This is a genomic window from Pseudomonas sp. FP453 (assembly GCF_030687495.1).
Lineage (GTDB): Bacteria > Pseudomonadota > Gammaproteobacteria > Pseudomonadales > Pseudomonadaceae > Aquipseudomonas.
In genome coordinates this window covers 6113371-6171041 of record NZ_CP117435.1, presented here as the reverse complement: position 1 = coordinate 6171041, position 57671 = coordinate 6113371, and the positions used below count along the sequence as shown (strand labels likewise).

The 57671-nt window shown below is 61.0% G+C and carries 48 protein-coding genes and 2 pseudogenes (2 of these 50 only partly in view); 20 read left to right on the top strand and 30 right to left on the bottom strand.

Annotated features, from left to right (window positions below):
- Positions 1-137, top strand: the end of a protein-coding gene (locus PSH87_RS28230) for a homocysteine S-methyltransferase family protein (RefSeq protein ID WP_305431907.1). It extends 763 nt beyond the left edge of the window; the window shows 137 of its 900 coding nt (coding positions 764-900); its start codon lies off the left edge, out of view; it ends in the stop codon at positions 135-137.
- Positions 138-158: 21 nt separating this feature from the next.
- Here PSH87_RS28230 and PSH87_RS28225 read toward each other — a convergent pair whose 3' ends face one another.
- The 4 genes from PSH87_RS28225 to PSH87_RS28210 all read right to left on the bottom strand — a co-directional run bounded on the left by PSH87_RS28225 (position 159) and on the right by PSH87_RS28210 (position 6492).
- Positions 159-4640, bottom strand: coding sequence for a dermonecrotic toxin domain-containing protein (locus tag PSH87_RS28225; RefSeq protein WP_305431906.1), 4482 nt, complete (start codon positions 4638-4640; stop codon positions 159-161).
- A gap of 79 nt (positions 4641-4719) precedes the next feature.
- Positions 4720-5400: a GNAT family N-acetyltransferase gene (locus PSH87_RS28220; protein ID WP_305431905.1), complete on the bottom strand. Its 681-nt coding sequence runs from the start codon at positions 5398-5400 to the stop codon at positions 4720-4722.
- A gap of 10 nt (positions 5401-5410) precedes the next feature.
- Positions 5411-5857 carry a GNAT family N-acetyltransferase gene (locus PSH87_RS28215; protein ID WP_305431904.1) on the bottom strand — a complete coding sequence of 149 codons (447 nt, stop codon included), beginning with the start codon at positions 5855-5857 and terminating at the stop codon, positions 5411-5413.
- Positions 5854-6492 (bottom strand): FMN-binding negative transcriptional regulator, encoded by a 639-nt coding sequence (locus PSH87_RS28210; protein ID WP_305431903.1) that lies wholly within the window; start codon positions 6490-6492, stop codon positions 5854-5856. Before PSH87_RS28210 ends, PSH87_RS28215 begins: the two co-directional genes overlap by 4 nt.
- 87 nt (positions 6493-6579) lie before the next feature.
- Here PSH87_RS28210 and PSH87_RS28205 point away from each other — a divergent pair, with 87 nt between their 5' ends.
- Positions 6580-8124 carry a PLP-dependent aminotransferase family protein gene (locus PSH87_RS28205; RefSeq protein WP_305431901.1) on the top strand — a complete coding sequence of 515 codons (1545 nt, stop codon included), beginning with the start codon at positions 6580-6582 and terminating at the stop codon, positions 8122-8124.
- A 32-nt stretch (positions 8125-8156) separates the two neighbouring features.
- Here PSH87_RS28205 and PSH87_RS28200 read toward each other — a convergent pair whose 3' ends face one another.
- The 10 genes from PSH87_RS28200 to aspA form a co-directional block, all read right to left on the bottom strand.
- Entirely contained in the window at positions 8157-9248 is a 1092-nt protein-coding gene (locus tag PSH87_RS28200; protein ID WP_305431900.1) for a polyamine ABC transporter substrate-binding protein, read from the bottom strand.
- On the bottom strand, positions 9245-10285 hold the full coding sequence (locus tag PSH87_RS28195; protein WP_017739009.1) for a histone deacetylase family protein: 1041 nt from the start codon (positions 10283-10285) through the stop codon (positions 9245-9247). Before PSH87_RS28195 ends, PSH87_RS28200 begins: the two co-directional genes overlap by 4 nt.
- 122 nt (positions 10286-10407) lie before the next feature.
- Entirely contained in the window at positions 10408-11400 is a 993-nt protein-coding gene (locus PSH87_RS28190; protein WP_017739008.1) for an AraC family transcriptional regulator, read from the bottom strand.
- A 335-nt stretch (positions 11401-11735) separates the two neighbouring features.
- A complete protein-coding gene (locus PSH87_RS28185) occupies positions 11736-13193 on the bottom strand; it encodes a hypothetical protein (RefSeq protein ID WP_305431898.1) in 1458 nt (485 codons plus the stop codon).
- Positions 13194-13206: 13 nt separating this feature from the next.
- Entirely contained in the window at positions 13207-13440 is a 234-nt protein-coding gene (locus tag PSH87_RS28180) for a hypothetical protein (protein ID WP_305431896.1), read from the bottom strand.
- Positions 13376-14854: a dermonecrotic toxin domain-containing protein gene (locus PSH87_RS28175; protein WP_305431894.1), complete on the bottom strand. Its 1479-nt coding sequence runs from the start codon at positions 14852-14854 to the stop codon at positions 13376-13378. Before PSH87_RS28175 ends, PSH87_RS28180 begins: the two co-directional genes overlap by 65 nt.
- Positions 14781-16130: a hypothetical protein gene (locus PSH87_RS28170; protein WP_305431892.1), complete on the bottom strand. Its 1350-nt coding sequence runs from the start codon at positions 16128-16130 to the stop codon at positions 14781-14783. Before PSH87_RS28170 ends, PSH87_RS28175 begins: the two co-directional genes overlap by 74 nt.
- Positions 16131-16235: 105 nt before the next feature.
- The gene (locus tag PSH87_RS28165) at positions 16236-17213 is read right to left on the bottom strand and encodes an asparaginase (RefSeq protein WP_305431890.1); all 978 of its coding nucleotides are present in this window, start codon (positions 17211-17213) and stop codon (positions 16236-16238) included.
- 77 nt (positions 17214-17290) lie between these two features.
- Complete coding sequence (locus PSH87_RS28160; protein WP_017739005.1) at positions 17291-18736, bottom strand: sodium:alanine symporter family protein; 1446 nt, start codon at positions 18734-18736, stop codon at positions 17291-17293.
- 380 nt (positions 18737-19116) lie between these two features.
- The gene (gene aspA, locus PSH87_RS28155) at positions 19117-20541 is read right to left on the bottom strand and encodes an aspartate ammonia-lyase (RefSeq protein WP_017739004.1); all 1425 of its coding nucleotides are present in this window, start codon (positions 20539-20541) and stop codon (positions 19117-19119) included.
- Positions 20542-20723: 182 nt separating this feature from the next.
- Between aspA and PSH87_RS28150 the strand changes: the two genes are divergently transcribed.
- Positions 20724-21635 (top strand): LysR substrate-binding domain-containing protein, encoded by a 912-nt coding sequence (locus tag PSH87_RS28150; RefSeq protein ID WP_305431887.1) that lies wholly within the window; start codon positions 20724-20726, stop codon positions 21633-21635.
- Between the two features lie 57 nt (positions 21636-21692).
- Here the strand turns inward: PSH87_RS28150 and PSH87_RS28145 are convergent, their stop codons facing one another.
- The gene (locus PSH87_RS28145) at positions 21693-22328 is read right to left on the bottom strand and encodes a hypothetical protein (protein ID WP_305431886.1); all 636 of its coding nucleotides are present in this window, start codon (positions 22326-22328) and stop codon (positions 21693-21695) included.
- 380 nt (positions 22329-22708) lie between these two features.
- Here PSH87_RS28145 and purE point away from each other — a divergent pair, with 380 nt between their 5' ends.
- The 4 genes from purE (at position 22709) to PSH87_RS28125 (ending at position 25267) form a co-directional block, all read left to right on the top strand.
- Positions 22709-23200 (top strand): 5-(carboxyamino)imidazole ribonucleotide mutase, encoded by a 492-nt coding sequence (gene purE / locus PSH87_RS28140; RefSeq protein ID WP_003176980.1) that lies wholly within the window; start codon positions 22709-22711, stop codon positions 23198-23200.
- 12 nt (positions 23201-23212) lie between these two features.
- The gene (locus PSH87_RS28135) at positions 23213-24298 is read left to right on the top strand and encodes a 5-(carboxyamino)imidazole ribonucleotide synthase (RefSeq protein ID WP_305431884.1); all 1086 of its coding nucleotides are present in this window, start codon (positions 23213-23215) and stop codon (positions 24296-24298) included.
- A gap of 105 nt (positions 24299-24403) precedes the next feature.
- On the top strand, positions 24404-24649 hold the full coding sequence (locus PSH87_RS28130; RefSeq protein WP_017739000.1) for a GlsB/YeaQ/YmgE family stress response membrane protein: 246 nt from the start codon (positions 24404-24406) through the stop codon (positions 24647-24649).
- Between the two features lie 81 nt (positions 24650-24730).
- Positions 24731-25267, top strand: a complete 537-nt coding sequence (locus PSH87_RS28125) for a DUF3299 domain-containing protein (RefSeq protein ID WP_017738999.1) — start codon at positions 24731-24733, stop codon at positions 25265-25267.
- A 117-nt stretch (positions 25268-25384) separates the two neighbouring features.
- On the opposite strand, the gene PSH87_RS28120 is transcribed toward PSH87_RS28125, so the two are convergent.
- Positions 25385-26284, bottom strand: coding sequence for a D-hexose-6-phosphate mutarotase (locus PSH87_RS28120; protein ID WP_305431882.1), 900 nt, complete (start codon positions 26282-26284; stop codon positions 25385-25387).
- Between the two features lie 57 nt (positions 26285-26341).
- On the bottom strand, positions 26342-26746 hold the full coding sequence (locus tag PSH87_RS28115) for an acyl-CoA thioesterase (RefSeq protein ID WP_003176975.1): 405 nt from the start codon (positions 26744-26746) through the stop codon (positions 26342-26344).
- A 239-nt stretch (positions 26747-26985) separates the two neighbouring features.
- Here PSH87_RS28115 and PSH87_RS28110 point away from each other — a divergent pair, with 239 nt between their 5' ends.
- From PSH87_RS28110 to PSH87_RS28070, 8 genes and pseudogenes are all read left to right on the top strand, one after another.
- Complete coding sequence (locus PSH87_RS28110) at positions 26986-28275, top strand: MFS transporter (protein ID WP_305431881.1); 1290 nt, start codon at positions 26986-26988, stop codon at positions 28273-28275.
- 234 nt (positions 28276-28509) lie between these two features.
- On the top strand, positions 28510-29496 hold the full coding sequence (locus PSH87_RS28105) for a phosphate ABC transporter substrate-binding protein PstS (protein WP_305431880.1): 987 nt from the start codon (positions 28510-28512) through the stop codon (positions 29494-29496).
- A gap of 485 nt (positions 29497-29981) precedes the next feature.
- A pseudogene (locus tag PSH87_RS28960) lies at positions 29982-32017 on the top strand (ABC transporter permease subunit).
- A gap of 15 nt (positions 32018-32032) precedes the next feature.
- A complete protein-coding gene (gene pstA / locus PSH87_RS28090) occupies positions 32033-33703 on the top strand; it encodes a phosphate ABC transporter permease PstA (RefSeq protein WP_017738994.1) in 1671 nt (556 codons plus the stop codon).
- Between the two features lie 211 nt (positions 33704-33914).
- Positions 33915-34748, top strand: a complete 834-nt coding sequence (pstB, locus tag PSH87_RS28085; RefSeq protein ID WP_017738993.1) for a phosphate ABC transporter ATP-binding protein PstB — start codon at positions 33915-33917, stop codon at positions 34746-34748.
- Between the two features lie 70 nt (positions 34749-34818).
- Positions 34819-35580, top strand: a complete 762-nt coding sequence (gene phoU, locus PSH87_RS28080; RefSeq protein WP_017738992.1) for a phosphate signaling complex protein PhoU — start codon at positions 34819-34821, stop codon at positions 35578-35580.
- Positions 35581-35748: 168 nt separating this feature from the next.
- Positions 35749-36657, top strand: a complete 909-nt coding sequence (locus tag PSH87_RS28075; RefSeq protein ID WP_305431878.1) for a response regulator — start codon at positions 35749-35751, stop codon at positions 36655-36657.
- 191 nt (positions 36658-36848) lie between these two features.
- Complete coding sequence (locus PSH87_RS28070; protein WP_305431877.1) at positions 36849-37511, top strand: M23 family metallopeptidase; 663 nt, start codon at positions 36849-36851, stop codon at positions 37509-37511.
- Between the two features lie 3 nt (positions 37512-37514).
- Here PSH87_RS28070 and PSH87_RS28065 read toward each other — a convergent pair whose 3' ends face one another.
- From PSH87_RS28065 to phoB, 3 genes are all read right to left on the bottom strand, one after another.
- A complete protein-coding gene (locus PSH87_RS28065; RefSeq protein WP_017738989.1) occupies positions 37515-38855 on the bottom strand; it encodes a hemolysin family protein in 1341 nt (446 codons plus the stop codon).
- Positions 38856-39125: 270 nt separating this feature from the next.
- On the bottom strand, positions 39126-40412 hold the full coding sequence (gene phoR / locus PSH87_RS28060; RefSeq protein WP_305434377.1) for a phosphate regulon sensor histidine kinase PhoR: 1287 nt from the start codon (positions 40410-40412) through the stop codon (positions 39126-39128).
- Between the two features lie 84 nt (positions 40413-40496).
- Positions 40497-41186 (bottom strand): phosphate regulon transcriptional regulator PhoB, encoded by a 690-nt coding sequence (gene phoB / locus PSH87_RS28055; protein ID WP_003231714.1) that lies wholly within the window; start codon positions 41184-41186, stop codon positions 40497-40499.
- 153 nt (positions 41187-41339) lie between these two features.
- On the opposite strand from phoB, the gene PSH87_RS28050 reads away from it, so the two are divergent.
- Entirely contained in the window at positions 41340-41717 is a 378-nt protein-coding gene (locus tag PSH87_RS28050; RefSeq protein ID WP_305431876.1) for a hypothetical protein, read from the top strand.
- Between the two features lie 106 nt (positions 41718-41823).
- Here the strand turns inward: PSH87_RS28050 and ubiA are convergent, their stop codons facing one another.
- Positions 41824-42714, bottom strand: a complete 891-nt coding sequence (gene ubiA, locus PSH87_RS28045) for a 4-hydroxybenzoate octaprenyltransferase (RefSeq protein WP_017738986.1) — start codon at positions 42712-42714, stop codon at positions 41824-41826.
- Entirely contained in the window at positions 42714-43277 is a 564-nt protein-coding gene (locus PSH87_RS28040) for a chorismate lyase (protein WP_026137078.1), read from the bottom strand. Before PSH87_RS28040 ends, ubiA begins: the two co-directional genes overlap by 1 nt.
- A 196-nt stretch (positions 43278-43473) precedes the next feature.
- On the opposite strand from PSH87_RS28040, the gene PSH87_RS28035 reads away from it, so the two are divergent.
- The 4 genes from PSH87_RS28035 to PSH87_RS28020 all read left to right on the top strand — a co-directional run bounded on the left by PSH87_RS28035 (position 43474) and on the right by PSH87_RS28020 (position 46673).
- The gene (locus PSH87_RS28035; protein WP_015886569.1) at positions 43474-43641 is read left to right on the top strand and encodes a rubredoxin; all 168 of its coding nucleotides are present in this window, start codon (positions 43474-43476) and stop codon (positions 43639-43641) included.
- A gap of 36 nt (positions 43642-43677) precedes the next feature.
- The gene (locus PSH87_RS28030) at positions 43678-44826 is read left to right on the top strand and encodes an NAD(P)/FAD-dependent oxidoreductase (RefSeq protein WP_305431874.1); all 1149 of its coding nucleotides are present in this window, start codon (positions 43678-43680) and stop codon (positions 44824-44826) included.
- Positions 44827-45017: 191 nt separating this feature from the next.
- Positions 45018-45293 carry an HU family DNA-binding protein gene (locus PSH87_RS28025; RefSeq protein ID WP_003213368.1) on the top strand — a complete coding sequence of 92 codons (276 nt, stop codon included), beginning with the start codon at positions 45018-45020 and terminating at the stop codon, positions 45291-45293.
- Between the two features lie 264 nt (positions 45294-45557).
- Positions 45558-46673: a hypothetical protein gene (locus tag PSH87_RS28020; RefSeq protein ID WP_305431873.1), complete on the top strand. Its 1116-nt coding sequence runs from the start codon at positions 45558-45560 to the stop codon at positions 46671-46673.
- A 96-nt stretch (positions 46674-46769) separates the two neighbouring features.
- Here PSH87_RS28020 and PSH87_RS28015 read toward each other — a convergent pair whose 3' ends face one another.
- The 8 genes and pseudogenes from PSH87_RS28015 to tssH form a co-directional block, all read right to left on the bottom strand.
- Entirely contained in the window at positions 46770-47036 is a 267-nt protein-coding gene (locus tag PSH87_RS28015) for a hypothetical protein (RefSeq protein ID WP_305431871.1), read from the bottom strand.
- A gap of 192 nt (positions 47037-47228) precedes the next feature.
- On the bottom strand, positions 47229-47474 hold the full coding sequence (locus PSH87_RS28010; protein ID WP_256204504.1) for a hypothetical protein: 246 nt from the start codon (positions 47472-47474) through the stop codon (positions 47229-47231).
- A gap of 93 nt (positions 47475-47567) precedes the next feature.
- Positions 47568-47862, bottom strand: a pseudogene (locus PSH87_RS28005) (RHS repeat-associated core domain-containing protein); the annotation flags it as partial.
- Between the two features lie 112 nt (positions 47863-47974).
- Positions 47975-48610, bottom strand: coding sequence for a hypothetical protein (locus tag PSH87_RS28000; protein ID WP_305431870.1), 636 nt, complete (start codon positions 48608-48610; stop codon positions 47975-47977).
- Between the two features lie 33 nt (positions 48611-48643).
- On the bottom strand, positions 48644-53032 hold the full coding sequence (locus tag PSH87_RS27995; RefSeq protein WP_305431869.1) for an RHS repeat-associated core domain-containing protein: 4389 nt from the start codon (positions 53030-53032) through the stop codon (positions 48644-48646).
- Positions 53033-53044: 12 nt separating this feature from the next.
- Entirely contained in the window at positions 53045-53476 is a 432-nt protein-coding gene (locus PSH87_RS27990) for a DcrB-related protein (protein WP_017735727.1), read from the bottom strand.
- 15 nt (positions 53477-53491) lie between these two features.
- Positions 53492-55432 carry a type VI secretion system Vgr family protein gene (locus PSH87_RS27985; RefSeq protein WP_305431866.1) on the bottom strand — a complete coding sequence of 647 codons (1941 nt, stop codon included), beginning with the start codon at positions 55430-55432 and terminating at the stop codon, positions 53492-53494.
- A gap of 153 nt (positions 55433-55585) precedes the next feature.
- Positions 55586-57671: the 3' portion of a type VI secretion system ATPase TssH gene (gene tssH, locus PSH87_RS27980; protein WP_305431864.1), read on the bottom strand. Its footprint extends 578 nt past the window's final position; 2086 of the gene's 2664 nt are visible here — the last part of the coding sequence; the start codon falls outside the window, past its right edge; its stop codon occupies positions 55586-55588.

Below are 57671 nucleotides of genomic sequence, written 5' to 3'. Positions count from 1 at the left end.
TGCGCGACGACCTTGACCCGCCCGGCTACCTGCACTGGGCCGCCGACTGGCAAGCGCGTGGTGCCAGCCATCTGGGCGGGTGCTGCGGGATCGGGCCGGAGCACATTGCGGTACTGGCCCGGCAGTTGGCGGGTTGAACCAGCACTGAACCGAATGAGTCAGCGGCGAGGCTCCTCAAGCTTCAGGAACACGGCCAAGGTGACGGGGTCGTTCAGTCTGCGCAGGACATTGTCCAGCGCTGAACGGTTATTGAGTGTTTGTTGTGTTTCGCTGGGGAGTCGCGCCAGGTATTTGTCGTCGATCTTGAGATGGGCCGCCGTGAACTGACTGGCCGGCGCCTTGAGGGTGGAGTAGTGAAAGTGCGCCAGCCATAACGGCTGATGGAGGTTGGCTGAGTCGCAAATGAAATATTCCTGGAAGTAGTCGTTGAGCTGCTGGGTCTTGATTCTGCCTGTTTCATTGCGCGTCACCCGGACCTGGTCGTTCTCGATCAGCCACTGAAAGTAACCCTGCCGGGGCTTTCGCAGCTTGAGCATGGTTGCTCTGATGTTGATACCTTCCTGGCGCAACCGGGCTGCGCCTTCTTTGAGTTCGACAGCCATGTTGGCTACCGGAAGGGCTTTGCCAGCCTGCCTGGCGGCGGCATGTAGCGGTTCGAAGGCGTCGAGGGTCTGTTCCAGCGTGAGGGCATGCAGATCGAACAGGTCCTGCATGTCGGCGGGTATTCGAAAGGGTTTCAGCGCGCTTTTTTTCGTGTCACGGATAAAAGCGTCGAGCCCATTGGTCAGTTGGAGCCCTTGGTTGGTGATGTCGCTGTAGTCGCTTGTTTGTTTCGGCGGCTGTTTCTTCAACGGCTGGATGAGTGTCAACGGTTCCTGCTGGGGGATGTTTTCCGTTTCCTTGGGCTGATCGCGCGGACGTTTTTTGATGATCCTGGCTGTTGGATACGGCTTGGACGTAGACGGCTTGGCAGGTTTGCGCCCGGAAAGACCGGCCTCGGCTTCCTGTTGAAGTCGGCTGCCAATATTGCTCTGGACCAACAGGAGGAATTCGTTGACGACGCTTTTCAGGTTTCCAAGGGCATTGGGGTTGACCCGTTCTGGAAACTCGCCAGGCAGCTCGTCTATCCGATTGCTGATGCTCTGGAGTTCTTCGACCTTCGCGGCCAGTGTTTCCAACTGTGCCTCGTGGGGGGCATCCTTCAATATTTGCGTTATGTTTCTGCTGGCCGCAGTGGCACGCTCCACCACTGCGTAGACGGTACTTCGGGCTTCAGCCATGTCTTGCGCGGCTTGCTCACGTACGCACAGTTCGGCGGCGCTCGCGATTTCATTGGCTTTCAATTCCCAGCGGGAGTGAAACTGCGCGGATACTTCGATCTGGCGGGCGGTCAAGGCCCCGGCGGCTCCCATGCGGGACAGCTTATGTCTTGCGACACCCAGCTCGTTGAGCTTGGCGTCTATTTCCCTGCCCATGGTGGTGGCTGCGTTGATGTCTGTCGGGAGTTGTTGCCGAGCGTTCACCTCATCGGACTCGCGGCTTTTCAGGACGCGCTCGACAGCGGCGTTGTAGGCGACGTGCTTGAACGCGATCCAGGTCATCAGGTAGGTGTTCAAACTCTTGTATAGCTTGAGCAGCTTGTCCTCATAGCCGATGGTGCCGCCTTCGTCTCTCCACTTCTCCAGCAGCGCCAGTGACGTTTGACGATTGCTGATCAGCTCCTGGGACTTGGACAGGCTTTGGTCCAACAGGGTCGCGGTGGTGGGGGACTTGAGCAGGGTGTGCATCTCTTTTTTCAGCACCTTTTCATGTTGCTCCAGCGTTTCGCATTGTTGCTCCAGGGGCTTGAGTTTCTGAGCTCTGAGCAGCCGCGAGGCCTTCAACTTGCTTTTCAAGCTTTCGTTGCTGCGCAGCAGGCGCAGATCCGTGTTGATACGCCAGGTGCCTGCTGGCGTCTTGGCCAGGCAAGGTCCTGTGAGCGAAGGGTTTTCAGGGTCGAGAACGTGAATGTTGGCATCGTCATCTTCAGCCACCTGGAACCACCGCTGATCCACTTGGGCATAGGTTTTTTCCGCCTCGTCGTAAAGCGCAGGACGCTGCTCGGGGGCGGGCTTGTTGCTGAGGTCCGGTGCCTTGACCTTGTACGCGTCCAGGTAGGTGTCCCACTGGGCCGGCGTCCGGCGCGGTACGACGCCCTCGACAGCCAGCGTCGAGAATTGACTGTGTGCCAGTACACCGCCTGAGGCCGTGGTCCGTATTTGTGGGGTTGTGGGCAAGGGGGGGCTGGGGTGGCTCGGTCTTGGGGATTTGGCTTTGCCCCTGCGCAGGGGCCCGGCCTTATGGGTAATGACGATGGCCAAGGCCATGAGCACGTCGCCCAGGCGTTGCCACTTGATCAAACTGTTGCCCTGTTCAGGGGCATCCAGCACGTGCTGGAGCTGACCGAAAATTTGCCAGACCCATACCGCCGTAGCGACGTTGCCGTTCATGAAGCTTGAAGCGGCATTGAAGATCGCCCAGGCGCTGTCTTCCAGCAATGCCCAGCGCCGCTCTGCGTTGGAGAGCGATTCACGATCCGCCAATTCCGTCATGGCCTTTGCGTTGGCATCAAACAACGCGGCAAAAATATCGCCCTTCAGCTCGGTTTTGGAAAACACCGGGCTGCCTCCCCATTCCAGCAGTTTCGACGGCGTCGTCACGAGCTCTCTGATCAGCCAGGCCGAGGTCAGACCTGCCGGGAAGATGTACTGGGAGTAGTTGAAACTCAACTGCCGGTTGGGTAGCCACGCCAATATGGAGTCCCGGACCTCCCCCGGCTGGTGCAGCTCATACTTCAGGTTTTGCAGGGACGGGAACTGTAGCAACGGGTTTTCGAGTAATGGGCGATACAGCAGGCACGGTCCTTTTTGCCAGTCCCGGGGGCCGATGATGTAGACGTTGAGGACATCGTCGAATGTGTGGCTGATGCGCAGGCTGGGCCGTATCGACAATGGGCGGATAACGATAGGGTCCGCCGTGCCGGGCGTCGGGTTGACCAGTTCATTGATGTAGCGATAGCCCTGCTCGTCGACATTGCCTTGGTGGGTGAGTTTGCATTCCAGCGCCAGCAGTGGCAGCAGCGAGCGCAGTTGCTGGATGTAAAAATTCTTTTGTCGGAGGGCTTCGTGTGGGTCGTCAATCAGCTTTTCTCTGATCAGTTGCGGATATACCCGGCCGATATCGACCTGTTCTGAAATCTGCGTCAGGTACTTGTCCGTGAGCCAGCCGGGCACTGTTTTCCCGTCCTTGAAGCGCACGGTTGCCTGGTAGGGCGGGGTGTTGCTGAGTGCATATTCACCCAGGGTCTGCGTGTAGCTTCCCACTGGGTTGGGCAGCGTAAAAGGCCCGACGTTGAGAGGTTCCGTAAGGGTGATTTGTATCTCGTCGAGTGGCAGCTTGTCGGCACCGACGTTGTGTTTGTCGGCAATGATGGCGTTGCGCATCTTCTCTTGAGCGAAGGCCTTGATGGGTTGGATCTGGAACAAGTCCGCGGGCACATCGCCGTACAGCGAGCTCAGGTCGAGCATGTGCTGGCTGTAGTCGTTCAACGCCTGGGGTGAGGCATCGCGCAACCATTCGGGAATCGCACCATCGAGCATGTTCAGGCGCTGTGTATCCGGGTCGGTGTCCGGCGGCGCTGCGGCTGGGGAGAACTGCTCCAAAAGGTTGCTGAAGCCCTCGATTTCGATGGCGTTGAGCTGGGTGGCGATCAGGGCCCAGGCCATGTGATCAAAAAAATCCCCCTCAGGTTCGACCAGGCGCAGCGACAGCGGCAACTCGCCCATCGACGGACTGAGCCTGGCCTGTGCCGATGCCGCTAAATCCTGCAGGGAGGCGAAGGTTTCGTAACCGTATTCGAGGGTGTACATCATCAGGATATCGGCGTTCCTGAACGTGCCTTGTATGACGGCGGTGCCGGCGAGCATGAGGTGTTTGAAGCTTTTGTCGTTCGGGGTGTCAATGTCGAGCAGGCACACCTGGATATGCGCCAGGTCGGGCCGCTGGAGAAGGCGTTGCTGTTTGTCGGGGTACATCGAGATCCCGCGTGCAATGTCACAGTGATCGGCATTCCAGCCCTTGACCTCCTGGATGTTCAGCGCGGCGGCCAGGCCGTCGGCCAGTTCATGCCAGCGCGGCAGGCGGGTCCCCGTGGCGTTCCAGAACGCCAGTTGCTGCTCCTTGAAGGCGACGAAAAACACCGGCGCCAAATCATTGAGCAATGTGGCGATCTGCTCGATGTTGACCGGCAATTGAATGGGGGGTTGCGCCATAGGCTGTTGAGTGAGGAAGTGCTCGCCCTGTAGATAGTTGACCGTGGTGCTTTCCAGGGCCAGCCGCGCCAGGACGTAGGTCAGGGGCGTGTATTGGGTGTCGACACAGGTCAGCTCGTTGTCGATGAACTCCCAGATCGGGGTGCCAACCACCGTTCTGCCGAGGTCAATATTCAGGTCGGGGTAGAGGGTGTCCAGTTCGGCGCGCAGTAGAGTGCTGGCCACTTCATTGCTGGTTGGCCCGTCCTCGGTCAGGCGGGTGAGCAGTGCTTTTTCCCTGAGGGGTTTCGGGCTTGGCAGGGCAGGCTGTATGGACGTTATTGCATTCATGCGGTTCTCCATGATCAGGACGGCGCGAGACGCCATTGCAGGGAGAACCTAAGGGATAGGGGGTGTAGGCCGGTGGTAGTTAGATAGGCGCGGTGCGGCATTCCAACAGCGTCTTCACCTGGGCATCGTCCTTGAAGTTCTCGTCCGACAGCCACCGTTCGAAGCCTGCCCCGATCGCCGGCCATTCCGCGTCGATGATCGAATACCACGCGGTGTCCCGGTTCCTGCCCTTCACCACCGTATGCTGGCGGAACACCCCCTCGAAGCTGAACCCCAGCCGCTCTGCGGCGTATTTGGAGCGGCCATTGGCGTTGTTGCACTTCCACTCCAGGCGGCGGTTGCCCTGGTCGAAGGCGTACTTGGCCAGCAGGTACACCGCCTCGGTGCTTTTGGGCGAGCGCTGCATGGGGGCGCCAAAGGTCACGTGGCCGATTTCGATACGGCCTTGCTCGGGCACGATGGACATCAGGCTGAGGATGCCTTGCACTTGGCCGGTCGCGCGGTCGATCACGCTGAAAAAGTACGGGTCGCTGTGGGCCGCGTGCTTGTTCAGCCAGTCATTGAATGCGCTGCGCTCGGGGAAAGGGCCGTAGGGCAGGTAGTCCCACAGCTTGGGGTCGGCGCCAGGGCCTTGCAAGGCTTCGAACAGAGCGTCGCCATGGCGCGCCGGGTCGAGCTTTTCCAGGCGGATGAAGCGCCCTTCAAGCAGTTGCACCGTGGGGGCCGGGACGCCTTTCCAGTCGGCGAGGGAAGTGGACATGCTGCGCTCCTTAAAGACCTTTGCGAAATTGGATAAAGCCGGGACGTTCGGCGATGCGTTCGTAGAGTTGGATCGCGGTGGCGTTGGTCTCGTGGGTCAGCCAGTGCACCTTGGCGCAGCCGTCGGCCTTGGCGGTGGCGTAGACGAATTCGATCAGCTTGCGGCCCACGCCGGTGCCGCGTTGGCTCGGGTCCACCAGCAGATCCTGCAAGTAGCAGGAATTCTCGATGCTCCAATTGGAGCGGTGATAGATGAAATTGACCATGCCCACCGCCTTGCCGTCCTGCCAGGCCAGTGCCGAGTAGGTGGGCTCGCTGGCGTCGACCAGGCGCTGCCAGGTGCTTTGGCTGACCGCGTCCGGCAGTTCGGTGTTGTAGAACTTCAAGTACGCCTGCCACAAAGGCAGCCACGCAGCGTGGTCGGCGGCGCTGACCTGGCGGATATCGATCTGACTCATTCTGCAACTCCTTGGGGAATAGAGCGGGCGAGGGTGTGGTCGCGTGCATCCGGGCTGGCGGCCAGGCCCTCACGCACGCCGGCCATGTCGGCCGGGCTACGGTTCTGGCTGAGCTTGCGCGTGCCGATCAGGCGCTCCATCGGCAGGGCAAAGCCGACGATGGCCTTGAGCATGCCGTCGATGTAGTCGGCCGGGGCATCGCTGACCTTCCACGGTTGGGCGCGCGTGCCTTCATGGCGATCCGTCAGCGCAGTGACGACCGCCAGCAAACGCTCGGCATCGTCGAACACTTCGGCTTTGCCGTAGGCATGCACGGCGATGTAGTTCCAGGTGGGCACGACTTTGCCGTGCTCGGCCTTGGCCGGGTAGAACGCCGGGCTGATGTAGGCCTCGGCGCCGGCAAAGATCACCAGCGCTTCGCTGCCATTTTGCAGGTCGCGCCACTGCGGATTGGCCTTGGCCAGGTGCCCGTAAAGCGTGCCGTTCGGGCCTTCTTCGGGCTGGAGCAGCAGCGGCAAGTGACTGGCCAGCAGGCCCTGTTCGCCAAAGGTCACCAACTGCGCCAGGCGGGTGTGCTGGATCAGCTGATGCAGTTCGGGCAAGTCGTCGAGGGCAAAGGCGCGGGGTGTGTACATGGAAATATTCCTTGGCGAATGCCAGCATCCTAGGCAGGCTAATGGATCGTGGAAAGATCCATCTGGCACCCATTTCATAGGTCCAATATGTCGCCCATCACGCCGCCGTTGTCCTTCAACCCTGCGGGAATCGAGTTGGATCGTCGCCAAGGGCTGACACGCCAGCTGTATGACGCCCTGCGCCAACGGGTGCTGGACGGACGGCTGGTCAGTGGCACGCGCTTGCCCGCCAGCCGCGACTTGGCGGCGGCGCTGTCGATCTCGCGCAACAGCGTGGTGCGCGCCTACGATCAGCTGTATGCCGAAGGCTTTATCGAAAGCCGGGTCGGTGATGGCACTTATGTGGCGCAACTGCCTGCGGCAAAAAAACTATCCACAAAAGTATCCACAGGCTTACGCACAGGCTTATCCCCAGCCTTATCCACAAAATGGTCAAATTTGCCGGAAGATCTCGACAATGAAGTTATCCACAGCGGCGGTTTGGCGCGGATAAAAACCCACCATCTGTCACAACCTCCAGCGGGGCCGCCACGGGCCTTTCGCGTGGGCGTGCCGGCGTTCGATCTGTTCCCGTTTGAAGTGTGGGCCAAGCTGAATGGGGCCTTCTGGCGCAAGCCAGACCTGGAACAACTGTGTTATGGCGACCCGGCGGGGGATGCCCGGCTGCGCAGTTTGATCGCGGCTTATTTGCGCAGCTCCCGGGGCATGCAGTGCGCGGCTGAACAAATAGTGATCACCAGTGGCGCACAGCAAGCGATTAGCCTTTGTGCACAGTTGCTGGTGGAGCCCGGCGACGGCGTCGCTGTGGAAAACCCGGGCTACCGCGCGGCAGGTCATGCGTTTGCCCTGGCCGGGGGGAAATTGCACGGCGTGCCGGTGGATGGCGAGGGTATCGACTGCCAGGTGCTCAACACGCTGGAAGACTGTCGTGTGGCCTACGTCACACCGTCCCATCAATACCCGCTGGGGGTGGTGATGAGTCTGGCGCGGCGCCTGGAATTGCTGGCCTGGGCCGCGCGCACGGGCGGCTGGATCATCGAGGACGATTACGACGGCGAGTACCGCTACAGCGGCGCACCCTTGTCTCCCCTGGCGGCGCTGGATCGCAGTGGCCGGGTGCTCTATGTCGGCACCTTCGGCAAGGTGGCGTTTCCGGCCTTGCGCCTGGGCTATCTGGTGCTGCCGCCGGGCCTGGTGGACGCGTTTTCCCGGCGCCGGGCCGTGGACATGCGCCACTCCGAGGTCAGCACCCAGGCGGTGATGGCCGAGTTCATGGCCGCCGGGCACTTTCAGCGCCACATCCGGCGCATGCGCCGGGCTGCGTTGAGCCGGCGCAATGCCTTGCTGGCCGGTTGGCCTTGCGGCTTGCCCGGTATGGGCGAACTGCCCAGCGTTGCGGCGGGGCTGCACATGACGGTGCGCGTGGACAGCCTGGCCCGCGAGCAGCAGTTGCTGACGCAGGCTCACGCGGCGGGGGTCGAGATCAACGGCTTGAGCAGCTATTGGCTGGCGCAATCGACCACGCCCGAGGACCAGCGTGCCGGCTTGGTTTTGGGTTTTGCGGCGGTGCCTGAGGCTGACATCGCCGAGGCGCTGGCGCGGTTGCGCCAGGCTTGGCGTATTGCCCGTTAGTTCAGAGCAAAAAAGCAATCTGTGTTCGCCCATCAGGTACCGGATTTGATCTTGGTCCAGGCGCGCGTCCGCGCACGCTCGGCATCACGGGCCAACGGTTTCAAGGTGTACAGCGTGGTCATCGCCGCATCGATCGGGTACAGGTTGGGGTTGTTGCGGATCGCTGGGTCCACCAGCTCGGTCGCATCCTTGTTCGGGTTGGGGTAGCCGACAAAGTCGCTGACCGGCGCGATCACCTGGGGTTGCAACAGGTAGTTGATAAAGGTGTAGGCGTCCTGCGGGTTCTGCGCACCTTTGGGGATGGCGAGCATGTCGAACCAGATCGGCGCGCCTTCCTTGGGCAGGCGCATGTCCACGGTCACGCCGTTCTTGGCTTCCTTGGCGCGATTGGCAGCCTGGGAAAAACTCCCCGAGTAACCCACGGCCACGCAGATGTCGCCATTGGCGATATCGGCCATGTATTTGGAGGAGTGGAAGTAGGTGATGTATGGGCGGATTTTCATCAGCAGCGCTTCAGCCTTGACGTAATCCTTGGGGTTGCTGCTGTTGGGGTCCAGGCCCAGGTGTTGCAGGGCCAGCGGCAGGATCTCCGACGGCGAATCAAGCAAGGCCACGCCACATTGCTTGAGCTTGCTGATGTTTTCTTCCTTGAAGATCAGGTCCCAGCTGTCCACCGGCGCGTTCGGGCCCAGCACGGCCTTGACCTTGTCCGGGTTGAAGCCGATCAGGATGGTGCCGTACATGTAGGGCACGGCGAACTTGTTGCCGGGGTCGTTGGCTTCGATCAGCTTCATCAGCTTGGGGTCGAGGTGGTTCCAGTTGGGCAACTGGCTGCGGTCCAGGGGCTGGAACACGCCGGCTTCGATCTGCTTGGCCAGGAACACGTTGGACGGCACCACCACGTCATAGCCGGAGTTGCCGGTGAGCAGCTTGGCTTCCAGGGCTTCGTTGGTGTCGAAGATGTCGTACACCAGCTTGATCTGCGGGTTCTGCGCCTTGAAGTCTTCCAGCGCCTTGGGGGTGATGTAGTCGAACCAGTTGTAGACCTTGAGGGTTTTTTCTTCGGCCTGCACGGCGCCGCTCAAAACGGCAGCGCACAGGGCCAGGGAGGTGAGCATCTTCATCGGGCAGATCCTTCTTGTTCGAAACCTTCGAGGACGTTGACGGCGTTGATGCCGATTTCTTCCACAGCGTAGCCGCCTTCCATCACGAACAGGGTGGGCTTGCCCAGGCGCGCGAGGCGTCGGCCCATGGCCAGGTAGTCCGGGCTGTCGAGCTTGAACTGGGAAATCGGGTCGTCTTTGAATGTGTCTACGCCCAGGGACACCACGATGATGTCGGCGGCGTAGTGTTCGGTTTGCTTGCACGCCTCCTCCAGCGCTGCGCTCCACTGCTCCCAACCGGAGCCGGCCGGCAGCGGATAGTTGAAGTTGAAACCTTCGCCTGCACCTTGGCCCCGTTCATCGGCATAACCGAGAAAAAACGGAAACTCCGCTTCCGGGTGGCCATGGATCGAGGTGAACAGCACGTCGCTGCGTTCGTAGAAAATCGACTGGGTGCCGTTGCCGTGGTGGTAGTCCACGTCGATGATCGCGACCTTTTGCCGGCCCTGGTCGAGAAACGCCTGGGCGGCGATGGCGGCGTTGTTGAGGTAGCAGTAACCGCCCATCAAGTCGCTGGCGGCGTGATGCCCAGGGGGGCGGCAGAGGGCAAAGGCACTGTGGGCGCCTTGTTGGATCGCCTGCTGGGCGGTGAGTGCCACTTGCGCCGCGCTGTAGGCGGCTTGCCAAGTTCCAGCGGTGATCGGTGCGCCGCCATCGAAGCTGTAGTAACCGAGTTGGCCATGCAGGCTGGTGGGTAACACTCGGCGCAGGGTGCGTGCGGGCCAAGTGTAGGGCAGCAGGTCACCGTCCTGGCCGTATTCGGTCCAGCGCGCCCAGGCACCTTTGAAGAAGTCGAGATAGTCGCGGCTGTGGATGCGTTGCAGGGGCGCCAGGCCGAAGTCTTGCGGCGCCTGCACCGGGCCGAGGTTGCGGTCCTTGACCCGTTGCAGCACATGGTTGGCGCGCGAAGGCATTTCGAAGCAGGGCATCAGTTGCCCGTCCATCAGCTCGCAGCGTCCGTGGTGCAGATGGTGATCGTCGGAGTAGATCGTCAGCATGGGTGCTCCCCGCAGGCTCGTTGTTGTGCCTGGCAGTGTTGCGGCCCGCGCGAATCATGAGAACGGCAGGAGCGGCCAGAAGGGGATAGATATGGCCAATGGTATTGACCGTAATTCGCCCTTCAATGGCGCATAAGGCTGGGCGCCACCCCGCTCCAGCGCACAAACGCATGGCGGAAACTCGCGGTTTCGCTGAAGCCCAATTGTTCGGCGATGCGATGAATCGGCATCTGGTCTTGTGCCAGCCACTGCTTGGCCTGCTCAAAGCGCAACTCATCGAGCAATTGCTGATAGCTGCAACCCAAGGCGTGCAGGTGTCGGCGCAGCGTACGTGCAGAGCACTTCATCTGCGCAGCCAAGCCCTCCAGGCCGGGGGCGGCGTGCAGTTGGTCAGCCAGCAATTGGCGCACACGGTTGAGCCAGGCCTGGCGCCCGGTGAACTCGGAATTCTGTTTGCGGCAGCGCTCGGCCATGGCGCGATGGGTGATGGCATCTGCCAGGGGCAGGGGTTGTTGCAGCCAGTGCTGGTCGAAGGCAAACCCGCTGGCGGTGGCATCGAATTGCAGCTGGCACTCGAACCGCTCGGTATAGCGGGCGTGGTAGGCCGGTGCCGGGTAGTCGAAGCGCGCTTGATGCAGGGGCAACGTGCGGCCAAGCAAGTCATCGCAGATAACTTTCATCGACACCAGGCAAAACTCCACATTGAACGCTGCCAGTGCCGGGCTCTCCCGATAGTCGCCAGCGGTTAGCCAGACCTGCCCGCCGTCCTCCACCAGGCTCAGCTCGAAAAGTGTTCCCAATAGCGCCGGGTAGCGCAGCGCCAGGCGCAAAGCGTCACCTAAGGTGGCACTGGTGAGCAGGGCATAACCCAGCAGGCCGTAGGACGACACGTGCATGCGCTGGCCCAGGTCCAGGCCGATGTCGTGGCGCAGGGCCACGGCATTGGCGCATACCCGCAGCTCCTGGCACGTGGTGATGCGGCTGTCGGCACGGCTCAAGTCGGCCATGCCTATGCCGCTGCCCGCGAGCAGTGTCTCGCCGGGCAGGCCGTGGTCCTTGAAGGTCGCCAGGACCAGGGACACGGCGTTGAGGGTGGTGAGGTGCGAATGCAACATGGGCGGCCGATGTCAGAGGGTTAGCGCCAATGCAGCAAGTTGTGTGCCGCCGTTTGGCTTATTGATCCGGCTGCCAAAAACGCCACCTGGATTTAGCCTTGGACACTTCAAAAAACAGGTCCTGGGCCGGTTTCAGGCTGATTTCGCTGCGCAGGTAGGCGAGCCTTTCCCATTCGTTCGCGCTCGAAATGGAGGCGGAGTCGCTGGCCGCACCCTGCTCCTCGACGGTCTTGAGCCGGCCGGATACGTAGCGCTCGGGCGATATCCATGACTCGGTGTAGTGAAATTGCGCGTACCAGAGGATGTCTTTGGTCGACCGATCGCGAATCAGGTATTCATCCAGGAACAGCAGTTTGGGGGGCTGTGGTGAGCGGTTCGCGCAGCTTGGTCTGGGTGATGGTTATGGCGTTGTGACGCTTGAGCCACTCGACGCTGGCCACGGTCGGAGGGGACTCCTTGAGCATTCTCGACATATGGGCATCGCTACGTCTGAACAGGTCGTTTTCCTGGGTTTTCAGCGCTTGATCGATGAATTTCGCCGAGGCGATATCTTTCTCGCTGGCTTCGCCTTGCGCGAGTGCGTGGCTGATGACGTTGCGGGTGCTTTCCAGTTCATAGGCCTGCTGGCGAAACAGGTATTCGATGCCGCAGGCGGTTCGTTTCGGTGTGGTGGCAAGGCGTTCTGCACGCTCGAGGAAAGCCGGCATGTCGTCCAGTAACGCTTGGCCTTCACTGGCCGCGGCGAACACCGCCATCGGCGGGGTTGTCGGTGGGGTTGCCCAGTGCCGCAACCATATGCCGTCCTTTTCGCGGTAAGTGGCGACGACTTTTTCGGTCACCGGCGAAATGATATCCACCAGGCCCGTGTCTTGCCCCGTCCAGTCCAGGCGCGGCTTGCCGATAAGCAGGCCGGCATGGCGCGTGCGGATAATTTTCCTTTGCAGGGGGGCTGCCGCAGGCATCGGTTTGCCGCGGCGGCGTACCACTTCGCGTTCGGCACTCACCAACGACAGGTTGTTCGTGGTGTCTTTGGCGAACCGCTTGAGCTGGTCCTGCAGTGCCCGGACGTTTTCGCCCCGGGCATACTCGGCATACTGCGACGAGAAGTCTTCCAACTGTTCGTCGAGCATTTGGAACTGTTCGACCAGGTGGTTCAAGATATCGATGCGCTCGTCCATGCGCGATTCGCTGCGTTCGTACACGGTATCGCGCAGGCCCAGGACGGCGAGGTCGGCGGTGTCGACAATCCGGTCGATGCTGTTCCAGGCCTTGGATTGGCTGATCGTGCTGCTTGCGGCCAGGCACAGGTTACGGGCCATGGTCACCTGTATAGACCTGACATCGACGCTTTTATAGGCCGGCATTTCCCGTTGGATTTCCTGGCGCAGAATGGCGCCGTCTTCGCCCAGTTGGCGCAGTTCATCGAAACGCGTGTCCATGTATTCCAGGTGCTTGAGCATTTCCGCACAAAGGTCGTTCATCAGGCGGGCCTCATCGATGTAGCGCTCTTGGGGCATCTGGGCCTGTCGCACGATTTTGGGCAGCATCTCTTGCATGCGCGGGGTGAACCGAGTGCCGGTTTCCCTGACCCCGTTCAGGGTCATGGCGGCCTGGTTTTTGACATATCGGAGGGCTCTTTCCGCGTATCTGGGTGAGAACTCGTGGATGCTTATCTGCTTGAGCCCCTGCAGCGCCGTTTCGTACGTGCGGCAGATGTTTTTCAAGGTGCGCAGATAGGCCCGCCGGTTGGCTTCCGCCATCGTGCCGGATGAGGCGGCTGCCGACCCTTCCATGGCGCCGTGGGCGTCATCCAGGTTTTTGCTGGAGGCCTTTTTCGACCTCGTGGAAGTTGCTCAGTTGTTTTTTCAGCGTGGATGCGCGCTGCTCCGCCAGGCTGGTCGCCTTTCGGGCCAGCACGATCGGGCCGCCTCCGCGCAGGCGCAGGCGCGTGTCGACGAACCATTGGCCCTGCCGGTTATGTATCAGGGGGCGGGCCGGTACGCAGCGGTTGGCTGGGATCGACAATGATGGCTCGATCATTCTCATCCACCTGTACTTCGAACCAGCGCTCACCCACTGGGGCGTAGTATTTTTGCCCCCCCTGATACAGGTGAAGGTGAGGCCCCGCGGTGCTGATCTGCGTGCCCAAGGTGTCGGGCCTGGGGACCTTGAAGCGGTCCAGCACGATGCCCAGTCGTACGGGGGTGTTGTTGAGGGCGCCGCTGGTGTGCAGGGGGCGGGGGTGATCGTACGGCAATTGTTCGGGGGTGACGGTGGGCAACTGACGGATAGTGAGCGGTTCTGCCTTGGGGGCGGAAATGGGGGGGGCGAGGCGTTCTTCCGTCGACTCGGCCGCGCTGGACGGACGGGGCGAGGTGCGAGACGCAGCATGCAAGGCAATGGCCATGCCGAGGTTGAGCAGCAGGTCGGACAGCGCGGCCCACGGTGATTGGCGTGTGGGATGCTCCTTGGCGTCCTTGAGTGCCTCCAGTTGATCCATGATCTGCCAGACCCACGCGGCGGTGTTCACTGTGCGCCCGAGGAAGGGCAAGACGCCGTTGAATATCGCCCAGCCTGCGCGTCTGAACGTGGCCCAGCGGGCTTCGGCATTCGACACCGCCTGGCGGTCGGCCAGGGTGATCAGGGCGTTTGCATTGGCGTTGTACAGCGTGGTGAACAGGTTGCCGTCGATGGCGTCGCCGCCCAGGTGCAGCGGCCCGCTCAGGCTGGCGAGTTTGAGTGGGTTGGTGGCGACTTCGGCGACTGTCCAGGGGGACGGAATTTTCGTCGGGAAGACGTAGTGGCTATAGTCGTCGCGCACGTCATCGGGCAGCCAGGCCAGCACCGATTCGCGCAGGTCGGGGGACTGCTGGATGGCGTACACCAGGTTGGCGGGTGAGGGGTATTGGGTCAGGGGCTTGTCGAGCAGGGGCCGATAGAGCAGGCACGGACCGCTGGCCGGGTCCTGCGGGCCGATGACAAACATATTCGCGACGATATCCGCCGTTCTGTTCAGCCGCAGGCTGGGCAACAACGCCAGTGGGCGCACGACGATGGCGATGTCATCCACCTGCCGGTCGGATTTTTCCGCCTCCATCGCCGCCGCGACAAACCGGAAACCCCGCTCATCGATCCCGAATTCCCGGCGGATCTTGGCCTGCAACGCCAACAGCGGCAGTTGAATGCCCAGGTGATAGGCGTAAAGCGTGCCGCGGCGGTCGGCTTGCGCGGGGTCATCCAGCAGTGTGCTTTTGATCAAGCGAGGATAGGCGTTGCCAATGTCGATGCGGCTGATCAGTGTCTCCAGGTAGTCCACGGTGAGCCATTCGGGCAGCGCGCGTGGCGGGTTGTGTTCGAGGCTCTTGATGCCCAGAGGCACGTCAATCAGATTTTGCAGGGCCAGCTGGCTCATGCTGTACAGGGTGGTATCGAACTGCCACGGCAAGGGGAACAACCCCCACCACCACAGGGCTTTGGACCTTCAGTTGAAGGGTGTCCAGCGACAGGTTGGTGGCGTCGGGGTGATCCTTGCGAATTTCTGCTTCCAGCTTGTCCAGGGCGTATTGCTCGATGGGCGCAATGCCCTCGTCGTAACTCTTGCCCTGGTAGAAGGTGTTCAGGGCCGACAGGTCTTTCATGTAGCGGGAGTAGCTGTTCATGTCCGAAATCGACGCATCGGCCAGCCAGTTGGGAAGGGCTTGCTGCAACCAGTCGATATCCTGCCCCGGGCTTTCGCCGTAGGGCACGGCGCCGGGTGGGCCTGCCAGGGCCAGCGGGCTGACGCCTTGGCCACGCAGGTCGGAAAAGTCGATGGCGCCGATCGCTTCGATCTGCATCGTCACCAGGGTGCAGGCCAGGTAGTCGAAGAAGTCCCCGTCGGGCTCCACCAGGCGCCACTGGATTTTTTTGTGGGTGATCGCAGTGTCCAGCAGCAGCGGCAGGTCCTGGCCCAGTGCGTCAAGCGTGGCGTATTTGCGAAAGCCCAACAGCATCGAGTGGGCGAGGATGACCTCATGCTTGTCCTGCTTGCCGATCACCACGCTGACCAGGTGCTCATTGAGGTGGGTGACGTTGCCTTGGTCATCGATCTGATCGACGTCCAGTACATACGCGTGAGTGCCAAAACTGTCGGTGGGCGCTCGTTTCGCCAGCTCGGGGGCCTGGGCCACTTGACGTGCCATCTGGCAATCTTCATCGGTCCAACCGCGTATTTCGCTGACGTTCCAGAGGTCGCGCAGTACCACGGACAGCTCGTGCCAATGCGGGCCGCTGCCGCCCACGGTCTGGTCCCAGAACGCCAACTGCTGCTCCTGATAGCCGCGGATCATCACCGGCGCCAGCACATTGATAATCAGGGCAATGTCTTCAATGCGCACGGCCAGGTGCACAGGCGGTTCGGTGAGCGGTAAGGGCGTGAGAAAGTGAATGCCGTCGATAAACAGGGACGGCACGGCCAGTACTGCCTGCCGCGCCAGGATGTCGGTGAGCGCCTGGTAGTGCGGGGGCTTGGCGACAATCTCGCCGTGGACGATCTCCCAGCTTGGCGTGCCGACCATGACGACGTCCGGGTCGATATGCAGGTTGGGATAGCGTTCTTGTAATTTCAGGCGTAACAGGTACGCGGCCACCTCGCGAAAGGCCGGGCCGATGGCCAGTTGGTTGATTAATGAAGACGTGAAGCGAGCGCGTGGGGTGCGACGCGGTGATGCGCTGGTGACGACGGGAGGCATGGGCATTCCTGATGTGCGTTAGCAAGGACAACCACCTGAAGGTGGGTGGTTGCCATGCTAGAAAGCGCTCAATCAGAAAGGCGGTGCATATCTACAGGGCTCGGCTCAGCCGAGTTCACCGCACAGGTTGGTCTCCACCAGGCGGCGGATGTGCGCGTGATCCAATCCAGCGCCGACCAGCGCATTGAGCTTGCCGAACGCGGCTTCACGGGTCATGCCGCCGCCCGACAGTACGCCCACACCGCGCAAACGGCTGCCGGCTTCGTAGACGTCCAGTTCAACGCCGCCTTCATGGCACTGAGTGATCGCGACCACCACCACGCCTTGGTCCTGCGCCCGCTGGAGGCTTGCGAGGAACTCAGGGTTGTCGCTGGGGCCGGTGCCGCTGCCAAAGCACTCCAGGATCAGCGCCTGGATGCCGCTGTCGATCACGGCGTCCAGCTGCGCCGCACTGATGCCGGGCACCAGCGGCAGGACGCCGATGTTGGCCAAGGCTTTTGGCTGGCGATAGTCCAGCGCGTGGGGGATGGATTCGGCACGGGCCACGCCGCCCTGGCGATTCAGCGCCGCGAACGGGTTGCGGCCGAAACTGCGGATTTTTGCACAGGCCGTCGGTGCCATCAGTGCGCCATGGAAGTGCAGGTGCACACCCGGGGCCAGGCCTGCGGCCAATGCCTGCAAGGCACCGCTGACATTTTCCCAGGCATCGCTGTCCGGCACGCCGGCCGGCAACATGGAGCCGGTGAACACCACCGGCGCCGGCAGGCCCAGGAGTTGGAAGCACATGGCCGCCGCGCTGTAGGCCAGGGTGTCGGTGCCGTGCAGGATCAGCACGCCATCGCAGCCTTGGTCCACGGCGTCGATCACCGCCGTGCGCAGGCGCTGCCAGTAGGCGGGGGTCATGTTGGCGCTGTCGATCAGCGGGGCCATTTCCTGGAATTGCCAGGCCGGCAGTGGTTGGCCGGCAAGTTGTTCACGCATACGCGCTTCGAAGCCGGATGCGGGGGCCAGGCCATTGGCGCTGGCCTGCATGCCGATGGTGCCGCCGGTGTAGAGCACCATGACGTTGCTAGATGGGGACATCGAATTTTCTCCTGAACGAAAAACGCCGCACGGCCCCGAGCATGCCCAAGGTCGTGCGGCGTGTCATCTCTCTACGCTTAGCGCTGGGCTTGGGCGTTGAGTTCAGCCGATGGCGCTGCTTCCGGTTTTACCGGATTGGCCGGCCAGGCCTTGCGGTCGAGGTCCAGGTCAGGGAACTGGCTGGAGTCGAACACCGGCGTCTTGATGCCTGCGGCGCGCTGCTTGTCGTAGTCGTTCAGGATGCGCATGGCGATCTTGAACAGGAACGCCAGGGCGAACAGGTTGACGAAGGCGAGCATGGTCATGGTGATGTCGGCAAACGCGAACACGGTGCTCAGGTTCTCGATCGAACCCCAGAAGATCAGCACCAGCACCAGCGTGCGGTAGCCGATCAGCACCTTGCGGTTGTTGCCCACCAGGAAGCGCAGGTTGCTCTCGCCGAGGTAGTAGTTGTACATGATCGAGGTGAACACGAACAACGCCAGGGCCACGGAGATGAACATGCGGCCCCAGTCGCCGACCACGGCCGCCAGGGAGTTCTGGGTCAGGGCAATGCCGTCGCCTTCAAAGCCTGGGGTGTAGAAGCCGGAGAGCAGGATCAGCAACGCGGTGCAGGTGCAGATCACGAAGGTGTCGAGGAACACGCTGAACGCCTGGACCACGCCCTGGGCAATCGGGTGCTCTACGGAAGCCACCGCCGCCACGTTAGGCGCACTGCCCAGGCCGGCTTCGTTGGCGAACACGCCGCGCTTAACACCCATGATGATCGCGCTGCCCACCAGGCCACCGAAGGCTTGGTCGAGGCCGAAGGCGCTCTTGACGATGGTCATCAGCATGGCCGGCACGTGGTCGAATTGCAGCACGATCACGTACAGGGTCACGGCGATGTAGACCAGGGTCTTGACCGGCACCAGCAGGTCGGCGATCGAGGCGATGCGCTTGATCCCGCCGATGAACACCAGGCCCAGCAATGCCGCGAGGGCCAGGCCGGTGTAGGTGGTGTCGAGGCCGAAGGCGTTGTTCAGCGAGTGCGTCACGGCGTGGGCTTGCAGGCCGTTGAAGGCGAAGCCGAAGGTCACCAGCAGCAGGAACGCCATGACCATGCCCAGCCAGCGCTTGTGCAGGCCGTGCTGGATGTAATACGCCGGGCCGCCACGGTAGGTGCCTTCTGCGTCGGTACGCTTGTACAACTGGCCGAGGGAGCATTCGATAAAGCTCGAAGACATGCCCACCAGCGCGGTGACCCACATCCAGAACACGGCACCCGGGCCACCCAGGGTCACGGCAATGCCGACACCGGCGATGTTGCCGGCACCGACGCGGCCGGCCAGGCTGAGCATCAGCGCCTGGAACGAGCTGAGTTGGTCGGAGCTGCTCTTGAGGCTGTCTTTGAACACCGAGAACATGTGGAAAAAGTGACGCAGCTGTACGAAACGCGAGCGAATCGTGAAATAACCGCCGAGCCCGACAATGAGCACGATCAGTACTTTCCCTGAGAGGAAGTCGTTGATGACTTCGAGCATGGAGTGTTCCTCGCTGATTTTTCTAATGGCAAACGCAGGACGGTGCGACGCCGTCGCTTGGCACCAGGCAGTGCGCGACAGTTCGACCCCAATCCTTTTGCGGGTTGTTATTCATGCGGTTTCGCGTGTGTACCCGGGCCTCGTTACCGACGGCCGCAGCGCGAAGAGGGGCGGCACTATACCTAGGAGCGCGTGATCCGTCTGCACGGGGCGATTAAAGGTTTCAGCAGGGGGGCGGGCTTGCAGGGCGATATTGGAGTTTTTATGGGCTTCATTTCACAACCTTGAGGCAAAAAAAAGGGCCTGAAGAACGAGCCTTCAGGCCCTCAAAAGGTGAGAGGTGTCTAGTCCCTCAACCTGGTGAGCGGTGCAACAAACGCTTAGGCCTTCAGCGGGACCAAACGTGGAGCGATCATGTTTTCCGGGCGCAGGATGTCGTCGAGCATGGCGTCGTCGAGCAAGCCTTCTTCGCGCACCAGTTCCAGCACGCCGCGGCCGCTTTCAAGGGCGATACGGGCGATGCGGGTGGCGTTTTCATAGCCGATGTACGGGTTCAGCGCGGTGACCAGGCCGATGGAGTGCTCCACCAGTTCGCGGCAGCGCGCTTCGTTGGCGGTGATGCCGACGATGCAGTGTTCGCGCAGCATGTCCATGGCGCGCTGCAGCAGGCGGATCGAGTCGAAGATCTTGAAGGCGATCAAAGGCTCCATCACGTTCAGCTGCAGTTGGCCGCCTTCGGCTGCCATGGTCAGCGCCAGGTCGTTGCCGATCACTTGGAACGCTACCTGGTTAACCGCTTCCGGGATCACCGGGTTGACCTTGCCGGGCATGATCGAGCTGCCTGGCTGACGCGCTGGCAGGTTGATCTCGTTGATCCCGGTACGTGGGCCGCTGGACAGCAGGCGCAGGTCGTTGCAGATCTTCGACAGCTTCACCGCGGTACGCTTGAGCATGCCGGAGAACAGCACGAAGGCGCCCATGTCGGAGGTGGCTTCGATCAAGTCGGCAGCCGGTACCAGCGGCTGGCCGCTGATGGTGGCCAGGCGTTGTACGGCCAGGGCCTGGTAGCGCGGGTCGGCGTTGATGCCGGTACCGATGGCGGTGCCGCCCAGGTTCACTTCGGTCAGCAGCTCTGGCGCCAGGGTTTTCAGGCGGGCCAGGTCTTCACCGAGGGTGGTGGCGAAGGCACGGAATTCCTGGCCGAGGGTCATCGGCACGGCGTCTTGCAATTGGGTGCGGCCCATTTTCAGCACGTGGCCGAACTCGACGCCCTTGGCGGCGAAGGCCTGGATCAGGCTGTCGAGGCTGGCCAGCAGCGCGTCATGGCCCAGCAGCAGACCCAGGCGGATCGCGGTCGGGTAGGCGTCGTTGGTCGACTGCGCCATGTTCACGTCGTTGTTCGGGTGCAGGTACTGGTACTCGCCCTTCTGGTGACCCATGGCCTCCAGCGCGATGTTGGCGATCACTTCGTTGGCATTCATGTTGGTTGAAGTGCCAGCGCCGCCTTGAATCATGTCCACCACGAACTCTTCGTGGAAATCGCCGCGGATCAGCCGGGCACAAGCTTCGCTGATGGCAGCGTGCTTGGCTTCACTGAGCTGACCCAGCTCGCGGTTGGCGTCAGCCGCCGCTTGCTTGACCATTGCCAGACCGACCACCAATTTCGGGTAATGCGAAATCGGAACGCCCGAGAGGCGGAAGTTGTTCACCGCTCGCAGGGTCTGGATGCCGTAATACGCTTGTGCAGGTACTTCGAGTACGCCAAGCAGGTCTTTTTCGGTACGGAAAGATGCAGCGGAGGACATGACGGAAATCATCTCGATATGGACCCGGAACTGGCCGGAACGCTGCGAATGCTAGGCTTGTGTGAGTTTTTGGGCCAATGCTGTTCAGCACTGGGCTATGCATAAACGGCATAATGCAGGTGTGACCCGGCTATCATGGCGGGCGTGTGTGCCAAAATGGTGCGTACCCGTGGAGGGAAGTGATGAACCTTGAGAGCAAATGGCTGGAAGACTTCAGCGCCCTGGCGGCCACCCGCAGCTTTTCCCAGGCGGCGGAACGGCGCTTTGTCACCCAGCCGGCATTCAGCCGACGCATCCGTAGCCTCGAGGCTGCGCTGGGCCTGACCCTGGTCAACCGCTCGCGCACGCCGGTGGAATTGACGGCGGCGGGGCAGTTGTTCCTGGTGACCGCGCGCACCGTGGTCGAACAGCTCGGTGAAGTGCTGCGCCATTTGCATCACCTGGAAGGCGGGCAGGGCGAAGTCATGCAAGTGGCGGCGGCGCACTCCCTGGCGCTGGGCTTCTTCCCGCGCTGGATCGCCCAACTGCGCAACGAAGGCCTGAACATCGCCACGCGGTTGGTGGCCACCAACGTCGGCGACGCCGTGCACGCCCTGCGCGAAGGCGGTTGCGACCTGATGCTGGCGTTCTACGATCCGGATGCGGCGATGCAGATGGACGCGGAAATCTTCCCCTCCCTGCACCTGGGCAACACCGAAATGCTCCCGGTGTGCGCCGCCGATGCCGATGGCAAGCCGTTGTTCGACCTGGAGGGTGAGGGCAGTGTGCCGCTGCTGGCCTATAGCGCCGGGGCGTTCCTTGGTCGTTCGGTGAATCTGTTATTACGCCAACGCGCCTTGCGCTTTACCACCGTTTACGAAACCGCCATGGCCGACAGTCTCAAGAGCATGGCGTTGGAAGGCTTGGGCATTGCCTGGGTGCCGCAGCTGAGCGTGCGCGCAGAACTGGCGCGTGGTGAGTTGGTGGTCTGTGGCGGGCCGCAGTGGCATGTACCGCTGGAGATCCGCCTGTATCGCTGCGCGTTGGTGCGCAAGGCAAACGTGCGCTTGTTGTGGCGCAAGTTGGAGGGGGGGGCTGCCGGTGCAACACAATGAGTTGCCGGTGGAAGTCAGACGCGCTTGTTGCCTGCTGAAATTGATTGAGAGGGTGGCTCAATCGAATTTGGCAAGGTAGGTGCGAATGTTCTGTTTGTTGGCGTCAGAGTAAGTCAAGTCATTGCCGCGTAGAGGGGATTCGTTATTGTATTTCATGAAAGTGTCATTCCACCAACCGTTATAGGTTATCTCTCCGTCAGCACGGGTTGCACCCAACAAAAGGCCAAGCGTGTGGGCGGCACCTCGAGCGTTGTTGTAAGAGGTTATTCCATATTCGTGGCCGGGGTCGGTTCTGCCTGGCTCGCTGAAGCTCAAATGCTCGGGTGTTACGAATAAGGTTTTTTCGATCTTCGGCTTGCCCGAATGGTGAGCCTGGTCTGGGTTCTTGTTTCTGCCGTAGTGCTCGTGAAGTCCGTACTCGACATCATTGTCGGACTGGTAGTTGAAATTGCGCATTTTGGCGTCGCGAATCACATTGACGATAACTTCGCGTCCTGAAATATTTTCAATATGTTTTTTGGCCAAGGCCAAATGAGTTTTTTCAAATTCCTGTTCGGCGGGATAACCCAGGTCTTTGTGGAAAACAACATTCACATAAATCGGTTTTTTGGCAGGGCGTGTCCTTTGGTCATTTATTGCCGCGGTTGCTTCTGAGGTGATGCGGTCAATGTTGGCAAAGAAATCAGTGTTCATAGATATATGCCCTCGTGCTCTACGTGAGAATTAATCAGAGAGCGACAAGAATATAGTTGGTGATTTTTCATGAGGTGACAACTTGTCTGAGTGGTTAGTGGGAAACTTTCCAAAAATTTGTAAGTTGCTTGGTTTTCAGTGTGAAGTGTTCGAGACGCTTAGAGCAGTATTGGCTGACTTCTGAGTCAGTAAATGGCAATAAGCGATACGCTAGACAGATGGTCATCCAAGGGGCTGTTTATCTGCATTATTACGGTATACTGCGCGGCCTTCGGCCGGTCCAACCGGCCTTAATTCGTATAACAAGCCACGCCGGATTTCCCGCGTGGCTTGTTGTTTTTTGACGCGCCTGCGGGCGCCCAGAGAGAAGAGGCACGACGATGAGTGCATTGGTTGGCGTGATCATGGGCTCCAAGTCCGATTGGTCCACCCTTAGCCACACCGCCGATATGCTGGAAAAACTCGGCATTCCGTATGAAGTGAAAGTGGTCTCTGCCCACCGCACCCCGGATTTGCTGTTCCAGTATGCCGATGAAGCAGAATCCCGTGGCATCGAGGTGATCATCGCCGGTGCCGGCGGTGCAGCGCACTTGCCAGGCATGTGCGCAGCCAAGACCCACCTGCCGGTACTCGGCGTGCCGGTGCAGTCGGCGATGCTCTCGGGCGTGGATTCGCTGTTGTCCATCGTGCAGATGCCAGCCGGCATCCCGGTGGCCACCCTGGCGATTGGCAAGGCCGGCGCGATCAACGCTGCGCTGCTGTCCGCCAGTATCCTGGGCGCCAAGCACCCGCAGTTCCACGCGGTGCTGAAGAAATTCCGTGCTGAGCAGACAGACAGCGTGCTGGACAATCCAGACCCACGTATCGCCTGAGGTTGTTGATTGATGAAAATCGGTGTAATCGGTGGCGGCCAACTGGGCCGCATGCTGGCCTTGGCGGGAACCCCGCTGGGGATGAACTTCGCTTTCCTGGACCCGGCGCCGGACGCATGCGCGGCTGCGTTGGGTGAACACCTGCGCGCTGACTACAGCGACCCGGATCACCTGCGCCAACTGGCGGACGAAGTTGACCTGGTGACCTTCGAGTTCGAAAGCGTGCCGGCTGAAACCGTGGCCTTCCTCTCGCAGTTCGTGCCGGTGTACCCGAGCGCCGAAGCCTTGCGCATCGCCCGTGACCGCTGGTTCGAGAAAAGCATGTTCAAGGACCTGGGCATTCCCACCCCGGCCTTCGCCGACATCCAGTCCCAGGCGGACCTGGACGCCGCCGTCGCCAGCATCGGCCTGCCGGCCGTGCTGAAAACCCGCACCCTGGGTTATGACGGCAAGGGCCAGAAAGTCCTGCGCACTGCGGCCGATGTAGTCGGCACCTTCGCCGAGCTGGGCAGCGTCGCCTGCTTGCTGGAAGGCTTCGTGCCGTTCACCGGCGAAGTCTCGCTGATCGCCGTGCGTGCCCGTGATGGCGAAACCCGCTTCTACCCGTTGGTGCACAACACCCACGACAGCGGCATCCTCAAGCTGTCCGTGGCCAGCACCGACCACCCGTTGCAGGCCCTGGCGGAAGATTATTCCAGCCGTGTGCTCACGCAGCTGGATTACGTCGGCGTGATGGCGTTCGAGTTCTTTGAAGTGGACGGTGGCCTCAAGGCCAACGAAATCGCCCCGCGCGTGCACAACTCCGGGCACTGGACCACCGAAGGCGCCGAGTGCAGCCAGTTCGAAAACCACCTGCGGGCGGTCGCGGGCTTGCCATTGGGTTCCACCGCCAAGGTCGGCGAGAGCGCGATGCTCAACTTCATCGGTGTGGTGCCGGCGGTGGAAAAAGTCATCGCCATCGACGACTGCCACTTGCATCACTACGGCAAGGCCTTCAAGGCCGGGCGCAAGGTCGGCCACGCCAACCTGCGTTGCAAGGACCGTGCGACGCTGCAAGCGCAGATCCTCAAGGTTGAAGCGCTGATCGCCGGGCAATAAGACAAGTCCGACGGGAACCATTGGCGATCGTCGTCTCTCTGATTGCAGGATGCCAAAGCCTGACTAGGCTTTGGCATAGCTCACCTACATTCAGAGGGAAATGCCATGGGTATCATTGGAACCATCTTTATCGGCCTGATCGTCGGCCTGCTGGCGCGTTTCCTCAAGCCTGGCGACGACAGCATGGGCTGGATCATGACCATCCTGCTGGGTATCGCCGGCTCCCTGGCGGCGACCTACGGTGGCCAGGCCCTGGGTATCTACCAGGCCGGTCAAGGCGCGGGCTTCATCGGCGCGCTGATCGGCGCGATCATCCTGCTGGTGATCTACGGCCTGATCAAAAAGAAATGATCTAAGCGACAAAGCCCTCTGCGCTGCGCAGGCGCAGAGGGCTAGAATGCCGGCACTGTTTTCCTTGCCGAGCTGCTCCCCATGCGCCGTCTTCTGTTGACTCTCCTCCTGCTCGGCTCTGGCCTTGCGCACGCCGGCGAACTGCCGGAAACCGACTGGCTCGACCTGATGCCACTGTCGGACCAGAAAGCCCTCGAAACCATGCCCGAGATCGACCACAACTCCCCCGAAGCCCAAGGCACGTTCACCGATAAAGGTGGCCTGAAGCAGAGCAAAGGCTTGCCGGCGGTGATGTATTCGACCAAGACCGTGGCGGCGATGAACGGCAAGAACATCCGCATCGGCGGCTATCCAGTGCCGCTGGAAACCGACGCCAAGGGCCGCAGCACGCTGTTTTTCCTGGTGCCCTACCCAGGCGCGTGCATCCACGTGCCGCCACCGCCGCCTAACCAGCTGGTGCTGGTGCGTTATCCCAAGGGGTTGAAGCTGGATGATATCTACACGCCGTTGTGGGTGACGGGGACGCTCAAGGTCGAAAAGGTCAACAACGACTTGGCCGACGCCGCTTATGCGCTGGATGCGGGGAAAGTGCGCGTAGTAAAAGAGTCCGATCTCTAAAGCCCGGCACAAATCAATGTGGGAGCTGGCTTGCCTGCGATGCAGGCACCTCGGTGTATCAGTAGTACCGAGTTGATGCTATCGCAGGCAAGCCAGCTCCCACAGTTTTGATCGGGTTTACAGGGCAGTAGCGGTGATGCTCACGCCTAAGGTGTGGCTTTGACCGGGTGCCAATTCAACAACATCATCCAGCACATTCGCCGTCTCGATGCACAACATCCCCGTCCAGCCGTCATCGGCCATGTCATCGAAGGCCTTGGCGCGTTCAGTCCACGGGTTCCAGATCACGGTGGACGTCGAGCCCTCGCTGGTGAGCTGGATGCGACGCTGCCAGTCTTGATCGACGATGCTCAACTGCGCCGGCGTATCGAGGTAGATGCGATCCGTCTCGGCGCTGAAGTGCAGCAGCCCGGACTGGTTTTTCTCGGTCCAGCCGCCAGCGGTGTCGATATACGCCGTCCCGTCCAGCCCGTCGACCTGCACGTTGCGCACATCGCTCACGGCGAAGTAGGTGTGCAGCGCCTGGCTGAGGGTCACGGTGTCGGTGCCACGGTTGTGGCTGGTCAGGCGGATGTGCAGTTGCTCGTCCAGCAGCAGGCTCAGGGTCAGGTCAACCTGATGGGGCCAACCGGGGAAGCCGCCTGCGGGCACCGGCAATACCAGGTCAACGCGCAAGGCGTCGCCTTCAAGCTCGGTCGCAGCCAATTCCCACAACGCCGTACGCACAAACCCGTGGGCGCCGGCCGGCTGCTCGCTCTGGCGCATCGCCTTGACGCTGTGCGGGTTGCGCTCAAATACGCCAAACCACGGCCAGCACACCGGTACGCCGGTACGAATGCCCTTGCCCTTCTTGAACACCGCTTCGGGGTTCGGCCAGATCAGCGGCTGCTCGCCGTCACGTCCGTAACTGAAGATGTGCGCGCCCTGTTGGGCCACCATCAACTCAGCGCCGTTGTGGCGGATGCGCCAGCAGTCCAGCTCGTCGATCTTCACGGTTTCAACGTGGGGCACAGGCATATCAAGCACTCTTAATGGCAGGCAATGGGGCAATTGACCGTCAAAACCCGGCGAGGTTTAACGGGCGCGCGATGGCACCGAGCGCGTTCGGCCGCTGCCGTCGATGGCGACGAACACGAACACCGCCTCGGTGACCTTGCGCCATTCGCTGGACAGCGGGTCGTCGCTCCACACTTCGACCATCATCTGGATCGAGCTGCGGCCGATCTCCAGGGCCTGGGTATAAAAGGACAGCTGCGCGCCCACGGCGACCGGCACCAGGAACGCCATGCGATCGATGGCCACGGTGGCCACACGTCCGCCCGCGACCTTGCTGGCCATGGCGGTGCCGGCGAGGTCCATCTGCGCGACCAGCCAGCCGCCGAAGATATCGCCAAAGCCGTTGGTTTCACGCGGCAGCGCGGTGATTTGCAGGGCGAGGTCGCCTTGCGGGATAGGGTCTTCTTGTTCGAGTTCGATCATGCCGGGTATGCCTCTCAAGACTGCGGGTCTGGCGCGTCAAGGGCCGAGTATATCGGGACCCTTGCGCCGCGACGACCGTCTGTGGCTGATTTGGTCGGCAATTAGCCGCTGTATTGCGGCTTTTTCGCGCAACTGTGCTTCTGGTGTGCTTTTCCAGGCGATTTGCTATCTTGCCCAACCCGCCCTGGCTCAGCCAGCGCAGCGGATCTGCCGTTCTGACTAATAAGAGAAGCCTTGCCATGTCCTCCGTGCCCGCAAGCAGCGCGCAACCTTCGCGCCCGCTGACCCGCAACGACTACAAAACCCTGTCGCTGTCTGCCTTGGGCGGGGCGCTGGAATTTTATGATTTCATCATTTTCGTGTTTTTCGCCACCGTGGTCGGAAAACTTTTCTTCCCGGTGGACATGCCCGAATGGCTGCGCATGATGCAGACCTTCGGCATCTTCGCCGCCGGCTACCTGGCGCGCCCGCTGGGCGGCATCATCATGGCTCACTTCGGTGACCTGCTGGGCCGCAAGAAGATGTTCACCCTGAGCATTTTCATGATGGCCGTACCGACCCTGATCATGGGCCTGCTGCCGACCTACGCGCAGATCGGCCTGTGGGCGCCGATCCTGTTGCTGCTGATGCGCGTCATCCAGGGCGCGGCGATTGGTGGCGAAGTGCCGGGCGCGTGGGTGTTCGTCTCCGAACACGTACCGCCGCGCCACATCGGCTACGCCTGCGGCACCCTGACCAGCGGCCTTACCGCCGGTATCCTCCTGGGTTCGCTGGTGGCTACGGCGATCAACACCCTCTACACCCCGGTAGAAGTGTCGGATTTCGCCTGGCGCATCCCGTTCCTGCTGGGCGGCGTGTTTGGCTTGTTGTCGGTGTACCTGCGTCGCTGGTTGCATGAAACGCCGATCTTCGCCGAGATGCAGCAGCGCAAGACCCTGGCCGCCGAGCTGCCGCTGCGCGCCGTATTGCGTGACCACCGTGGCGCCATCGTGCTGTCGATGCTGCTGACCTGGCTGCTGTCGGCCGGCATCGTCGTGGTCATCCTGATGACCCCGACCGTATTGCAGACCGTTTATCACTTTGCGCCGACTATCGCCCTGCAAGCCAACAGCCTGGCCATCGTTACCCTGAGCCTGGGTTGCATCCTCTCCGGCGCCCTGGCTGACCGTTTCGGTGCCGGCCGCGTGCTGGTCGGCGGTTGCCTGTTGTTGCTGTGCAGCTCGTGGACGCTGTACCACAGCCTGGTCCAGCACCCGGACTGGCTGTTCCCGCTGTACGCCCTGACGGGCCTGTTCGTCGGCACCATCGGCGTGGTGCCCTACGTGATGGTGAAAGCCTTCCCACCGGTGGTGCGCTTCAGCGGCTTGTCGTTCTCCTACAACGTGGCCTACGCGATTTTCGGCGGCCTGACGCCGCTGGCGGTGTCGTTGCTGATGAAGGAAAGCCCGATGGGCCCTGCTTACTATGTCGCCGCGCTGTGCGTGATGGGGATGTTGGTGGGTGGGTATCTGTGGAAGCGTTCCCGCTAAGGCCTTGAAAGCGATCGTTCCTGCGCAATGTAGGAGCGATCGCATTACAGAGTATTTCTGAAACACCGCCGCTCCTGCCCCGAACCCCCGTGTTTACGAGCCTTTCCCCGCCTTGCCGCGTTTACAGCCAATACTGGCCTTTCATCTAATTGTCATATTCCAGACATAGAGTGTTCACACGGCCTACCGATACTTGGCCCCGATCCAACTATCCCTATCTGCTAGGAGTAAGGCATGAAACTGAAGCGTTTGATGGCGGCCATGACTTTTGTCGCTGCTGGCGTTGCGACTGCTAACGCGTTCGCCGCTGTTGACTCAGCTATCCCGAGCTACACCAAAACCACCGGTGTATCGGGCAACTTGTCCAGCGTTGGTTCTGACACCCTGGCCAACCTGATGACCCTGTGGGCCGAGTCCTACAAAAAAGAATACCCGAACGTAAACATCCAGATTCAGGCCGCTGGCTCCGCCACCGCGCCACCTGCGTTGACTGAAGGCACCTCCAACCTGGGCCCGATGAGCCGCAAAATGAAGGACACCGAACTGGCGGCCTTCGAACAGAAGTACGGCTACAAGCCAACCGCTATCCCGGTTGCCGTGGACGCCCTGGCTGTGTTCGTACACAAAGACAACCCGATCCAGCACCTGACCATGGAACAGGTCGATGCGATCTTCTCCTCGACGCGTCTGTGCGGCGGCAAAGCCGACGTTAAAACCTGGGGCGACCTGGGTGTGACCGGCGACCTGGCCAACAAGCCAGTGCAACTGTTCGGCCGTAACTCGGTATCCGGCACCTACGGCTACTTCAAAGAAGAAGCCCTGTGCAAAGGCGACTACAAGCCAAACGTGAACGAACAACCAGGCTCGGCTTCGGTCGTGCAGTCGATCAGCTCCTCGCTGAACGGTATCGGTTACTCGGGCATCGGCTACAAGACTGCCAGCGTGAAGACTGTTGCCCTGGCCAAGAAAGGCAGCACTGACTTCATCGAAGACAGCGAAGAAAACGCCCTGAACGGCAAATACCCGCTGTCGCGTTTCCTCTACGTTTACGTCAACAAAGCCCCGAACAAGCCTCTGGCCCCGCTGGAAGCCGAGTTCGTGAAACTGGTTCTGTCCAAACAGGGCCAGGAAGTTGTGGTGAAAGACGGCTACATCCCACTGCCAGCCAAAGTTGCCGCCAAGGCCCTGGCTGACCTGGGTTTGAAAGAAGGCGGCAAGTAAGCCTGCAATACCTGGTGTAGATGCATGCTTTTCTGTGGGAGCGGGCTTGCCCGCGATGCTGGCGACGCGGTGTAGAGTTGAAACCGTATTGATGCCATCGCGGGCAAGCCCGCTCCCACACTAGCCGTCTACGCCTCCTAATTTTTAGTCCGCTGCCAGCTCTGCTACGCGGCGGATTTCTTGCGTCACTGCATTGTCATCTTTCTGTCATACAGGATCGCTAGGGTGTGCGCATGAATGATCTGGCCAATTCCACCATGACGACGACTTCTCCTCCCAAGCGCATTGATTTCAATACGCCTGAGCTGCAACGCAAGCGCCGCATTCGCGCGCTCAAAGATCGCCTGACCCGTTGGTATGTATTGATCGGCGGCCTCGCCGTCCTCGGTGCAATCACGCTGATCTTCTTCTTCCTCGCCTACGTGGTTGCGCCGCTGTTCCAAGGCGCCTCGCTGACCAAGGAAGACGCACTGACCCCGGCCTGGATCCAGGACGCCGGCAAGCCGTTGATGATCTCGCTCGAAGAGCAGAACCAGGTCGCCATGCGGGTTTCCGACAAGGGCCAGGCACTGTTCTTCAACGTGGACACTGGCGCCGAGCTCAAGCGTGTCGACCTGCCGTTGCCGGCCGGTAGCCAGGTCGTCTCCATCGGTGAAGACCAGCCCGGCAGCCCGCTGGTGATCCTGGGTCTGTCCAATGGCCAGTCCATGGTGTTCCGCCACACCTATAAGGTGTCCTACCCGGACGGCAAGAAAACCATTTCGCCCGCGATCGAATACCCCTACGGCGAAACGCCGATCGTCCTCGATGACGCCGGTCGCCCGCTGGAGCACGTCGCGCTCAACGCTACGGATTCCACCCTGGTGGTTGCCGGCTCCGCGGGTTCGCACTTGAACGTGCTGTCCCTGAGCCGCGAAGAAAACATGATGACGGGCGAAGTCACCAGCGAGCAGAAGCGTATCGAGCTGCCGCAAATGACCGAGCCGGTGAAGGCGATCTTCATCGACCCGCGCCAGCAATGGTTGTACGTGATCAACGGCCGTGCCCTGGCCGATGTATTCAACCTACGGGACAAGAGCCTCAACGGTCGATACAAATTGTTGGAAAGTGGCGATGCCGAAATCACCGCCAGCACCCAGTTGGTGGGCGGGTATCTCGCTGATCGTCGGTAACTCCAAAGGCGGCCTGGCCCAGTGGTTCATGGCCCGCGACCCGGATGGCGAGCAGCACCTCAAGCAGATCCGCACCTTCCAGATGGGCACCGCGCCTATCGTTGAAATCACCGCCGAAGAACGTCGCAAAGGCTTCACTGCCCTCGACGCCTCCGGCAAGTTCGGCGTGTTCCACAGCACCGCCCACCGCACCCTGCTGGTGGATCCGGTGGTCGATGGCCAAGGCGTATTCGGCCTGTCGCCACGGGCCAACCGCGTTGATTGTGGAAGCCGGCGGCAAGCTGCAACCGCTGCTGCTCGACAACCCGCACCCGGAAGTCTCGTGGAGCGCGTTGTGGAGCAAGGTCTGGTACGAAAACTACGACGAGCCTAAATACGTCTGGCAATCGACCGCCGCCAACACCGACTTCGAACCCAAGATGAGCCTGGCGCCACTGACCTTCGGTACGCTGAAGGCGGCGTTCTACGCCATGCTGCTGGCCGCACCGCTGGCTGTTGCCGCTGCCATCTACACCGCGTACTTCATGGCCCCGAGCCTGCGCCGCAAGGTCAAGCCGGTGATCGAACTGATGGAAGCGATGCCGACGGTGATCCTCGGCTTCTTCGCCGGCCTGTTCCTCGCGCCGTATGTCGAGGGGCATCTACCGGGGATTTTCAGCCTGTTGATGCTGTTGCCGATTGGCATCCTGGTGGCCGGCTTTATCTTCAGCCGCTTGCCTGAGTCGATCCGCCTGCGCGTTCCCGATGGCTGGGAAAGCGCGATCCTGATCCCGGTGATCCTGTTTGTGGGCTGGCTCTCGCTGTACATGAGCCCCTACCTGGAAACCTGGTTCTTCGGCGGCGACATGCGCATGTGGATCTCCCACGACCTGGGCATCACCTACGACCAGCGCAACGCCCTGGTAGTCGGCCTGGCCATGGGTTTCGCGGTGATCCCGAACATCTACTCCATCGCCGAAGACGCCGTGTTCAGCGTACCGCGCGGCCTGACCCTGGGCTCGCTGGCCCTGGGTGCCACGCCGTGGCAGACCATGACCCGCGTGGTGATCCTGACCGCTAGCCCGGGGATTTTCTCGGCGCTGATGATCGGCATGGGCCGCGCCGTCGGCGAGACCATGATCGTGCTGATGGCCACCGGCAACACCCCGGTGATGGAGATGAACCTGTTCGAAGGCCTGCGCACCCTGGCGGCCAACGTTGCGGTGGAGATGCCGGAGTCGGAAGTGGGCGGTAGTCACTACCGTGTGCTGTTCCTCTCGGCGCTGGTGCTGCTGCTGTTCACCTTCATCATGAACACCCTCGCCGAGCTGATCCGTCAGCGTCTGCGCAAGAAATACTCGTCGCTTTAAGAAAGGTAGAAGTCTGTGAAACAGAACTCCCTGAATGGATGGTTCAAGAGCGGCGCCCCAGGCGTCTGGATCAGCGGTGGCGCGGTGTCCATCGCGGTCATCATGACCATTGGTTTGCTGGCCGTGATTGCCGTACGTGGCCTGGGCCACTTCTGGCCGGCCGACCTGATCCAGGCCAACTACAGCGTGCCGGGCCAGGCCAACCATATCGTCATCGGCGAAGTGGTGCAGAAGGAAGAAGTGCCCCGCGAGCGCCTGAAAAGCGCTGGCCTGCCCGTGCCGGACCAAGGCCCGGAATTCATGACCCGCGAGCTGATCAAGGTCGGCAACCGGGACTTGAACGGCAACGACTTCACCTGGATCGTCGGCGAGTGGTTGAAGGACCAGACCAAGCCGGTCGAGCTGATGGCCATCGAGCGTCGTGAGTGGGGTAACTTCTACGGTACCCTGGTCAACGTCAAGCAAGATGGCAAGGTCATCGCCGAAGGCGAGGCCGCGTGGCCGGAGCTGCAAGCCCGCGTCGACCGTGTGAACAAGCTGGCCGCCCAGCTCAAGAGCCTGGAAAAAACCGATATCGGCGCGATCAACGCCGGTCTCGAACGCATCCGCCTGCACGGTCGCAAGCTGGAACTGGAAGGCAAGCTCGACGCTGCCGCCCAGGCCGACATGGACGCCGACCGCGCCGAGCTGAATGCCCGTTACCAGGACATCGAAGCGCGCCTGTCCGACCTGCACACCCAGTTCAACCGTGACGCGCTGACCGCCCGTGACGGCAACGGCAAGGAAGTGGAGATCGGCATCGGCAAAGTGGTGCACGCCTACCAGCCGAACGCCATGGGCACCTTTACCAAGATCGGCTTCTACTTCAGCAAGGTCTGGGAATTCTTGAGCGATGACCCACGGGAAGCCAACACCGAAGGCGGGATCTTCCCGGCCATCTTCGGCACCGTGATGATGACCCTGATCATGGCGATGATCGTGACCCCGTTCGGCGTGCTGGCGGCGGTGTACCTGCGGGAATACGCCAAGCAGAACACCCTGACGCGCATCATCCGTATCGCCGTGAACAACCTGGCGGGTGTCCCGGCCATCGTCTACGGCGTGTTCGGCCTGGGCTTCTTCGTGTATGTACTGGGGGGTTCGGTGGACCGCCTGTTCTTCGCCGAAGCCCTGCCGGCGCCGACCTTCGGTACGCCGGGCCTGCTGTGGGCCTCGCTGACCCTGGCGCTGCTGGCGGTGCCGGTGGTGATCGTGGCCACCGAAGAAGGCCTGGCGCGCATCCCGCGCACCGTACGTGAAGGCTCCCTGGCACTGGGCGCGACCAAGGCGGAAACGCTGTGGAAGATCGTGCTGCCCATGGCCAGCCCGGCGATGATGACCGGCATGATCCTCGCCGTGGCCCGCGCCGCCGGTGAAGTGGCGCCGCTGATGCTGGTAGGTGTGGTGAAACTGGCGCCGTCGCTGCCGCTGGATGGCAACTACCCGTACTTGCACCTGGACCAGAAGATCATGCACCTGGGCTTCCATATCTATGACGTCGGCTTCCAGAGCCCCAACGTCGAAGCGGCACGGCCACTGGTGTACGCCACCGCCTTGCTGCTGGTGCTGGTGATCGCCACGCTCAACTTGTCGGCAGTGTGGATTCGTAACCACCTGCGTGAAAAATACAAAGCGTTGGACAGCTAACGCGGTCTCCTGTGGGAGCTGGCTTGTGTGGGAGCTGGGCTTGCCCGCGATGCAGGCACCTCGGTGAGTCAGTCAGTCAGCGGTGATGCTATCGCAGGCAAGCCAGCTCCCACACAAGCCAGCTCCCACAGGGGCCAGCGTCAGACACAGAATTTGAGTAGGCCGCCACAGGCGGTTCAACGAAACGAATTGGTAGCACAGGGAGCATCCCATGCAACATGAAACCCACACCCACGGCATCAACATGTCGGCCCTGGGTCGCGACAAGCAGAGCCTGAGCCTGGCCCAGGAAACCGTGGCCATCGAAGTGCCGGGCCTGAGCCTGTACTACGGTGAAAAGCAGGCGCTGTTCGACGTCAGCATGAACATTCCCAAGCAGCGCGTGACCGCCTTCATCGGCCCGTCGGGCTGCGGCAAGTCCACGCTGCTGCGCACCTTCAACCGCATGAACGACCTGGTGGACGGCTGCCGCGTAGACGGTGCAATCAACCTCTACGGCACCAACATCTACCGCAAGGGCGAAGACGTGGCCGAGCTGCGTCGTCGTGTGGGCATGGTGTTCCAGAAGCCCAACCCGTTCCCCAAGACCATCTACGAAAACGTGGTCTACGGCCTGCGCATCCAGGGTATCAACAAGAAACGCATCCTCGACGAAGCGGTTGAGTGGGCCTTGAAAGGCGCGGCGTTGTGGGACGAAGTGAAAGACCGTCTGCACGACTCGGCCCTCGGCCTGTCCGGCGGCCAGCAACAACGTCTGGTGATCGCGCGCACCATCGCCGTGGAACCGGAAGTGCTGCTGCTCGACGAACCGTGCTCGGCACTCGACCCGATCTCGACGCTGAAAGTCGAAGAGCTGATCTACGAACTCAAATCCAAGTTCACCATCGTCATCGTGACCCACAACATGCAACAGGCGGCGCGGGTTTCCGACTACACCGCGTTCATGTACATGGGCAAGCTGGTGGAATTCGGTGATACCGATACTCTGTTCACCAATCCGGCGAAGAAGCAGACCGAAGACTACATCACCGGTCGCTACGGCTAGTCAGCCGTGGTTCTCATTGCACTGATGCTGCGGTTCTCCGCACCTTACCGGACGCTCCAAGGACGCCAACATGATTAGCAAAGAAGGCCTTACCCACCACATCTCCGCGCAGTTCAACGCCGAGCTTGAGGAAGTGCGCAGCCACCTCCTGGCGATGGGCGGTCTGGTGGAGAAGCAAGTCAACGACGCCGTGACCGCGCTGATCGAGGCCGATTCGGGCCTGGCCCAGCAAGTGCGTGAGATCGATGACCAGATCAACCAGATGGAACGCAATATCGACGAAGAATGCCTGCGCATTCTGGCCCGTCGCCAACCGGCGGCGTCCGACCTGCGTTTGATCATCAGCATCTCCAAGTCGGTGATCGACCTCGAGCGCATCGGCGACGAAGCCACCAAGATCGCCCGCCGCGCCATCCAGCTGTGCGAAGAAGGCGAAGCCCCGCGCGGTTACGTGGAAGTGCGCCACATCGGCGACCAGGTGCGCAACATGGTGCGCGACGCGCTGGACGCCTTTGCCCGTTTCGACGCCGAACTGGCGTTGTCGGTGGCCCAGTACGACAAGATCATCGACCGCGAATACAAGACCGCGCTGCGTGAGCTGGCCACCTACATGATGGAAGACCCGCGCTCTATCTCGCGGGTCTTGAGCATCATCTGGGTGCTGCGTTCGCTGGAACGCATCGGCGACCACGCGCGCAATATCTCGGAGCTGGTGATCTACCTGGTGCGTGGCACCGACGTACGGCACATGGGCCTCAAGCGCATGAAGGCTGAAGTTGAAGGTTCGGTCGATCAAATCCCTAATGTTCCGGGCGAAGCTGACGATAAGTAAGATTGCCCGAGAAATAAACGCCCGGCCTTTGGCCGGGCGTTTTCGTTTGTGGCCTCCGAATTTTTTGCGCAGCGGAAGCAATAAAGTCCGACTGTGACTAGCGAGTTTTGGCAAAATGCCACCAGTCAGGCGTCTTGCGTGCCGAAGTTTTTATAGGATGAAGGGTCGATGAGTAAAGTCAGTGTATTGGTGGTGGATGACGCCTCGTTTATCCGCGATCTGGTGAAGAAGTGCCTGCGCAACTACTTCCCCGGGATCAAGCTTGAAGACGCGGTGAACGGCAAAAAGGCCCAGGCCATCCTGATGCGCGAGACGTTCGACCTGGTGCTGTGCGACTGGGAAATGCCCGAGATGTCCGGCCTGGAACTGCTGACCTGGTGCCGTGAGCAACCGCACCTCAAGGCCATGCCGTTCGTGATGGTGACCAGCCGTGGCGACAAGGAAAACGTGGTGCAGGCGATCCAGGCCGGTGTTTCCGGTTACGTCAGCAAGCCGTTCACCAACGAGCAATTGCTGAACAAGGTCAAGCAGGCCCTGCACAAGATCGGCCGTCTCGACGCCCTGGTCGCCAGTGCGCCGACCAAGATGAACTCGGCCTTTGGCAACGACTCCCTGAGCGCCCTGACCGGCGGCAAGGCCGAGACCGTACGTGCCGCCCCGGTTTCCGCCGCCGCCCCTGCGCCCAGCAAAGGCCTGCTCAACAGCCCGCCGATACAAGCACCTGCAGCAGCACCAGCAGGCGGCCGCGGCCAAGGCCAACTGCGCCTGTCCAGCGGCACCCAGCAATGCGTGATCAAGGGCTTGAGCATCAAGGAAGCGCTGCTGGTGGTGCGTCGCGGTGAAGTCCTGCCGCAGGTCCTGGAAAGCGCCGTACTCGACCTGGAACAAGGCGACAACGCCGAAGTCGCACGCCTCAACGGCTACCTGCACGCCGTTGTCGCCCACGAGCCCAAGCCCGACAGCGACTGGCTGCAACTGACCTTCCGGTTTATCGACCAGGACGCGCAGAAGCTCGACTACATCTCCCGCCTGATCGCCCGTGGTACTGCACAGAAGCATTTTGTGCCGGGTGCGTGACCCCCAGAACGACACCTAACCCTTGTGGGAGCGGGCTTGCCCGCGATAGCGGTGCATCTGACACATGATCTGTGTCTGACACACTGTCATCGCGGGCAAGCCCGCTCCCACATTGGAACTTCATTGATGCACATAGTGTTGTCATGATCTCCCGCTAACCTGCCGTTCAGTCATCCCGGCAGGTTCACGCTATGCTCACGCGTCTATTGCTGTGCTGCGCACTGGCCTGGGTCGCTCCTTCGGCACAGGCCATGACCGTCTACAAATCCATCGATGCCAACGGCAACGTGTTCTACAGCGACCGGCAAACCCCCGGCGCGCAGGCGTTCGTGATCCAGGAGCGCAAGCGCGTGCGCCCGCTGCTCGACAGGCCCACGCCGACTTATCCACAACAAGCCTACCGCTACCCGCTGCCCTGGCGCGGCGGTCCGTTCCGCCTGAGCCAGGGGCCCAACGGCAGTTTCAGCCACACCGACAGCAAAAGCCGCTACGCCATGGACATCGCCATGCCCGAAGGCACGCCGATCATTGCGGCGCGCAGCGGGATGGTGGTGAAAACCGAGAACGCGCAGGCCGGGCGCGGCAGTGATGCGTCGGGCAATTTTGTGCGGGTGCGCCATGACGACGGCACCGAGGGCGTGTACCTGCACCTCAAGCAAGGGTCGGTCAGCGTGCAGGTAGGGCAGCGTGTGGCGGTGGGCAGCCCGCTGGCGCTGTCGGGCAATACCGGCAACAGCAGCGGGCCACACTTGCATTTCGTCGTGCAGCGCGCCACCGAGGCGGGGCTGGTGTCGATCCCGTATGAGTTCAACCAGCCGGTGGGCGCCTTGCCCAACTTTGCGTTGGGCAATTGAGGGTCAGTCCAGCAGCAGGACCTTGGCCAGGACGATCTTCGGCCCTTTCATCTTCTTGATGATGATCCGCAAGCCTTCAACTTCCAGCACTTCCTCTTCTTCCGGCACCCGCTTGAGGGTGTCGTAGATCAGGCCGGCCAGGGTTTCCGCTTCGATATGGTCCAGGTCCACGCCCAGCAGGCGTTCGACCTTGAACAGCGGCGTGTCGCCACGCACCAGCAGCTTGCCCGGCTGGTAGGCGAGGATGCCGCGTTCGGCCTTGCGGTGTTCGTCCTGGATGTCGCCCACCAGCACTTCCAGCACGTCTTCCATGGTCAGGTAGCCGATGATCTTGCCGTCGGCTTCTTCCACCAGGGCGAAGTGCGCGCCGCCTTTGCGGAACTGCTCCAGCAGCTGCGACAACGGCATGTGCCGCGACACGCGCTCAAGCGGGCGGGTCAGCTCGGCCAGGTTGAACGACTCGGGGATGTGGTCCAGGGCTGCCAGTTCCAGCAGCAGGTCCTTGATGTGCAACAGGCCGACGAATTCGTTACGCACCGCGTCATACACCGGGTAGCGGCTGAATTTGTGGCGGCGGAACAGCGCGAGGATTTCCTTGAGCGGGGCGTTGAAGTCCAGGGTGACCAGGTCTTCCCGGGAGTTGGCCCAGTCGACCACTTCCAGTTCGCCCATTTCCACGGCCGAGGCCAGTACGCGCATGCCTTGGTCGCTGGGGTCCTGGCCACGGCTGGAGTGCAGGATCAGCTTGAGCTCTTCGCGGCTGTAATGGTGCTCATGGTGCGGGCCAGGCTCGCCCTGGCCGGCGATCCGCAGGATGGCGTTGGCGCTGGCGTTGAGCAGGTAGATCGCCGGGTACATGGCCCAGTAGAACAGGTACAGCGGCACCGCCGTCCACAGCGACAACAGCTCGGGCTTGCGGATGGCCCAGGACTTGGGCGCCAGCTCACCGACCACGATGTGCAGGTAGGAAATCACGAAGAACGCCGCAAAGAACGACACGCCCTTGATCACTTCCGGCGACTCGACGCCCACGGCGCCCAGCAATGGCTCAAGAATGTGCGCAAACGCCGGCTCACCGACCCAGCCCAGGCCGAGGGAGGCGAGGGTGATACCCAGCTGGCAGGCCGACAGGTAGGCGTCGAGCTGGCTGTGTACGGTGCGCAGGATCTGCCCGCGCCAGCCGTTGGTGTGGGCGATGGCCTCGACCCGGGTGGAGCGCAGTTTGACCATGGCAAATTCCGCCGCAACGAAGAAACCGTTGAGCAGTACCAGGACCAGTGCAAAAAGAATCATGCCGAAGTCGGCGAAGAGTGTGGCGAGGGTGATACCAGGGGAAGGGTCCATGATGGGGTTTTGCAGGTTCCGTGTGTTCAATTAAGGGGTGGCAGGTGAGCCGCAAAAGCGGGCGCAGGTCGGCCAATGTAGCGGCTGATGGGGCGCTTGCCTAGTGGCTGCTGCCGGGTGGGACATGGAATGGGTCTTTGAAAGCGATGCAAATCCACTGTGGGAGCTGGCTTGCCTGCGATAGCGGTGTACCCGTTACCGATGTGTTTACTGATATACCGCTATCGCAGGCAAGCCAGCTCCCACATTTAGTCCTGTGTCGCCTGTGGGTTATTCATCGGTACTGAGGACGCGCGAGCGGGTCACCTGCGACGGCGGGAAATGGCAGGTAAACGTGCTGCCATGGCCCAGCACGCTGCTGATCTCCAGGCGCGCGCGGTGGCGCAACAACACGTGCTTGACGATGGCCAGACCGAGCCCGGTGCCGCCGGTGTTGGAGTTACGGCTGGAGTCGACGCGGTAGAAGCGCTCGGTCAGGCGCGGCAGGTGCTTGGCGTCGATGCCGATGCCGGAATCCTGCACGCTCAAATGCGCGCCCTGGTCGTCGGCCCACCAGCGGATGCGGATGGTGCCCTTGTCCTGGGTGTACTTGACGGCGTTGAACACCAGGTTGGAAAACGCGCTGCGCAATTCGCCTTCGCTGCCCTTGAGCAAGACCTGCGGGTCGGCTTCCAGGGTGATCTGCTGGCCGCGTTGGCCGGACAGCGCCTGGGCGTCGTTCTTGATGGTCTGCAACAGGCTCTGCGCGGCCACCGGTTGGTTGTCCGACGGATAGTCGGTCGCCTCCAGCTTGGCCAGCAGCAACAGGTCGTTGAGCAGGGTCTGCATGCGTGAACCCTGCTGCTGCATTTGTTGCAGCGCGCGGCTCCAGCGCGGGTTGATCTCGTCGACGTTGTCCAGCAGCGTCTCCAGGTAGCCGCAGATCACCGTCAGCGGTGTGCGCAACTCGTGGGAGACGTTGGCGACGAAGTCTTTGCGCATCTGTTCCAGCTGATGGATGCGGGTCACGTCGCGTACCAGCATCAGGTGCTCGTTGTTGCCGTAGCGCGTCAGGTACAGCTGGATGCGCACGCGGTCGTTGGTGGGCGAGGGGATTTCCAGGGCTTCTTCGTAGTTGTCCTGCTCGAAGTATTCCTTGAAGCGCGGGTGGCGCACCAGGTTGGTCACCGGCTGGCCGCTGTCCTGGGGTGTCTTCAGGCCCAACAGGGTTTCGGCGGCGCGGTTCCACCATTCCAGGTTGCCGTCGCTGTCGAGCATGATTACCGCGTCTTTCAGCGCCGCAGTGGACTCCTGCACCCGGTCGATCACCGCTTGCAGGCGCCCGCGTACCCGTTGGTCGCGGCGTTGCAGGTGGTAGATGCTGTCGAACACCTCGCCCCACAGGCCGTAGCCGTCGGGTGGCGCTTCGTCGGGTTTGTGCTGGCGCAGCCATTCATGCAGGCGCAGCAATTGCTTGAGGGTCCAGCCCAGGTACAGGCCGAGGCCGATGGCCAGGCTCCAGCCGTAGTAGCCGCTGATCAGGCCTACCAGCAGGCAGCCGGTGACCAGCAGGAGCATGTGGCGGATCAGGGTGCCATGCCAGTTTTGGTTCACTTGAACATGCGTCCTTGTCAGCTGTTTAAGTCAAGAAAAGCGGCTGGCTCAGCCCTTGGTGGAGAACCGGTAGCCAGTACCGCGCACGGTTTGTACCAGATTCTCGTAGGCATCGCCCAAGGCTTTGCGCAGGCGACGGATATGCACATCCACGGTGCGCTCTTCCACATACACGTTGCCGCCCCAGACCTGGTCGAGCAGCTGGCCACGGGTGTAGGCGCGTTCCTGGTGGGTCATGAAGAATTGCAGCAGGCGGTATTCGGTGGGGCCCATCTCGGCCGGCGTGCCGTCGATGGTCACGCGGTGGCTGATGGGGTCGAGGATCAGGCCGCCGACTTCAATCGGCGCTTCGCCATCGGTCGGGCCGGCGCGGCGCAGTACGGCTTTCAGGCGCGCGACCAGCTCACGTGGGGAAAATGGCTTGGTGATGTAGTCATCGGCGCCGACTTCCAGGCCCTGAATCTTGTTGTCCTCTTCGCCCTTGGCGGTGAGCATGATGATCGGGATATCCCCGGTCAGCTCGTCACGCTTGAGGCGGCGGGCCAGCTCGATGCCGGACGTGCCGGGCAGCATCCAGTCGAGCAGGATCAGGTCCGGCTTGCGGTCGACGATAATGGCATGGGCCTGCTGGGAGTTCTCTGCCTCCAGGCAGTCGTAGCCGGCCATTTCCAACGCAACGGCGATCATCTCGCGGATGGGCGCTTCGTCGTCAACGATCAGAATGCTCCTGCCAACCATGCCTAAATCCTCTTGTCATTTAACTGTCTTGCGCCGCATTAGATAACGGAATTATTGCAGTCGTGTGACAGTAATTTAGTCGCTTGGGCAATCCGCGTCTCTCTGGACTACGCTTTGGGTCCGAATCCTGACAACCAAAAAAGGAAGGTTCCGATGACTTACCGCACTGTTTCCTGGAAAGCCCTGTTGGTAACGGCCGCGTTGACGCTGCCGACCCTGGCCTTCGCAATGGACCCGGCGATGACCAAAGACGGGATGCTGGTGGATCACAAAGGGATGACGCTCTACACCTTCGACAAGGATGCCGATGGCAAGTCCGTGTGCAAGGACCAGTGCGCGACGAACTGGCCGCCGTTGAAGGCTGAGTCCACCGACAAGCCGATGGGGGATTGGACGGTGATCACCCGTGATGACCAGACCAGCCAGTGGGCTTACAAAGGCAAGCCGGTGTACACCTATAAGGATGACATGAAGGCCGGGGACAAGACCGGGGATGGCAAGGGTGGGGCGTGGCATGTGATCAAGCCTTGAGCCCGAGGCGCGGCTAAAAGCATCGCGGGCAAGCCCGCTCCCACATTTGAAGGTGTTCGCAATTCAAACTGTGGGAGCGGGCTTGCCCGCGATGGCGTCAGAACAATCAGCGCAACCCGTAATCCAGCACAATCCCGACAAAAATCGCCAACCCCGCCCAGTGGTTATGCAGGAACGCCTTGAAGCACTTCAGCCGATCCCTGTCCCGCGTGTACCAGAACTCCCAGGCAAAACAGCCCGCCGCGGCAACCAGGCCCAAGTGGAACCAGCCCCCCAGCTCAAACCGCGCGCCCGCCAGCAACAGGCACACCAGCGCCAACCCCTGTAGAGTCAGGATGATCACGCGATCCGCATCGCCAAACAGAATGGCCGTGGACTTCACGCCGATCTTCAAGTCGTCGTCGCGGTCGGTCATGGCGTAATAGGTGTCATAACCCACCGTCCACAACAGGTTGGCGATATACAGCAGCCACGCGGTGGCGGGCAGGCTGCCGGTCTCGGCGGTGAATGCCATCGGCATGCCCCAGGAAAACGCCGCACCCAACACCACCTGCGGGTAATAGGTGTAGCGCTTCATGAACGGGTAACTCGCCGCCAGCGCCAGGCCGCCGAGGGACAGCAGGATGGTGCTGGCATTGGTCAGCAGTACCAGCAGGAAACTGATGCCCATCAGCACGGCAAAAAACACCAGGGCCTCTTTCGAGCTGATCTTGCCGCTCACCAGCGGACGCTGCTCGGTGCGTTTCACATGGCCGTCGACCTTGCGGTCGGCCCAGTCATTGATGACGCAGCCGCCGGCACGGGTGAGCACCACGCCGAGCACGAAAATCACGATATTGAGCAAAGACGGCGAGCCCTTGCCGGCGATCCACAGCGCCCATAACGTCGGCCACAGCAGCAGATAGATGCCGATGGGCTTGTCCATGCGCGTCAGCTGGATGAAATCCCACGCCCTGGGGTTCAGGTGGTTCAAGGACTTGAGCAGACGTTGATACATCAGCAGTTCTCCGGGTGGGCATGCAAGGCATGCCAGAAGCTCGGCAAGAAGATTTCCGCGACCAATACGCTCAAGGCCCCGCGATCAAAACGCGAGCGCCGACCCCACAGCCCGTCGGCCTGATCGGCGCTTGGCAACCAGTGGCGCGGGTAATGGCACACCTCGATCGCCTGGCGGGTGAACGCCTGGTCGCAGAACAGCAATTCGCCCAGCGAGCGGCTGCCCAGCTCATCCATGTGCAGCCCATCACCTTGCAACGCACTGCGCGACGCCACGCTGCGGGCAAACACCCAGGGCTGGCCTTGCCCGCGCAAATACACTTCGCGTACCCAGCCGACGGTGGCTGGCGCGAGCCCGAGGGCGGCGCATTCGTCGTCCCGCAGCGGCTGCCAGCCTTCGAACAGTGGCGTCACGCTGAAGCCGTCCCGGGACAGCCACGTCAGCCGGCGCGTCAGCGAGTCTTCGTTGAACAGCCAATTGACGGTCAGGGGCGCCGGCATTGGGCGCAGAAGGCTCTGGGTCAGCCATTGGCAAGCATCGGAAAGGGCGATTGAGTGCGGCACGGTGAGTCAGTATTGGCAGCAAAAGAGGCGGCGAGCTTACCATGGCACCCTGGGCTTTTGCCGGGGTGGGCCGGCCGTTTGCGTCGATCATGCTTGCATCTGCACGCCCCGATCAGTACAAAACGCCCTGAGCCGTACGGCAACGCTGGATCTATCGACCGTCGGCCAAGAGGCCTGGACCCTGAGGAAGCAAGTAATGAAGAAGTGGCAATGTGTAGTCTGCGGCCTGATCTACGACGAGAAAGACGGCTGGCCGGATGACGGAATCCTGCCTGGCACCCGTTGGGAAGACGTCCCGGAAGATTGGCTGTGCCCGGACTGCGGCGTGGGCAAGATGGATTTCGAAATGATCGAAATCGGTTAATTTTTAAGCAAATAAACCTACTACAAGGAGAAGGGCATGAACGCACCTGTCGTGATCATCGGCACCGGATTGGCCGGCTACAACCTGGCCCGGGAGTTTCGCAAGCTCGACAGCGAGACCCCATTGCTGCTGATCACCGCGGATGACGGCCGCTCCTACTCCAAGCCCATGCTCTCCACCGGTTTTGGCAAGAACAAGGATGCCGATGGCCTGAGCATGGCTGAACCTGGCGCCATGGCCGAGCAACTCAAGGCCGAAGTGCGCACCCACACCCGCATCAGCGGCATCGACCCGGGCCACAAGCGCCTGTGGATCGGCGAGGAGGCGGTGGCCTATCGCGACCTGATCCTGGCCTGGGGCGCCGAAACCGTGCGTGTGCCGGTGGAAGGCGATGGAGCTGAGCTGATTTTCCCGATCAATGACCTGGAAGACTACGCGCGCTTTCGCGCCGCAGCGGCCGGCAAGCGCCGCGTGCTGCTGCTCGGTGCCGGCCTGATCGGCTGCGAGTTCGCCAATGACCTGATCCTCGGCGGCTACGAGATCGACCTGGTGGCGCCGTGCGAGCAAGTCATGCCGACCCTGCTGCACCCGGCGGCTGCCGCTGCGGTGCAGGCTGGCCTGGAAGGCCTCGGCGCGCGTTTCCACCTGGGCCCGGTGCTCAACCGCTTGCAGCGCAGCGCTGGTGGCCTGGAAGCGCACCTGTCGGACGGCGAAGTGATCCACTGTGACCTGGTGGTCTCGGCCATCGGCCTGCGTCCACGGGTCGACCTCGCCGCCGCCGCCGGCTTGCAGACCGGCCGCGGGGTCACGGTAGACCGCCACCTCAAGACCTCCCACGCGAATATCTACGCCCTGGGCGACTGCGCCGAGGTCGATGGCCTGAACCTGCTGTACGTGATGCCACTGATGAGCTGCGCCCGCGCCCTGGCCCAGACGTTGGCCGGCAATGCGACGGCGGTCAGCTACGGGCCAATGCCCATCACCGTGAAAACCCCGATCTGCCCGCTGGTGGTTTCGCCACCGCCACGGGGCAGCGAAGGCGTGTGGAGCGTCGAAGGCCAGGGTGCCGATATCAAGGCGCTGTGCCGCGACGCCAGCGGCCGCCTGCTGGGTTATGCGCTGACCGGCGGCGCTGTCATGGACAAACTGGCCCTGAACAAAGAACTTCCACCGTTGCTGGCGTAAATAGCGGTCGTTCTGTCGGAATCAGCACGTTCCTACCCCCAGAAAGGTCGCCGCGACACTGGCGCAGCGTCGGAGGGCATGCCATCCTCACTCCCGTCTGCCGCAGAGTAGAGCCTGCGGCGCCTTGGGCGCTGCTCCGTTAGAGAGCAGCACGGACATAACAACAAAAAACCGTCAAAGAGGCTTCACTCATGCGTAAACCAGAACTCGCAGCCGCCATCGCTGAAAAAGCGGATCTCACCAAAGAACAGGCCAACCGCGTCCTCAACGCCGTTCTCGAAGAAATCACCGGCGCCCTGCACCGCAAGGACAGCGTCACCCTGGTTGGCTTCGGCACCTTCCTGCAACGCCATCGCGGCGCCCGCACCGGCAAGAACCCGCAAACCGGCGAGCCGGTGAAGATCAAGGCCAGCAACACCGTTGCGTTCAAGCCGGGCAAGTCGCTCAAAGACAGCGTCAACCCGTAATAGCGGTATCGCCTCGAAGGGAGGCGGGGTGGTAGAAAAAATGGGCACGCCGACTGGGTCGGGTGCCCATTTTTGTTGGGGCAAAGCAAGTCGGTGTTCAGGTTCATATGCACGTTTAAATGGCTTGAGCAGACGGGGGTTGCAACGGCTTGTATTCGTCTTGGTGCGTTTTTTTTTAAATGCCGGAACCTCTATGTGTGAACGCTCACTTAAAGGTTGAGGTTGCAGGAAGCACTCTCTCAATCGAATTTAAGAGGTGTCGTTATGAAACTGTCTGATCAGCCGTATACCCATTTGCAGATCCCGTCGGCTCAACCCGGCACTCAGGGGGGCAAAGCGCCGATAGTTACAGATAAACAGCAGGACGTTGCGAGCGGCTTGAGAGTTGAACGCGATTTGGGTAATGAGAGCGGGCGTTCTTCCCAGTATCCGATGGCGAGTGAAGAGGAGGTGCAAGCGAGGTCTAAGCGCGCTAGCTCTGTTTTTTTCAATAACCCGAAGACAAAGGCACCTAAGAAAAAGCCGCCAGCGAATACCAAGCCACCAGCGGAGACTAAGCCGCCAGCGAATACCAAGCCACCAGCGGAGACTAAGCCGCCGGCGAATACCAAGCCACCAGCGGAGACTAAGCCGCCGGCGAATACCAAGCCACCAGCGGAGACTAAGCCGCCAGCGAATACCAAACCGCCAGCGGGGACTAAGCCACCATCGACGAAACCACCCAAGCCTGCGGGTGGGCCAAATGGGTCGAACGATGCCGTCAATAGCTCGAAAACAATTTCCGATTTGCACAAAAAAAATGTGCTTCCGCCAATATCGAGTGAGCTCGCCAGCGGTGCTCGTAGCGCGTTTATAAATCATGGCGTAAGCACACTTACTGGTTTGCCCTTTACCGCCGGGGAGCATATAGCTTCTCGCGCCATAACGGACAGGATTGACGCACAAGCCAAAATGCCGGGCGCTGAAAAAAGGAACGCAGACGGTAGGGTAAGCACCAACGATCCTTCCGCGACGGAACAGCAAAAATTAGACGCACGTCTTGAAAGCGCTGAAATAAAAACGGAAGTAATGGTCAACAGCATACTCTCCATTAATGAGGGGCCGGATGCCAAGGCGGTGGGTAAGGATCCTGGCGCGGCAACTGATGTTGACTCACGCTTGAACGCTCTTGAAAGCAGGATGAATGCCACAGAAGACCAGATGAAAGAAATCGCGAAACGATACGGGCTTATCTACGACCCCTATGTGGCGCCGGAGTCATCGGAAACGCCGACGGCAGCGTCTCGTATGGCGGTCGTTGAGAAGCGCTATGAGCACATGAACAAAATGCTGAAGCGGCTGATAAGAAACGCGCAAGCAGATGCAGAAGATGCTGAATAAATAGGGATAAAGGGGGCGGATTTATTTGGTCTATAAAAAGAATGGTAAATAAATCAGCCCCATGTATCCATGATAATTTTCAGGCCGGGTTTTAATTTATTCTGGGCTCTTCAGCTGTGCTGCCGGTAACGTTTGCACTTCCTGAGGTATGGCGGCGTAAATATTTTCTACGGGCTCTGATAGATGTATTGGGAGAGCGTCAAATATTTCCTTCACGGCTCGTTCATGATAGGCAAGGTATTGTTCATGACTCGTTGGATCTTCATTGATGGGCTGATGAGGCATTTTCAAAGAGTAGCTGACTGTTTTATTTCTTTTCGACACTTCAGGTCCCATGATTTTGAGGTCCGTTAAGTCAGCCATGCTGGAGTCTTTTGAACTCAGCCAATAGTTGTCGCCCTATTTTTTATCGAATTCCTCGGTGTCGACTATTCGATGTTCCAATTGTTCACGAATAATCCGGCTAACGAGGTGCGATACAAAAAATACAGCGCCAGGATCTGGGAACAGGCCGCCGATAGCGAGAGGGAATGGGGTGCGCATTATTGACCTCTTCTATTTGCCGCAGAGCGGTTCAGGACCTTTATAGCTTTTTCTATATCCTTCGGGAATTTGACCACCTGTTTTTTCGAAGTGAGCGTCCAATTTCGCCGTTTCAATGGTCTTCGCTGCCTGGGTCGAACTTATACCGCTTTGCACAACAGTTCCCTTGATCGTTTTTCCAGGATTTAGACGTTCTAGTTTTTCTACCTGCTGGTGAAGCCTGGTCGGGTCGCCGCTAGATTTTGTCACGCGGTTCATATCGGCCTTGTCGTATTTGTGCAGCTCACCATCTATTCGAATCTCATAGACGCCAAAATTACCTACGGCCCCGTGGGTATTCAGATTGATCAGCCCCCATGGATCAATCCATGAAATAGGGTTGGGTGCGTACTTGTAGAGGTTGATCCCCCCACCAACCCAATCGGATCCGGTGCAGCATACCGCGCCACATCCGGATCATAAAACCTGAACGTATTGAAATGCAGCCCCGTCTCCCGGTCCAGATACTGCCCCCGAAACCGCGGGTTCTGTCCTCGATGTAATACGGCTCGCGCACTTCCTCCAGCGTGTTGGCCCACACCCGATAAGTCGCCCGCCAGACCTCATGCCCATCCGCTTGGGTGAGCTGTTCCGGCAACCCATTCAGGTAAATAAATCAGTCCCCTTTACCTCGGGCGGGTTCGTTTGATGCATGAATATTGTTGTGTTTTCTTGTTTAGGTATCCTGTGCCACTCTAGAGGAACTCATGGTTTTTTTGTCAGATAATTATTTCAAATACGACTTTGTTGAGGCGATTTTTTACTTGGTAGATGCCTTCAGACAGTTCTGCGCTTTTAAATAGGTCACTTCGATCAATATAGCCGGGAAGCTCATGCATCCAGATTTTGCGTTGTGTTGAATTGTGTACTTCGCAGTACCAACCTTCACCAACCTCAGCATTCAACGTTCTGAAAGCGTTGACTTTGTACTTTTTGTCTTTACTGGTTTTTGAAAGCTTTTTAATTGGAGTGTCTAGCTCAAAGTGGGTTTCCAATACGGCTTCGGCGGTCGAGTTTATAAGCTCGGTCGCCATAGAGTTGGATTCTTTTCTTTCTGCAATCACGATGAGTGCGCGACGTAGCGTCTCTAGCAGCAGCTTGTCTTGGTTGAAACGATCGAGAGAGAGAAAACGTTTGAAGTCGAAGTCTTCTACAAAGATATTTGTCACACCCAAGACATTATCAAATAGATCTTCGTCGCCACGAGGGCCTAGTGACACAACTATTTTGCTGCTGCCGTTTATTTCGGCTTTTGGCAGCAAGGCCATGAATATCTGGGTGATGTGGTGGCTCATTTGACGTATCTGAATGCCGTCCGTCAGGGCAGAAGCTTCACTTTCTTGCAGAATAAGCATATTTAGATTCATTGCGGCGTTCACTTCAAAAAACTAACGGTTATCAGGCGTGCCGTATAATTTAAGGTAGCCATCTCTCGTGTCAACCTGCGGTAGCGGGTTTCTGTGGATCGGCGACGGCATGTTGCCGTTGTTTCTCGCCGCGTGTTTGTCTGTAATTTTCTGTTCGGTAGCTTTGGCTTGAAGTCGAGTTTTGTTCTTCTCAACAATCACCGCCTTGTAGCGCCCTGCTTGGGGTTTATTGAGCGCATTGACCTGCTGGTTGGCGCGAGGTGATGTGCCATTCTTGTTTAACGGCCGCCCACTGATTCCCGGTTTCATCATTCGCCCTGTCTTCGTATCAACGATGACATAGACGTGATTAGGGTTTTTGCTCGAGTGGCTGTTGCCGTGGACTTTTCCATTGCCTGCACACGTAAGACCTAACGGATCGACCCAGGCAAAGGGGTTGTCGGCATAAGTGTAGGCATTGATCCCCCCCGCCAACCCAATCGGATCCGGCGTAGTAAACCGCCCCACATCCGGATCATAAAACCTGAACGTATTGAAATGCAGCCCCGTCTCCCGATCCAGATACTGCCCCTGAAACCGCAGGTTCTGCTCTTCGATGTAATACGGCTCGCGCACCTCCTCCAGCGTGTTGCCCCACACCCGATAAGTCGCCCGCCAGACGTCATGCCCATCCGCTTCGGTGAGCTGTTCCGGCAAGCCGTTCAGGTCGTTGTGGTAGTAGCGAATCTTCTGCAACGGCCCCGTACCGTCAACCCGGGCCAAGGGCTCGTGGCCTTCGTCCTGATAGATATACAGGCTGGTCTGGCTGTGCCGGTGCTCCTGCAACAACCGCAGGCCATCCCACACGAACCGCGTTTCCCCTAGCGGATAGCCGTCGCTGCCATGCTCGGTTTTCCCGATGCGCCGGCCCAACGGGTCGTAGGTCATCCTGACCACGCTGCCGTTGTCATTGCGTACTTCGATCAGCCGGCTTTCGGCGTCATAGGCAAAGCGTTGCACGCCCCGCGCGGCACTGCGTTTTTCAATGGTGCGGCCGAACGCATCGTAGCGATAACGTTTGTCCTGATAGGTCAGCAGTTTGTTATGCACCACCAGCCCAGCGCCCGGCTGCGGCCCGTCGAGCAGGTTGGCGGCGGCGTCGTAGGCGAAGGTCTCGCGCTGGCCGTGCAGGCTGTCTTGGCTGGCGATAATGCGGCCGGTGGCGTCGTAGTGCAGGAGTTGGCGGTGTTGCGCGGCGGGTTGTTGGTCGAGCTTGCCGATCAGGTTGTCGGCGGGGTCGTACTCGAAATGTTTTTGCGCCGCAGCGGGCAGCAAGGACGGCGGCTGGCTGGCGTGGCGGCGTTGGCGTGAGCGCAGGCGGCCGCTGCGGTCGTATTCGCTGCGGGTACTGAGCTGGCCTTGGGTGCGCAGCACTTCGCGGTGCAGGCGATCGCGTTCAAAGTCGCTGATGACCTGGCCGTCGAGGTTGATCTGGTGCAGGTGGCCACTGCCGTAGTGCAGGCGATTGAGCCAGCGACCGTCGGGCAGTCGGCTCTGGATCAGGTTGCCCAGCTCGTCGTAGTGGTGGTTCAGGTCGCCCGCTGCGCTTTGTTCGCACAGCAGTTGGCCGAGGGCATCGTAGGCAAAGCCCAGGGCTTGGGTGTTGCCGTTCAAGTCGGTGAAGGTTACGGCGGTGAGTTGATCCACCGCATCGTAGGCGTAGTCGGTGCGGCCATCGTCGGTGGCCTTGGCGATCAGGCGGCCAACCGCATCGCGTTCCAGCTGATGGACGATGGGAGCGGGCGGGGTTTCGGGGACTACCGCCAGACCGTTGCCGTGAGGGGCCGGAACAGCAGTCACTGCGATCACATTATTCAGTGGGTCGTAACCGTAACGCTTGGCGCTGCCGTCGAGATCTTGCTGTTCTGTCAGCCTGTCCCCGGCATCCCAGGCAAACCGGTAGCGCTCGCCGTTCTCGTTGATCAGCGCTTGCAGCCGCCCATAGCTGTCATAACCGAACTGCACCTGTCGGCCGTGGGCATCAGTACGCTGGCGGACCTGGCCGCGACGGTTGTGCTGATAGAGCGTGGTGTGCCCGGCCGGGTCGGTGTAACCCACCAGTTGCCCGCTGACGTCACGCTGGTATTGCTCGGTGCGCCCGTCCGGCAGTTGGCTGCCGAGCAGGCGGCCCTGGGCGTCATAGTTGAACAAGGTGCGCTCGCCGAGGGCGTCCGTGATCACCTGCAAGTTGCCGCGCGCGTCGTAGCCAAAGCGGGTTGGATAGCCCGAGCAATCAACGTGTTCCACCAACTGCCCGAACGGGTTCCAGCGCAGCTTTTTGCTTTTGCCGGTGGCGTCGATGATTTCCACCGGCTGGCCGTGGTCGTCATAGCGGTAGCGGGTGACATGGCCCAGCGGATCGGTTTCGGCGATGCAGTTGCCACGCGGGTCGTAGCGATACTGCCAACTGTTGTCGGCCGCGTCGGTTTCCACCTGCGGCAAGGCCCAATGCTCCAGCCACAACGTCGAATCGCTGCGCCCCAACGGGTCACGCTCGCCGATCAGATTACCGGCCTCGTCATAGCTGTATTCATAACGCCCACCCTGCGGATCGGTGGCGCTGAGCAATTGGCGTTCGTCGTTCCACTCGAACAGCCAGGTCTGGCCGAGGTTGTCGCTGTACTGGATGATCTGGTGCTGCGTGTTCCACAAGCGGGTGCTGACGCGTTGCAAGCCATCGGTGATGCGCGTGAGGCCGGCCTGCAAGTCATAGTCGAACTGGTAAGCGTCGCCTTCATCGGTCCAATGGCGGACCACGCGCCATTCCAGGTTTTCCACCAACGCCCATTCGTAAAAACACCGTAACCCGGTCGGCAGTTGATGCTCGACCATCCGGCGGCCGTTGTCGTAGGCGAAGCGGCGTTGCACCTGATCAGTCGCGTCGCGTACTTCAGCCAGGCTCCCGGCCATGTCATAGCCGTAGCTGACCAGCACTTCACGACGCTGATCGGGATACACACGCTCGATGCGCGCCAATTGGCCCTGCTCACGAACCAGCTCAACCTGCACCAGATCGAACGTATCGCGCAGCCGTACCAGATGCTCGGCTTCGTCGTAGTCGAGGTAGATACGGTTGTCGTTACGATCACCCAACTGGCTCAGACGTAGCCGCGACGGGTTGGCCGCAGGCTCGAACAAGCGGTACAGGCCATCGTCGCTTTCGATCAGCAACTGCCCATTGAGGTGGCGGCGCACCGCGAGCCCTTCACCGGCGCTGAATACCGCGCCGCCCAAAGCAATCGAACCCATGTCGATTGCTCGGCCCTGCTCGTCGGTGTAGATCAGCGTTTCACCACCCTCTGGATGGGGGCGAATGTCGACGCACACGTCATAAACCACGCTCCAGCCTTTGCCGAACAGGCTGCCCGGGCGCTCATCGCGGCTGTTGTAGAACCGCTGCCAGGCAATCGGCAGGATGCCGGGCAGCACAAAATCCAGCTCTTCGACGTGCCCCAACACTTTTGCGCCGGTGGCCGCATGGACCGGGTTCGACGAGCCCATCGCCGCGTTCGCCATCGCCCCCATCGCACTGCTGACAGCCATCGACGTCGCGCCGCTGATCAGCATGCACGGCAGCTTGCTGAAGAACTTGCCCTTGCCGCCCTTGAGCATCAACAGCGCCGTCACCGCCAGCCCGACGCCCGGCGTCTTGCCGCTGCGAATCTCACGCACCACCACCGAGCCGCCGCCAATGGTCACGTTGGACGAGATCAGCCCCGAACCCACCACCGTCGCATCGCACGTACTGCGATCACCGCTGCGCACCGCCGGCTGGCCGTTGACCGTGACCTTGTCCGAACCCTCGGCCATGAACTGCGGCGGCATCGGCGGGTGCTTCATGCACACCACCAGGTCCAGCGGCTTGGGCACCGCGCCTGGCGCCGGCGTGGCGACGGTGGGGCGCCACATCTGCGAGAAGAAACTCTCGGCCATGTCCAGGTAGCCCGGCTCTGGTGCCGGCTCTTCCAGCTCGGTGCCGGCCGGCGCGACGTGGGAGCTGATCGCCCCGGCAGCGCGGGCGGCGGGGATGTTATTGGTCAGGGTGTTGGTGGAGCCGGTGAGAATGTTCGCCTGCACCGTGGGCGGAAACAGGGCGTTGCTAAAGCTCTCGCATAAATTCGACAGGCCTTTGTCCGCCCCCGTCTTGCTCATGGCCAGCCCGACAATCGTGCCCACCACCGCGCCCAGCAGGAAGCAGCCAAGCCCGCCCGTGGCCACGGTGATACCGGTGGCGGCCACCACCGCAGCGGTTGCCACGGCGGTGATCGCAATATTGGCCGCCACCTCCAGCACACCGCCGAGGATGTCGGCCATCATCGACGTGTGGGCGAGCGCGTCGCCCATGCGGGCCGCCCAAAGTGCGTCAGACATGCAGGCGGCTCATCAAAGGGCGTCGAACGACAGCGAGTTCTTGATCAACGCCCAGTGCGCTGCCTCGGCATCGCCGAGCTTTTCGGCCTTCACATAACTCAACGCGAGCATCTTGCGCGTGCCCGGCAACACCAGCGCCAATTGGTACTGGAACACCTTGTCATTGCCCTTGTTGAACTGGCTGCGCAGCTCGATGCCTTCGATTTCTTGAGCCGCGCCCAAACGCACCACCGTGCTCGGCTGGCAGCGCAAATCCTGCACCTGTTGCTCCAGGCGCTTGAGCTGGTCGGCGAAGTTGCTGTGCAGGGTTTCGCCCTCGGCCAAGAGGCTGCGACTGATGATCAGGGAAGTGCCCAGCTCAGGGAACTTGAGGATATTGATCGTCGCGTCCTGCAACTCGGCGGCCGGCAGTTGGAACTGGAATTCGTTGATTCGATACGTCATCGCAAACAGGTCTCGTCAGGAGCTTTTAGGCGTTGGGAACGCGGCGTTGATATTGGCGTCGATGCTGGCTTTAACGCCCTGGCCATCGGGGGTTGCGCCCGCGCCGCCGCCGTTGTTCAGGTGCAGCACGCCACCCGTGTTGAACTCGGCATCGCCGCTGGCGTAGAAGCTGATCTGCACGCCCGTCAGGTTGATCTGCCCGCTGGCATTCAACTCCAGGATGCTTTCACCGCAGACCAGGCGCAGGTTTTCGCCCACTTCGATGACGTAGCTCTGGCTGATGCTGTCCGTCTTGCGCTGGCCCACTGAGAGGATGTCTTCCTGCTTGACGATGCGCAGGCGGTTGTTGCCGATGGTCACTGTCTCGTTGTGGCCGATGCTCTTGTTGCGGTCATGCCCCACCGAATGGCTCTCATCCACTTCCACCACGATGTCCTGGTTACGCTCGGCATGGATGTACAGCTGCTCCAGGCCCTTCTTGTCCTCCATGCGGATTTCATTGAAGTTGGCCGGAGTGCCGCCCTTGCTGGAGCGGCTTTTCATGCCGCTTTGCGTGGCGTTTTCCGGCAAGTCGTAAGGCACCGTCTGCTCGGCGTTGTACACCCGCCCGGTGATGATCGGCCTATCGGGATCACCTTCCAGAAAACTCACAATCACTTCCTGGCCGATCCGTGGAATCTGCATCGAGCCCCAGTTCTTGCCGGCCCAGGATTGCGACACGCGAATCCAGCACGAGCTGTTTTCGTTGGATTGGTCGTGACGGTCCCAGTAGAAATGCACCTTCACGCGGCCGTACTGGTCGGTCCAGATTTCCTCGCCCTTGGGCCCCACCACCAGCGCGGTCTGCGGGCCTTTGACGATGGGCCGGTGGGTGCTGGCCAGCGGACGGAAGCTTTGCTGGGCATCGATGCAGTTCAGGCTGCTGCTGAACTGCGCCGCGCCCGAGCCGCTGCCGCTTTCCAGGCTCTCCTGGACGATGTGGTAGCGGATGCCGACGATCAGGTATTCGCGGTTCTGGTCCTGGCGACTGAAGCCGGTGAGGCTGAACAAATGGCCTGAGCCCAGGCCGCGCGCATTGCCGCTGAACTCGATCTGTTCATGCAGGGTTTGCAGGGCTTCGATGCGGGTGCGCGCGTAGTGTTCGCCGTCCTGGCTTTGCACGTAGGTGCCGGGGTAGTCGTACAGCGGATAGTCGCCGGCGGTGTGCGGGCGCGGCATCGCCGAGCGCACGTCGATGCTCGCGCTGGGGCGCTGGAAGTCGTAGTCGTTGAGCTCCAGCGAGCCCGGCTGCACCTGCTGCGCCAGGTGCCAGTTGTGCATATGGTCGCGTTCGCGCTGCTGCTCGTCCTTGGGGTAATACGGGATCGACGCGTAGCCCGGCACCGTGGTGTGGGCGCCGTAGGCGTCGGCCAGCACCAGCACATGGCGGTCCTGTTCATGGCGGAAGAAGTAGTAGATGCCTTCCTGTTCCATCAGGCGGCTGACGAAATCGAAGCTGGTCTCGCGGTACTGCACGCAGTATTCCCACTCGCGATACGGGCGGCTCAGGGCGTCTTCGAAGTCGGAGAAACCCAAGTCGCGAAACACCTGCTTGATGATCTGCGGGATGCTCAGGTTCTGGAAAATCCGACAGTCCGAGGTGCGACTCAACAGCCAGAACCACGGGCGCAGCACCACCTGGTAACTGGCGAACTGGCCCTGGTCGATATCCTGGCTACAGCGCGCGACGATGCCGTGGAAATGCCGCTCACCGCCGTCCGCCAGCTGCAGGCCGACGCTCATGGGTTTGCCGAGCAACTGGTTGAGGTCGATGTTGGCGTCCAGGGACGTCAGTTGCAGTTCATAGGTGAACAGCCGGCCCAGTTCCTCACCGCCGCCCATGGCATTGAGCAGCAGCACATCCGGCCCGAGGGGGCTGGTGATCTTGGCCAGGCGTGAGGCTTGGTTGAATAGCATCGGTTGTCCTGTAATACCTTTTTCACTGACGGAACTGGATCAAATGTGGGAGCTGGCTTGCCTGCGATAGCGGTCTGTCAGTGAAAAATCTGGGACTGACCCACCGCTATCGCGGGCAAGCCAGCTCCCACAATGACCGCATTCCACCAATAGTTATTCTGCGTCGCTGAAGGCGTAGTGCAATTCGTTATCCCGACTGCTGATCCGCACCCCCGCCAACGCCTTGCCCTCCAGCATGCGCGTGAGGAATTCACGGCTCATGTCCGGCAGCAAACTGTTGGTCAGGATCGTATCGATCATGCGCCCGCCGCTCTCAGTCTCGGTGCAGCGCGAGACGATCAGGTCGACCACCGCGTCGTCATAGTCGAAGGCCACCTTGTGCGTACTTTCCACGCGCTTCTTGATGCGGTTCAACTGCAGGCGGGTGATCGCCTTGAGCATCTCGTCGCTCAGCGGGTAGTACGGAATCGTCACCAGGCGGCCGAGCAGTGCCGGCGGGAAAATCTCCAGCAACGGCTGACGCAATGCCTTGGCGATCTCTTCCGGCTCCGGCACATTCGTCGGGTCCTTGCACACGCGGGAAATCAGCTCGGTGCCGGCGTTGGTGGTCAGCAGGATCAGGGTGTTCTTGAAGTCGATCACCCGGCCTTCGCCGTCTTCCATCACGCCCTTGTCGAACACCTGGAAGAAGATCTCATGCACGTCCGGGTGGGCTTTTTCCACCTCGTCCAGCAGCACCACGCTGTAGGGTTTGCGCCGTACGGCTTCGGTCAGCACGCCGCCTTCGCCGTAGCCGATGTAACCCGGTGGTGCGCCCTTGAGCGTGGAGACCGTGTGCGCTTCCTGGAACTCGCTCATGTTGATGGTGATCACGTTCTGCTCGCCGCCGTACATGGCTTCGGCCAGGGCCAGGGCGGTTTCGGTCTTGCCCACGCCCGACGTGCCGGCGAGCATGAACACGCCAATCGGCTTGCTCGGGTTGTCGAGGCCGGCGCGGGAGGTCTGGATGCGCTTGGCGATCATCTGCAAGGCATGGTCCTGGCCGATGATGCGTTTTTTCAGGTGCTGGTCGAGGTTGAGCACCGTCTCCAGTTCGTTGCGCGCCATGCGGCCCACCGGGATGCCGGTCCAGTCGGCGACCACCGAGGCCACGGCCTGGTAATCCACGGTGGGCAGGATCAGCGGGGTTTCGCCTTGCACGGCGCTGAGGCGTTGTTGCAGGTCTACCAGTTGGGCGCGCAATGCATCGTTGCCGCTATCAACCACGCCTGCGGTTTCGCGCAGGGTCGCGCGGGTCGCGAGCAGTTCGTCCACCAAGGCTTTTTCTTCGGCCCAGCGGCTTTCCAACGTTGCCAGACGCTCGCGTTCAGCGCTCAAATGCGCTTCGCTGTTGCTTTGGCGTGCCCCAATCGCAATGCCGATGGCATGTTCGCGGGCGATGATTTGCAGCTCGGTTTCCAGCGCTTCGATGCGGCGACGGCTGTCGTCCACTTCCGCCGGCACCGCGTGCAGGCTGATGGCGACGCGGGCGCAGGCGGTGTCCAGCAGGCTCACGGATTTGTCCGGCAACTGGCGTGCGGGGATGTAGCGGTGGGACAGCTTCACCGAGGCTTCCAGAGCTTCGTCGAGGATCTGCACCTGATGGTGTTTTTCCATGGTCGAGGCCACGCCGCGCATCATCAGCAGCGCCTTGTCTTCTGACGGTTCAGCCACCTGTACCACCTGGAAACGGCGGGTCAGCGCCGGGTCTTTCTCGATGTGTTTCTTGTACTCGGCCCAAGTCGTGGCAGCCACGGTACGCAAGGTGCCACGGGCCAGGGCGGGCTTGAGCAGGTTGGCCGCGTCGCCCGTGCCGGCAGCGCCACCGGCGCCGACCAACGTATGGGCTTCGTCGATAAACAGGATGATCGGCTTGGGCGACGCCTGCACATCCTCGATGACCTGGCGCAGGCGCTGTTCGAACTCGCCTTTCATGCTTGCGCCGGCTTGCAGCAGGCCGACGTCCAGGCTGCGCAGTTCCACATCCTTGAGCGCTGGCGGCACGTCACCGGCGACGATGCGCAGGGCGAAGCCTTCGACCACGGCAGTCTTGCCCACGCCCGCTTCGCCGGTGAGGATCGGGTTGTTCTGGCGTCGACGCATAAGGATGTCCACCAGTTGGCGGATCTCTTCGTCGCGGCCGACAATCGGGTCGAGCTTGCCGCTGCGCGCCTGTTCGGTGAGGTCGACGGTGAAGCGC

Bases quoted from the DNA above. Each gene is read 5' to 3' on its own strand.
- PSH87_RS28225 (WP_305431906.1), bottom strand. From the start codon at position 4,640: ATGAATGCAATAACGTCCATACAGCCTGCCCTGCCAAGCCCGAAACCC.
- PSH87_RS28220 (WP_305431905.1), bottom strand. From the start codon at position 5,400: ATGTCCACTTCCCTCGCCGACTGGAAAGGCGTCCCGGCCCCCACGGTG.
- PSH87_RS28215 (WP_305431904.1), bottom strand. From the start codon at position 5,857: ATGAGTCAGATCGATATCCGCCAGGTCAGCGCCGCCGACCACGCTGCG.
- PSH87_RS28210 (WP_305431903.1), bottom strand. From the start codon at position 6,492: ATGTACACACCCCGCGCCTTTGCCCTCGACGACTTGCCCGAACTGCAT.
- PSH87_RS28205 (WP_305431901.1), top strand. From the start codon at position 6,580: ATGTCGCCCATCACGCCGCCGTTGTCCTTCAACCCTGCGGGAATCGAG.
- PSH87_RS28200 (WP_305431900.1), bottom strand. From the start codon at position 9,248: ATGAAGATGCTCACCTCCCTGGCCCTGTGCGCTGCCGTTTTGAGCGGC.
- PSH87_RS28195 (WP_017739009.1), bottom strand. From the start codon at position 10,285: ATGCTGACGATCTACTCCGACGATCACCATCTGCACCACGGACGCTGC.
- PSH87_RS28190 (WP_017739008.1), bottom strand. From the start codon at position 11,400: ATGTTGCATTCGCACCTCACCACCCTCAACGCCGTGTCCCTGGTCCTG.
- PSH87_RS28185 (WP_305431898.1), bottom strand. From the start codon at position 13,193: ATGGAAGGGTCGGCAGCCGCCTCATCCGGCACGATGGCGGAAGCCAAC.
- PSH87_RS28180 (WP_305431896.1), bottom strand. From the start codon at position 13,440: ATGATCGAGCCATCATTGTCGATCCCAGCCAACCGCTGCGTACCGGCC.
- PSH87_RS28170 (WP_305431892.1), bottom strand. From the start codon at position 16,130: ATGCCTCCCGTCGTCACCAGCGCATCACCGCGTCGCACCCCACGCGCT.
- PSH87_RS28165 (WP_305431890.1), bottom strand. From the start codon at position 17,213: ATGTCCCCATCTAGCAACGTCATGGTGCTCTACACCGGCGGCACCATC.
- PSH87_RS28160 (WP_017739005.1), bottom strand. From the start codon at position 18,736: ATGCTCGAAGTCATCAACGACTTCCTCTCAGGGAAAGTACTGATCGTG.
- aspA (WP_017739004.1), bottom strand. From the start codon at position 20,541: ATGTCCTCCGCTGCATCTTTCCGTACCGAAAAAGACCTGCTTGGCGTA.
- PSH87_RS28150 (WP_305431887.1), top strand. From the start codon at position 20,724: ATGAACCTTGAGAGCAAATGGCTGGAAGACTTCAGCGCCCTGGCGGCC.
- PSH87_RS28145 (WP_305431886.1), bottom strand. From the start codon at position 22,328: ATGAACACTGATTTCTTTGCCAACATTGACCGCATCACCTCAGAAGCA.
- purE (WP_003176980.1), top strand. From the start codon at position 22,709: ATGAGTGCATTGGTTGGCGTGATCATGGGCTCCAAGTCCGATTGGTCC.
- PSH87_RS28135 (WP_305431884.1), top strand. From the start codon at position 23,213: ATGAAAATCGGTGTAATCGGTGGCGGCCAACTGGGCCGCATGCTGGCC.
- PSH87_RS28130 (WP_017739000.1), top strand. From the start codon at position 24,404: ATGGGTATCATTGGAACCATCTTTATCGGCCTGATCGTCGGCCTGCTG.
- PSH87_RS28125 (WP_017738999.1), top strand. From the start codon at position 24,731: ATGCGCCGTCTTCTGTTGACTCTCCTCCTGCTCGGCTCTGGCCTTGCG.
- PSH87_RS28120 (WP_305431882.1), bottom strand. From the start codon at position 26,284: ATGCCTGTGCCCCACGTTGAAACCGTGAAGATCGACGAGCTGGACTGC.
- PSH87_RS28115 (WP_003176975.1), bottom strand. From the start codon at position 26,746: ATGATCGAACTCGAACAAGAAGACCCTATCCCGCAAGGCGACCTCGCC.
- PSH87_RS28110 (WP_305431881.1), top strand. From the start codon at position 26,986: ATGTCCTCCGTGCCCGCAAGCAGCGCGCAACCTTCGCGCCCGCTGACC.
- PSH87_RS28105 (WP_305431880.1), top strand. From the start codon at position 28,510: ATGAAACTGAAGCGTTTGATGGCGGCCATGACTTTTGTCGCTGCTGGC.
- pstB (WP_017738993.1), top strand. From the start codon at position 33,915: ATGCAACATGAAACCCACACCCACGGCATCAACATGTCGGCCCTGGGT.
- phoU (WP_017738992.1), top strand. From the start codon at position 34,819: ATGATTAGCAAAGAAGGCCTTACCCACCACATCTCCGCGCAGTTCAAC.
- PSH87_RS28075 (WP_305431878.1), top strand. From the start codon at position 35,749: ATGAGTAAAGTCAGTGTATTGGTGGTGGATGACGCCTCGTTTATCCGC.
- PSH87_RS28070 (WP_305431877.1), top strand. From the start codon at position 36,849: ATGCTCACGCGTCTATTGCTGTGCTGCGCACTGGCCTGGGTCGCTCCT.
- PSH87_RS28065 (WP_017738989.1), bottom strand. From the start codon at position 38,855: ATGGACCCTTCCCCTGGTATCACCCTCGCCACACTCTTCGCCGACTTC.
- phoR (WP_305434377.1), bottom strand. From the start codon at position 40,412: ATGCTCCTGCTGGTCACCGGCTGCCTGCTGGTAGGCCTGATCAGCGGC.
- phoB (WP_003231714.1), bottom strand. From the start codon at position 41,186: ATGGTTGGCAGGAGCATTCTGATCGTTGACGACGAAGCGCCCATCCGC.
- PSH87_RS28050 (WP_305431876.1), top strand. From the start codon at position 41,340: ATGACTTACCGCACTGTTTCCTGGAAAGCCCTGTTGGTAACGGCCGCG.
- ubiA (WP_017738986.1), bottom strand. From the start codon at position 42,714: ATGTATCAACGTCTGCTCAAGTCCTTGAACCACCTGAACCCCAGGGCG.
- PSH87_RS28035 (WP_015886569.1), top strand. From the start codon at position 43,474: ATGAAGAAGTGGCAATGTGTAGTCTGCGGCCTGATCTACGACGAGAAA.
- PSH87_RS28030 (WP_305431874.1), top strand. From the start codon at position 43,678: ATGAACGCACCTGTCGTGATCATCGGCACCGGATTGGCCGGCTACAAC.
- PSH87_RS28025 (WP_003213368.1), top strand. From the start codon at position 45,018: ATGCGTAAACCAGAACTCGCAGCCGCCATCGCTGAAAAAGCGGATCTC.
- PSH87_RS28020 (WP_305431873.1), top strand. From the start codon at position 45,558: ATGAAACTGTCTGATCAGCCGTATACCCATTTGCAGATCCCGTCGGCT.
- PSH87_RS28015 (WP_305431871.1), bottom strand. From the start codon at position 47,036: ATGGCTGACTTAACGGACCTCAAAATCATGGGACCTGAAGTGTCGAAA.
- PSH87_RS28010 (WP_256204504.1), bottom strand. From the start codon at position 47,474: ATGAACCGCGTGACAAAATCTAGCGGCGACCCGACCAGGCTTCACCAG.
- PSH87_RS28000 (WP_305431870.1), bottom strand. From the start codon at position 48,610: ATGCTTATTCTGCAAGAAAGTGAAGCTTCTGCCCTGACGGACGGCATT.
- PSH87_RS27995 (WP_305431869.1), bottom strand. From the start codon at position 53,032: ATGTCTGACGCACTTTGGGCGGCCCGCATGGGCGACGCGCTCGCCCAC.
- PSH87_RS27990 (WP_017735727.1), bottom strand. From the start codon at position 53,476: ATGACGTATCGAATCAACGAATTCCAGTTCCAACTGCCGGCCGCCGAG.
- PSH87_RS27985 (WP_305431866.1), bottom strand. From the start codon at position 55,432: ATGCTATTCAACCAAGCCTCACGCCTGGCCAAGATCACCAGCCCCCTC.